Source organism: Micromonospora psammae (assembly GCF_036902725.1).
Taxonomy (GTDB): Bacteria; Actinomycetota; Actinomycetes; order Mycobacteriales; family Micromonosporaceae; genus Micromonospora.
In genome coordinates this window covers 1-55,244 of the sequence record NZ_JBAKHM010000031.1, presented here as the reverse complement: position 1 = coordinate 55,244, position 55,244 = coordinate 1, and the positions used below count along the sequence as shown (strand labels likewise).

Here is a 55,244-nt window from a genome sequence, read left to right as displayed (position 1 = left end):
GCCGGCCGGGGTGCAGGCCCATCACGCAGCGCAGCAGGGTGGACTTGCCGGCGCCGTTGCGGCCGACCAGGGTGACCACCTCGCCGGCGGCGACGTCCAGACTCACCTCCCGCAGCACCTGCGCCTCGCCGTACCAGGCGGAGAGGTTCTCAATGCGCAGCATCAGCGGCTCCCAGGTAGGCGGTGATGACCCGCTCGTCGGCGCGGACCTGCTCGTAGGGCCCCTCGACCAGCACCTTGCCGGCCTGGAGCACGGTGACGGTGTCGGCGAGCCGGCCGACGACGCTCATGTTGTGCTCGACCATCACCACGGTCCGGCCGGCGCGGACCCGGGCGACCAGTTCGACGGTGCGGTCGACGTCCTCCAGCCCCATCCCGGCGGTCGGCTCGTCGAGCAGCAGCACCTTCGGGTCCAGGGCGAGGGCGATGGCCAGTTCCAGGGCGCGCTTGCGCCCGTAGGCGAGGGCCTCGGCGGGGGCCTCGGCGAGCGCGGCGAGCCCGACCATGTCGAGCAGCTCGTCGGCCCGGTCCCGGTAGCGGCCCATCAGCTTCGCCGAGCGCCAGAACCGCCAGCCGAGCCCGCTCGGGCTCTGCAACGCCAGCTCCACGTGCTCCCGCGCGGACAGTTGCGGGAAGAGGCTGGTGATCTGGAACGAGCGGGCCACGCCGAGCCGGGCCACCCGCTCCGGGGGCAGCCCGGTGATGTCCCGACCGGCCAGCTCGATCCGCCCGGCGGTCGGCGGCAGGAAGCCGGTGAGCAGGTTGAACAGGGTGGTCTTGCCAGCGCCGTTCGGGCCGACCAGGGCGTGCACGCTCTCCGGCGCGATGTCCAGGTCGACCTGGTCGACGGCCCGGAAGCCCCGGAAGTCGCGGCTCAGCCCGCGGGCCGACAGGAGCGCTTGCCCGGCCATCGCCTCATCCTCCGCACGTCAGCGGCGACGACCAGGGTCGGTGACCGGGGTCACAGGGCCGTCGCGTGGAGGAAACCTACGGGGCACGGCCGGAGTCGAGCCATGTCGGTCTCCCACACTTTCCCTCCGGTCCACGCGGGGGCGAGGGACATGTCCCCTCCCACCCGGACGGCGGTGCGGTATCGACGATGGTGAACGGGGTGGGGTCCGCGACCGCTCCCATGTGGTCCGCCCACCTGCCGAGGCCGGCGGCGGCGCGGGCGTCAGTCGGGGAAGGTGACCACCCACCGGGCGCCCTCGCCCCGGGCCAGCCGGTCGAAGGCCGCCGGGGCCTCGTCGAGCGGGACCAGGCCGCTGATCAGCGGGGCCAGGTCCAGCGTCCCGTCGCCCACCTGCCGCGCCAGCGCGGGCACCTCCCGGTCCGGATCGGACGAGCCGTACACCGAGGAGCGCAGCGTCCGGGCGGAGTGGAAGATGTCCGCGGCGGCGAGACTGAGCGGGTCGTCCCGGCCGCCCATGCCGACCACGGTGACCGCTCCCCCGCGCCGGGTCAGCCGCCACGCCGTGTGGATGGTGGCCGCCCGGCCCACGCACTCGAAGGCGTGGTCGACGCCGCGGCCCTCGGTGAGCGCCCGGGCCCGCTTCGACAGCCGGTCGTCGGGGAGCAGGAAATCGCTGGCGCCGGCGGCGAGGGCGAGGTTCCGCTTCGCCTCGGCCACGTCGATCGCGACGATCGGCGTCGCGCCGGCGGCCCGGGCGGCGGTGAGCACCGACAGGCCGACCCCGCCGAGCCCGATCACCGCGACCGACTGGCCGGCGGCGACCCGGGCGGTGTTGCGGACCGCGCCGGTGCCGGTGAGCACCGCGCAGCCGAGCAGGGCGGCCCGCTCCGGGGGCAGGTCGACGGGCACCGGGACGACGGCCGCCTCGGAGACCACCACCTCCTCGGCGAACGCGCCGAGCCCGAGGGTGACGTGCAGCGGCGTGCCGTCGGCGGTCTCGCCCCGAGGCTGGGCGGGGGCGGTGTTGGCGGCGCAGAGCCACGGCTCGTCGTGCCGGCAGAACCAGCACGCCCGGCAGGCCGGCGCCCAGTTCAGCACCACCTGGGTGCCCACCGGCACCCGGGCGCCGGCCCCGGCCTCGACCACCACGCCGGCCGCCTCGTGGCCGAGCACCAGCGGGTACGCCGGGGCGAGGGTGCCGTTCACCATGGACAGGTCGGAGTGGCAGACCCCGGCGGCCCGGACGCGGACCCGCAGCTCGCCCGGGCCGGGCGGGGGCAGGCGCACCTGCTCGACGCGCAGCGGCAGGCCGGGGCCCCGGGCCACCAGCGCCCTCATCGCTGGATCGCCTTGAGCTCGGTGAACTCGTCGATGCCGTACCCGCCCAGCTCCCGGCCGAGGCCGGACTGCCGGTAGCCGCCGAACGGGGCGAGCGGGTTGAACGCGCCGCCGTTGACGTCCACCTGGCCGGTGCGCAGCCGCCGGGCGACGGCGACCGCCCGCTCGGTGTCGGCGGACCAGACCGCGCCGGCGAGGCCGTAGCGGGAGTTGTTGGCGATGGCGACCGCCTCGTCGGTGTCGGCGAAGGGGATTACCGCGAGCACCGGACCGAAGACCTCCTCCTGGGCCAGCTCACTGTCCGGGTGCACGTCGGCGAGGACGGTGGGGGCGACGAAGTGCCCGCGCGCCGGCAGCGGGGCGTCGGGGCCGCCGGCGACCAGGCGGGCCCCGTCGGCCAGCGCCCGGTCCACGAAGCCGCGGACGCGGTCGGCCTGCGCGGCGGAGACCAGCGGGCCGAGCCGGGTCGCCGGGTCGAACGGGTCGCCGGGCCGGTAGGCGGCGACGGCGCGGGCGGCGAGGTCCAGCGCCTCGTCGTACCGGTCGCGGTGGACCAGCATCCGGGTCCAGGCGGTGCAGGTCTGCCCGGAGTTGAGCAGGGCGTTGCCCACCCCGGCCTTGACCGCGGTGGCGAGGTCGGCGTCGGCCAGGATCAGGTTGGCCGACTTGCCGCCCAGTTCGAGGGCGACCCGGGCGACCCGGTCGGCGGCGAGGTGGGCGATCCGGCGGCCGGTGGCGGTGGAGCCGGTGAACGAGACCAGGTCCACGTCGGGATGGGCGGCGAGCGCCTCGCCGACCACCGGCCCGGTGCCGGGGACGAGGTTGACCACGCCGGCCGGCAGCCCGGCCTCGGTGACCGCGTCGAAGAGCAGGTACGCGGCCAGCGGGGTGAGCTCGCTGGGCTTGAGCACCACCGTGCAGCCGGCGGCCAGGGCGGGGGCGAGCTTCGCGACGACCTGGTGCAGCGGGTAGTTCCACGGGGTGATCGCGCCGACCACGCCGACCGGTTCGCGGACCACGAGGGAGTTGCCGATCGTCTCCTCGGCCGGCGGCCGGGCGGCCAGCTCGACGCAGCTGCGCAGCACGGTCAGCGGCAGGCCGGTCTGCACCCGGGCGGCCAGCTTGAGCGGGGTGCCGAGTTCGAGCGCGATGGTCCGGGCCATCTCGTCGGCGCGGGCGGTCAGCGCGGCGTGCAGCCGGTCGAGGTGGGCGGAGCGGTCGACCGGGTCGGTCGCCGCCCAGCCGGGGAAGGCGGCCCGGGCGGCGGCGACGGCCCGGTCGACGTCGGCCGGGGTGCCGGCCGGCACCTGCCCGACGATCTCCCCGGTGGCCGGGTTCTCCACGGCGATGCTCTCGCCGCCGGACGGGTCGACCCAGGCGCCGCCGATGTGCAGGTGACGGCGGACCAGGAGCGCGGGTGGCGCGGCGGCGAGATCCATGTCGTCCTCCGGGGGTGAGGAAACTAGCGCTGGGAGTTTTCGACGCTACCGCGCCGGCCCGGCCGGCTCCAGACCCACGGTCCGGGCGTGCTCGACGGCCAACCCGTGCAGCAGCGCGTCCAGGCCGAGCGCGAAGGCGCCGGAGTCCACGCTGTGCTGGTGCTCGGCGAGGCGGTGGGCCTGGCGCAGGTGCGGGTAGTGGGCGGCGTACAGCTCGGGATCCTCGACGAAGCCGCGGGCGAACGAGCCCAGCGCCGACCCGGCGACGAAGTAGCGCATCGCCGCGCCGACGTGGGTGGCCCGGGCCGGCGGCCAGCCGGCCTTGACCAGGGCGCCGTAGACGGCGTCCGCCATGGCCAGCGCGGCCGGTCGCCGCCCCGGGCCCTGGGCCAGGTGGGGTACGACGTTCGGGTGCGCGGTGAGCGCCGCCCGGTACGACCAGGCCCACCGGCGCAGCGCCTCCCGCCACTCGTGGCGGGCGAAGAAGCTGGTGTCCACGGCGGCGGTGACGCTGTCGGCGACCGCGTCGAGGATCGCGTCGCGGTTGGCGAAGTGGTGGTACAGCGAGGGGCCCTGGACGCCGAGCGCGGCGGCGAGCCGGCGGGTGGAGAACGCGGCCAGCCCCTCGGCGTCGATCAGCGCCAGGGCCGCGGTGACGATCCGTTCCCGGGTGAGCACCGGTTGCCGGGGTCGGGGCACGTCGGCTCCTCGCGGGTCTGGACGGCGGAAAACTAACACCGCTAGTTTAACCGGGACGGCACCACGACGGCGGAAGGGACCAGCATGGACTTCTCACTGACCGACGAGGAGCGGGCGGTCCGGGACACCGCCCGGTCGTTCATCACCCGCGAGGTGCTGCCGCTGGAGCAGGAGGTGCTGCGCCGCGAGCGGGCCCACCAGCCCGGACTGGACCGCAGCGAGCTGCGCGAGCTGCAACAGAAGGCGCGGAAGTTCGGCTTCTGGGGGCTGGCCACCCCCGAGGAGTACGGCGGGATGGACCTGCCCGCCGTCATGCAGTCGCTGATCTGGACGGAGCTGGGCCGCACCTTCGTGCCGTTCCGCTTCGGCGGGGAGGCCGACAACATCCTCTTCCACGCCACCGAGGAGCAGAAGCGGGAGTTCCTCCTCCCCACCATCGAGGGCGAGCGGATCTCCTGCTTCGCGATCACCGAGCCGGGGGCCGGCTCGGACGCGGCCAACATCCGGCTCAGCGCGCGCCGGGACGGCGACGACTGGATCCTCGACGGCGAGAAGACCTTCATCACCGGCGGCAACGACGCCGACTTCGCCATCGTGGTGGCGGTGACCGACCGGGAGAAGGGCGCCCGCAACGGCGGCGCCACGGCGTTCCTGGTGGACCGGTCGATGGGCTGGCGCTCGGAGTTCATCCAGACCATGGGCGAGGGTGGGCCGGCCGCGCTGGTCTTCGACGGCGTACGGGTGCCGCACCGCAACATCCTCGGCGAGATCGGCCAGGGCTTCGCCCTCGGCATGGAGTGGATCGGCAAGGGCCGCTACACGATCCCCTCGCACGCGATCGGCATCGCCGAGCGGGTACTGCAGATGGCGATCGACCAGGCCAACACCCGGGAGACCTTCGGCGCGAAGATCGGCACCAACCAGGCCATCCAGTGGATGATCGCCGACTCGGAGACCGAACTGGAGGCGGCCCGCTGGCTGGTGCTGCGCTCCGCCTGGACGGTCAACCAGGGCATGGACCCCCGGCACGCCTCCTCGATGGGCAAGCTCTACGGCGCCGGCATGGTCAACCGGGTGGTGGACCGGGCGCTGCAGATCCACGGCGGGATGGGCTACACCCGGGAACTGCCGATCGAACGCTGGTACCGGCAGGTCCGGCTGTACCGGATCTTCGAAGGAACCGACGAGATGCAGCGGCTGATCATCTCGCGGGACCTGCTGCGCGGCTACACGAAGATCGGCGGCCACCTGGCCTGAGCGGGCAGTTCTCGGTCGCGAACGCGCCGACCCCCTCCGGGCCGAGGTCGGCGATGCCCACCGGCTCGGGCAGCATGCCCTCCGTACTTCCTCCGGTCACTTCGGTGCGAGCCCCTCCCCGGTCGTGTCGGTGGTGGTGGAACGGCTCCGGAACAGGCCGAGCCGGAGCGCCCGGAGCAGGGTGCCGGGCTGGCTCAGCGTCGCCGGGTGGTCGAGCATGGTGGTGACCCGGCCCAGCCGGGCGTTGAGCACCGGATCGGTCAGCGAGGTCCGGAAGAGCAGGTCACCGAACCACTTCGTGACCCGGTACCCGGGCGGGTACGGCCCGTCGACGTGTGGAAGCTCGATGTCGGCGGAGGTGGAGACCTGCCAGGCGGCATCGACGACCACACGGGCCCGGTCGAAGTACGCCCGCGCCGGCTCCTCGTGCGGCTTCGGGCCCGACCGCAGGTACGCCGACAGGCAGGAGGCGTGCAGCGTCGCGGAGGTCATGCCCTGGCCGTACACCGGATTGAAGGAGGCGATGGCGTCTCCGACGGCGACCAGTCCCGCGGGCATCCGGTCGAGCTTGTGGAAGTCCCGGCGTCGGCTGTCGGCCTGGTGGTACGTGACCACGCCGCCGAGCATCTCGCCGTGTTCGGCGATGTCACCGAACTCCTGCGGATAGTGCTTCCGGCAGCGGGCGGTGAAGTCGGCGACATCGCGGCTGGGCCGGTCCGCGTCGTAACCGGCCACCAGCAGAATCCAGCGGTCTCCCTCGACCGAGTTGATCCCACCGATCCGGGCGGTACGACCCTTGCCGGCCATGGTGTGGTAGACCACCACCCAGGCGTCGCTGACCTTCTCGTCCTGCTTGAAGAGCGCGGTCGCGTAGTTCAGTTTGATCGGCATCCGCTGTATCGGCGGGCGGGGCCAACCATTGTCGGCCAGCCAGTCGCTCAGCCGACTGGACCGTCCCATGGCGTCGACCACCAGATCCGCCGGTTCGACCACCGGCTCACCACCGCCCTCGGGCACGTACCGGGCGCCGGTGACGCGCCGGTCGGCGAAGACCAGGCCGTCCGCCCGGCCGTACGCCATCCGGATGTTGCCGACGGCGAGGGTCCGCCGCCGGACCAACGCCTCCAGGAACGGTCGCGTGGTGATCAGCGCCGGACCGGCGTCGGACGGTGCCGGCGGCAGCCCCAGTACGCCGTTCACGAAGATCTTCGCCGTGCCCTCGTCGCTCGGCGGCGGCGGGGCGCCGAGCGCGAACGCCTCGTCGACGATGCCGGGAAACCACCGCTCCAACTGGACCTGACCGGCGGGCAGCAGCGCGTGCACCTGGCTGCCCTGGGGTACGCCGGGCCGGGGCCCGTCATCTACCCGGGACGGATCCCGCTCGATGATCAGCACCTCCTCGGCGTGGTCGGTCAACACCCGGGCCGCCATCAGTCCCGCGATGCTGCCGCCGAGCACCACCGCACGCCGCATGACCACTGGGGGGTTCGCCGGCCGCTCGGCCGTCGCTATCTCGGCGAAGAGCCTGGACGGGGAGGGGGGCATGCGATCACTCCTCGACGTGGTCCGGAACATCGACATCCAAGACCGTAACCACCAGAGCCCCCGCCGTCAGTAGCCGCAGTAGGCCCCGTTCCGGGACACGAAGCGAGATCAACCCGACGCCGCCCCCACCCGAACGCCGTGGGTCCGGCACGACCTCGGCTACTACTGCCGCCTGAGCGGCCGTGGCGGGCCGGGGCCCGCCACGACCTCAGCTCGTCAACGCCTCCAGGGCCAGGTCCACGTCGTCCACAGTGGTGTAGAGGTGGAAGGAGGCCCGGACGCGGCCGGCGCGAACCGCCGCCCGGACGCCGGCCCGCTCCAGCTTCTCCCGCGCCCCGGGCACCTCGACGGTGACGATCGCGCTCTCCCCCGGCGGCCGACCCAGCCCGGCCAGGAACCGGTTCGCCAGCGCGACGTCGTGGTCCCGGATCGCCGGCACGCCGATCTCGGCGAGCAGCTCCAGGGCGGGCGCGGTGCCAACCCAACTGAACCAGGCCGGCGAGATGTCGAACCGCCGGGCGTCGTCGGCGAGCCGCAGCGGAAGCCCGTAGTAGGAGAAGTGCGGGTCCTTGCCCGCGTACCAGCCGGCGGCGTCGGGGCGCAGCCGCTCCCGCAGCGACGGCGCAAGGTAGGCCAGAGCGGACCCGCGCGGCGCCATCAACCACTTGTACGCCCCGACCGCGACCACGTCGGCCAGCCCCGCGTCGAACGGCAGCCAGCCGCACGCCTGGGTGGCGTCGACCACGACCAGCGCACCGTGCGCGCGGGCCGCGGCCACGATCTCCGCGTACGGGGCGATCGCGCCGTCGGCGGACTGCACCAGGCTGAACGCCACCAGGTCGGTGCCGGCCTCGATGGCGTCGGCCAGCCCGGCCAGCGGCACGGTGCGCACCCGCACGCCCCGCTCCTGCTGCACCAGCCAGGGGAAGAGGTTCGAGGTGAACTCGACCTCGGGCACCACCACGGTCGCGCCGGCGGGCAGGGCCGCGGCGACCGGGGCGAGCAGCTGGGACACCGTGCTGCCGACGGCGACGTCCGCCACCGGCACCCCGACCAGCCCGGCGAAGGCCGCGCGGGACCGCTCGGTCGCCTCCCCCCAGCCCTCCCACGAGGTACGCCCCACCCGCCAGTCGGCGAGCGCGTCCTGCACCGCCGTCCAGACCGGCTCGGGCGGCAGCCCGTAGCTGGCGGTGTTCAGCCAGCCCGGTTCCGGTTGCCACAGCTTCTGCGCCTGTTCCAGCTCCATGCCGCCGAGGCTAGTGGCGGGTGCCGGCGACGGTGAGCGCCAATCGGACAGCGGTGGCCCGCAGAGCCCGGGCTCCACGTCGGGTGGGCCAGGGGCTTCATCGTCTCTGCAGGGCTGTCCAGTGGTGGAGGGGGTTGCTGCGCTCGGACGTGGACCCACGGCTGCGACCCGAGCCCCACCCGCCAGTCCGCGGCCTCGACCCGCTGGGGCCCGGCCGCCGGTCGGATCGCCTGGGGTCAGACGACGGAAGGCCGGCGGGGGTCCACCGGGTTGATGCCGGCGTCCTCGAGGCGCTGCTCCAGCGCTTCGAGGTCGTGCTCGTGCCGGTAGGTCTTCTCCGCCGCGGTGATCGGCAGCAGCCAGAGCAGCCGGAGGTGCCCGTCGGTCACCGGGCACACCTCCAGGCTCTCGCCCCACGGATACGGGAGGCTGACGAGCAGGTGGTCGCAGGCCGACCCGGGCAGCCAGGGCCGTCCGATCGGCACGGTGTGTCCGTGGTCCAGGGCGTACGACCCGCCGCTGCCGTGGTAGTACGCGACCATGGTCAGCGTCTCCACGTGGAGGTCGGCGTGCTCCGGGGCGAGGAGCACGAACTCCAGGGCGTGACCGTGCCGCCGGGTCGCCTCCCAGAGCCCGGCGGTCACGTACAGCCAGCCGCCCTCACCGGGCCCGGGGGCGAGCCGCAGGACGTGGAAGTCGGGTACCTGCCGGTGGATCGGACCGGCGACCGGCGGCAGCACGTCCAGCGGCCGGGTGGGGAACCGGCGCGCCAAGTGCTCGCGCAGGACCTCGGCGGACGGTGACAGCTGATGATCCACGCGGCGATGCTGCCACAGCGTGCTCAGGCCGGGCTGGGCGTACCCCGGGGTGCGGCGCGGAGGCTGTCGATGAGGACGGCGCGCAACTCCGTCAGGAGCCGGTCGGCGGGCGTCGCGCCGACCGGTTCGGCGATCAACCCCCGGTCGGCGATGATGGTGACCGCCTCCAGGGCCAGGCCGGCGACCTCGACGGTTGCCGGCGCGGGCAGCGCCGCGGCGGCCAGCGCCGGGTCGTCGCCGGCCAGCTCCGCCCCGCCGGGCAGGCTCCGGCCGACCAGCACCGCGGCGGCCAGGACCTGCGCGGGCGGCAGCTCCCCCAGCAGTACGGCGGGGGTGTCGAAGACCCGGCCGAGCACTCCGCCGACCAGGGGCAGGCGGCGCTGCGGCGGCCGGGCGCCGACCTCGGCGAGGAAGCGGGCCCGGGCGTCAGCTGACATTGGCCGGCCCGAGCACGCTCTTCAGGTCACCCATCAGCGCGGTGGTCGCCGCCACCCGGAACGGTCCCAGCCGCAGCGTGGTGGTCTTGCCGCCGTTGAGCAGCTTGACGTGCACCTCGGTGTCGCCCGGGTGCAGCACCAGGGTCTCCTTGAGCCGCTCCACCAGCGGCGGCGTGCACCGGTGCACCGGGATGGTGAGGGTGACCGGCTTGTTGGCCGGGTTGCTGCTGACATCCGGCATGGACATGTCCATCGCCATGATCCTGGGGGTGTCGTCGCGGCGGTCGACCCGCCCCTTGACCACCACGATGGCGTCCTCGGCGATGTACTGCCCGATCACCTCGTAGGTGTTCGGGAAGAACAGCGTCTCCACCCCGCCCGCGAGGTCCTCCAGGGTGGCCGACGCCCAGGCCCGGCCCTGCTTGGTGACCCGGCGCTGCACGCCAGAGAGGATGCCGGCGAGGGTGACCACCGCGCCGTCGGGCACGCCGCCCTCCTCGGCGAGCGCGGCGATGGTGGTGTCCGCCGCCGCGCCGAGGACGTGTTCCAGCCCGAAGAGCGGGTGGTCGGAGACGTAGAGGCCGAGCATCTCGCGTTCGAAGGCCAGCTTGTCCCGCTTGTCCCACTCGCCGTCGCCGATGGTGGGCATGACCGTCGTGCTGCCGCCGGCGTCGGTGTCGCCGAAGCCGGCGCCGAAGAGGTCGTACTGGCCGACGGCCTCCTTGCGCTTGACGTCGGCGAAGGCGTCGATCGCGTCGGCGTGCACCGCGAGCAGGCCCTTGCGGGTGTGCCCGAGCGAGTCGAAGGCGCCCGCCTTGATCAGCGATTCGATGGTCTTCTTGTTGCAGACCACCGCGTCGACCTTGGACAGGAAGTCGTAGAAGTCGGTGTAGTCGCCCTTCTCCTCACGGCAGCGCATGATCGCGGCGACCACGTTCGCGCCGACGTTGCGCACCGCGGCGAGGCCGAACCGGATGTCCCGGCCGACCGGGGTGAACGGCCCGGCCGAGGTGTTCACGTCCGGCGGCAGCACCTGGATCCGCATCCGGCGACACTCGGACAGATAGAGCGCCATCTTGTCCTTGTCGTCACCGACGGAGGTGAGCAGCCCGGCCATGTACTCGGCCGGGTAGTGCGCCTTGAGGTACGCGGTCCAGTAGGACACCAGCCCGTAGGCGGCGGAGTGCGCCTTGTTGAAGGCGTAGCCGGCGAACGGGACCAGGACGTCCCACACCGCCTGGATCGCCTCGTCGGAGTAGCCGCGCTCGCGGCACCCGTCGCGGAACGGGATGAACTCCTTGTCGAGGATCTCCTTCTTCTTCTTGCCCATCGCCCGGCGCAGCAGGTCGGCCTGGCCGAGGGTGTAGCCGGCGAGGATCTGCGCGGCGCGCTGCACCTGCTCCTGGTAGACGATCAGGCCGTGGGTCGGGGCCAGGATCTCCCGCAGCGGCTCCTCCAGCTCCGGGTGGATCGGGGTGATCTCCTGGAGGCCGTTCTTGCGCAGCGCGTAGTTGGTGTGCGAGTCGACGCCCATCGGGCCGGGCCGGTACAGCGCCAGGACGGCGGAGATGTCCTCGAAGTTGTCCGGCTTCATCAGCCGCAGCAGCGAGCGCATCGGCCCGCCGTCGAGCTGGAACACGCCCAGCGTGTCGCCCCGGGCGAGCAGCTCGTACGCGGCCTTGTCGTCCAGCGGCAGGGACAGCAGGTCGAGCTGGAGGCCGTGGTTGAGCTTGATGTTCTTGACCGCGTCGTCGATGATCGTCAGGTTGCGCAGGCCGAGGAAGTCCATCTTCAACAGCCCGAGCGACTCGCACGTCGGGTAGTCGAACTGGGTGATGATCGCCCCGTCGGCGTCCCGCCGCATCAGCGGGATGTGCTCGATGATCGGCTCGGCGGACATGATGACGCCGGCGGCGTGCACACCGGTCTGCCGGATCAGCCCCTCGATGCCCTTGGCGGTGTCGATCACCTTGCGGACGTCCGGGTCGGACTCGTAGAGGCCGCGGATCTCGCCGGCCTCGGCGTAGCGCGGGTGCTTCGGGTCGAAGATGCCGGTGAGCGGGATGTCCTTGCCCATCACCGCCGGCGGCATCGCCTTGGTGATCCGGTCCCCCACCGCGTACGGGAAGCCGAGCACCCGGGCCGAGTCCTTGATCGCGGCCTTCGCCTTGATCGTGCCGAAGGTCGCGATCTGGGCGACCTTGTCCTCGCCCCACTTGTCGGTGACGTACTTGATCACCTCGCCGCGCCGGCGCTCGTCGAAGTCGATGTCGACATCCGGCATCGAGACGCGCTCGGGGTTGAGGAACCGCTCGAAGATCAGACCGTGCGGGATCGGGTCCAGGTCGGTGATGCCCAGGGCGTACGCGACCAGCGAGCCGGCGGCCGAGCCACGGCCCGGACCGACGGCGATGCCCTGGTTCTTCGCCCACTGGATGAAGTCGGCGACCACGAGGAAGTACGAGGGGAAGCCCATCTGGTTGATGACGCCCAGCTCGTACTCGGCCTGCACGACGTGCCCCTCGGGGATGCCGTTCGGGTAGCGGCGGGCCAGTCCGGCGAAGGTCTCCTTGCGGAACCACGACTCCTCGGTCTCCCCCTCGGGCACCGGGAACCGCGGCATCAGGTTGCGGAACTCGAACATCCCGGTCGGGTCGACCTTCTCGGCGACCAGCAGGGTGTTGCGGCAGCCCTGCTGCCACAGTTCGGAGTTGTCGACCGCGCGCATCTGCTCGGCGGACTTGATGAAGTAGCCGCCGCCCTCGAACCGGAACCGGTTCGGGTCGTCGATGTTGCTGCCGGTCTGCACGCAGAGCAGCACGTCGTGCGCGGTGGCCTGGGCCTCGTGGGTGTAGTGCGAGTCGTTGGTGACCACCGGCGGGATGTCGAGCTTGCGGGCGATCTCGGTCAGCCCGTCGCGGACCCGGCGCTCGATGGAGAGGCCGTGGTCCATGATCTCCAGGAAGTAGTTCTCCTTGCCGAAGATGTCCTGGTAGCTCGCGGCGACCTTGAGCGCCTCGTCGAACTGGCCCAGCCGCAGCCGGGTCTGCACCGCGCCGGAGGGGCAGCCGGTGGTCGCCATGATCCCCTCGGCGTGCTCGGCGATCAGCTCCATGTCCATCCGCGGCCACTTGACGTAGTGGCCCTCCATGGAGGCGCGCGAGTTGAGGGTGAAGAGGTTCTTCAGGCCGGTGGCGTTCCGCGCCCACATGGTCTTGTGGGTGATCGCGCCGTTACCGGAGACGTCGTCGCTCTTCTGCTCCGGCCGGCCCCACTTCACCCGGGCCTTGTGGAAGCGCGACTCCGGCGCCACGTACGCCTCGACGCCCAGGATCGGGGTGATCCCGGCGGCCATCGCCTGGTTGTAGAAGTCGTTCGCGCCGTGCATGTTGCCGTGGTCGGTGATCGCCACCGCCGGCATGCCGAGCCGGTTGGCCTCGGCGAAGAGGTCCTTGAGCCGGGCCGCCCCGTCGAGCATCGAGTACTCAGTGTGCACGTGCAGATGCGCGAACGAATCGCCCATGCAGAGCGCCCCCCCCGGGTCGGATCATGGGTTGGTTCAGGTCGGTCGGCCCACCCTACCGAGATTCGATCAGGGGCTGCGACAGCCGCGCGGACGGACCTTCGACCACGTGGCGGAGGTCTCCCCACGACCCGGCGGTGACGCGCCGCCGACCGGCCGCCGCGCCGCCCCGACCCGGGGTGCCGGTCCGCCCGGCGAGCCTCCCCCGGCCGTCGGGTGCCGGACTGGACCGGCCCGCCCCGCCGGCACCGGCCGTACGCTCGAGGATCGGCACCGGCGAGCATTGGACACCCGGCATGCCCCACGACGAGCGCATCGACAGCCTGGCCCGCGCCGCCGCGCAGGGCGACCGGGCGGCGCTGGACGCCCTGCTGGTCGCGGTGCGGCCGGAGGTGCTGCGGCTCTGCGCCCGGTTCCTGCCCAACCGGGAGGACGCCGAGGAGGCCTGCCAGGACACGCTGCTGGCGCTGGCCCGCGGGATCACCCGGTTCGAGGGCCGGTCGGCGTTCCGCACCTGGCTGCACCGGCTGACCGCCAACCGGGCCCGCTCGACCTACCGCGTCCTGCGCCGCCGGTGGCTGCTGGAGGCCGACGGCGTGCCGCTGCCCGACCGCCCCGATCCCCGGCGGACCAGCGTGGTCGCCGGCACCCGCCTCGACCTGCTCGACGCCTTCGACGCGGTCCGCCCGGACCTCGCCGAGGTGGTGGCCCTGCGCGACGTGCTCGGGCTGAGCTATCCCGAGATCGCCACGCTGCTCGACGTGCCGGAGGGCACGGTGAAGTCCCGGTTGCACCTGGCCCGCCGGCAGGTCCGGCAACGACTCGGCGACGATCCGCGCTGACCGCGCCGACCGCGAACCGGACCGGCGGCGGTGGCGACCAACGGTAGACAGCACCGGTCCCGAGAGGGGGAGCCCCCGCCATGCGCCACACCTCGATCCGCCGGCTCGTCACCGGGGTCGCCGCCGCTGTCGCGCTGGCCGGGGCGGTCGGCGCCTGCGGCGACGACGCGGTGTCGCCGCTGCCCGTCCAGCCCGCCGGCCCGTCCCGCTCGACGCCGACCCCCGGCGCCAGCCCCACCACCGCCGCCGCGTCACCGTCCCGGGTGCCGCCGAGCACCGGACGCCCGGTCGCCGCCCCGCCCGCGCCCACCTGGACCCGGGGTACGCCGCCCCGACCGGCCCCCTCGCCGACCCCGCCGACCTCGGCCTGCCAGGGCGCGGTCCGCTACGACCTGCCGCTCGCCGAGACCGAGCTGGAGCTGCTGAAGTCGCTCTGCTTCGCCACCGGCGCGGTGCTGCGGATCCAGGGCATCGGGCCCGGCCTGGTCACCGTGGACCGCCCGGAGCTGGTCTCGCAGCACTACGAGGCCGGGGTGGTGGACATCCGCTTCGTCCGCCCCGGCACCGTTGCCGTCACGATCCCGCAGGAGGACCGGACGCACACCATCACGATCGTGGTCCGCTGACTCCGGGCCCGTGACCCGTCGCCGACGGGCAGCCGCTACCGCACCCGCACCCCGGCGAGCAGCGTGTCGACGAAGTCGGCCCCGCCGTCCGCCGGTGGGACGATCTGGACGTACACCAGCGCGGCGCGACCCGGCGCCAGCCCGGCCGACTCGACGATCAGCGGCCGCCCCCGGTCGCAGCGGTACGCCACCACGGTCCACTCCACGCCCGCCCGCCGGGTGCTACGTGCCGGCGCCGGCACGCAGTCCGCGTGCGTGCGCTCGGCGAGGAAACCGGCCGGGGTGGTGCGCGCCGCCGTGCTGGCGGAAAGGCCGACGAACGCACCGGGCAGGCCGGGGTCCGCGGCCCATCGGCGCGGCTGCGGCGACATCACCAGCGCCGGTTCGGGGCGGCCGTCGGCGCCGTACTGGCCCGCCCACGTCGCGCCGGTCGCCGACCAGCCGGCCGGCAACGCCACCGTTACCGGTCCGCTGGTGTACGTCGCCGGGGCCGGCCGACGCGGGCCCGCGCCTCCGGCCTCGGCGCCGACGACGCCACCGAGCGCGGCGAGGGCCACGAGGGCCGCCCCGGCCACCCGGAAGCGGTGGGCCCGGCGCGACGGCCGGACAGCGGGCGGGTGCCCCGGGCCGGCCACCGCGCGCTCCAACGCCACCCGGAAGGCGGCCGCGTCCGGGTGCCGGTCGGTGGGCCGGTGCGCGGTGGCCCGGCGCAGCACCGCCGCCACCCGGGCCGGCACACCGTCGCGCATCCGGACCGCCGCTGGGGGGCGGTCGGGGTGCGGGCTGTCGGGATGGGCGGCCAGCAGCCGTAGACCGAGCCGGCCCAACCCGAACACGTCGGCGCGGGTGTCCACGACCGCCAGCGGGTCGTCCTGCTCCGGCGCCATGTAACCGGGCGTACCGGCGCGGGCGGTCAGCCCCGAGGCGGCGGCGAGCGCCTTGGCCAGGCCGAGGTCGGCGATCAGCACCTCTCCGGTGGCCGGGTCCCCCGCCGGCGCGGTGGAGCGGAACAGGACGTTGCCGGGAGTCAGGTCGCGGTGCACCACGCCGTGCCGGTGCAGGACCGCGACCCCGGCGGCGACCTCACCCAGCAGGCGCAGCGCGGTCGGCACGGGGATCGGGCCACCGGCCAGGCGGTCGCGCAGGCTCCCCCCGTCGGCCCAGGCCAGCACCGCGTAGGGCCGGCCGTCGGGCAGTTCACCCAGGCCGTGCACCCGGACCAGCCGCTCGTGGTCCAGCCGGCGCAGCAGCCGGGCCTCGTCGAGGAAGCGTTCCCGCACCCGCAGGTCGTGGCTCCAGTTCTCCGCCAGGACCTTGATCGCGACGCGCGAGTCGAGGGCGTCGTCGTAGCCGAGCCAGACCATCGCGAACGAGCCGACGCCGAGCAGCCGCTCGATGCGGTAGGGCCCGATCCGCGCCGGAGCCGTCACCGCCTCACCTCCGGGCCAGCGCCGTCGGTTGCCGTGCCCTCCGACAGTAGACCGTCCGGCGGGCGCGGCGGCAGGTCCGGGCGCGGCGGCAGGTCGGGGCGGCCGGGGCGGCGGCGGTCGGCGGTCGGTCGGAAAGCCGACGAACCATCGGCGTCGCCGGGGAGACCAACAGAGCAGGAGACCCACCACGAAGGAGCAGGCCATGAACCGTCGTTCGATCCTGATCACCACGGGCGCGCTGGCGCTCGTCACGCTCGCCCCGGCAGCCGTCGCCGGCCCGGCCGCGGCCCGGGCGGCCGTCCCGTCCGGTGTCACCGCACCCGCGTCGCGGCACGCCGGACCGGTCACCGGTTTCCCGGTCGGACGGCCCGACGCCGGCCCGGCGCACCACCAGCCCCGGCTGCTCAGTGTCCGGGGCGCCGGCGCGTACCGGATCGGCGCCGACCTGGCGACGCTCACGGCGGCCGGGCGCATCTCCTGGACGGCGCCGGGCTGCTCCGGGGTGGTGCACGCGGGGGCCACCGGGGCGTGGGCGGGGGTCATCCTGCTGGCCTTCCGGGACGGCCGGCTGGTCGAGGTGGGTACGGCGACCGCGCCGCCCCGCTCACCCGCCGGGGCGATGGTCGGCATGTCCTTCGAGGAGTTGGCGGAGATCTACGGCCGGCGGGGCGCGCTGATCCGCAACGACGCGGGGGACGCCTCGGCGTACCTGGTGCGCTTCGGGTCGCGGGTCGAGCTCTTCACCGGGCACCCGATCCGTCCGGGAGTGGGTTACTTCCAGGTCGGCCCGGCGGACTTCGTGGAGCGGAACTTCCGCCAGCGGCCGTCCTGCTGATCCCCGCCGCGGGGCGCGGCGGAGCGGGAGCGAGCGGGGCGTCCGGGTCGTACCGGGCGCCCCGCTCGTCGTCCGGGACCGACTCCGCCCCGTTGCGGCGATGTCACACGATGATGTAGCGCTAGACAATGGTGTGTGGCACACACTATCGTGTCAGCCATGGTTGGTGAGGAGATTCTGCGGACCCATCTCCAGGAGCTGCGCCGAGGCACCGTGGTGGTGGCGAGCCTGGTCGCCCTGCGCCGGCCCGACTACGGCTACGCGCTGCTCCAACGGCTCGCCGGGCACGGCTTCCCGGTGGACGCCAACACCCTCTACCCGCTGCTGCGCCGGCTCGAGGAACAGGGCCTGCTGACCAGCGAGTGGAACACCGAGGAGAGCCGCCCCCGCAAGTTCTACCGCACCAGCGAGGACGGCGAGTCCGTGCTGCGCCGGCTCCTCGACGACCTCGCCGCCGTGCAGGCCTCCGTCGCCGGCCTGATCGAAGGAGTGGACCGATGAGTTCCCTGACCGACCGCTACCTGGCCGCCACCCTGCGGGCGGTGCCGGCGCCCCGCCGCGCGGAGATCGCCACCGAGCTGCGCGCCTCCATCGAGGACATGGTCGAGGACCGTTCCGCCGGCGGGCAGGACACCGCCATCGCCGAGCGGGAGGTGCTCACCGAACTGGGCAACCCGGCGCAGCTCGCGGCCCGCTACGCAGACCGCCGGTTGCAGCTCATCGGCCCGACGTACTACCTGGCCTGGGAACGGCTGCTCAAGCTGCTGCTCAGCTTCGTACCGGCGACCGTCGGGGTCGTGGTCGGCCTGGTCGAGGCGACCACCGGAGACAACGCCGGCGGGGCGATCGGGGCCGGCATCGTCACCGCCCTCCAGGTGACGGTCCAGATCGGGTTCTGGGTCACCCTGGTCTTCGCGGTGCTGGAGCGGACCGGGACCTCGCTCGACCTGCCCGAGTGGAGCGTCGACCAGCTCACCGAGGGCCCGGTCGAGCGGGACGTGCGGCTCACCGACACCTGCGCCTCGATCGCCATGCTCGCCCTGGTCGCGGCCTACCTGCCCTGGCAGCACTTCCAGTCCTTCATCGACGACGACGCCGGCCGCAACATCCCGATCATCGACCCGGCGCTGTGGCGGTCGTGGCTGCCGGCGCTGATCGCGGTGCTGCTGGCCAGCGTGGTGTTCGAGGCCGTCAGGTATCGGACCGGCCGCTGGACGTGGCGGCTGTTCGCGGTGAAGGCGGCGCTGGACCTCGCCTTCGCGGCGCCGGTGATGTGGCTGCTGCACACCGACCGGCTGCTCAACCCGGCGCTCTTGCGGCGCTTCGACTGGCTGCGCGACGGCGACAACCTGGCCACCGTCACCACCGTCGCGGTCGTCGGCGTCGCCCTGATCGTCATCTGGGGACTGGTCGACAGCGCGGTCCGGACCTACCGCTCCACCCGCTGACCCGGGGCCTGGCCCCGCCCGGCGTGGACCGGGCCGGGGCCGGGCGTCCGCCGCCGCCTACCGCTCCCGCCAGTGACGGGCCAGCAGGGCGTAGACCAGTTCGTCGGTCCACTCCCCCTTGACCCACTCGTTCTCCCGCAGGTGCGCCTCGCGCCGCATGCCGAGCCGCTCCAGCACCCGCGCGGAGGCGGTGTTGCGGGCGTCCAGCCGGCCCACGATCCGGTGCAGGCCGAGACCGTCGAAGCCCAGCCCCAGCATCACCCGGGTGGCCTCGGTGGCGTACCCCCGGCCGGCGTGGTCGGGATGCAGGACGTACCCGATCTCGCCCTGCCGGTGGGCAGCGCTGGTCCAGGTCAGCATCACGTCGCCGATCAGCGCCCCGGAGTCCCGCCGCACCAGCGCCAGGTTGAGCACGTCGCCCTCGGCCCGCAGGGCGGTGCGCCGCCGCTTGCGGGCCAGCGCCTCCCGGCTCGCCACCTCGTCGTTCGGCCCGAAGTAGAGGTACCGGGTGACGTCGGGGCGGGACTGGTAGTCGTGCAGGGCGTCGAAGTCGCCGGCGGTGAAGAGCCGCAGGTCGAGGCGGTCGGTACGCAGCGGGAGGTCGGGGACCAGCATGCCGGCAGGGTACGCGGGCGCGTCCGACGCCCAGCTCGATTTCCGGCGCCGGGGAACCGACCAGAGGTCGGCGGTTCAGCCGACCGCCTCCATCACGTCGTCGCCGACGTCGGACGAGGCGGAAGCAACAACCCTCCGGCATCCCGCGCGGAAGGGGCGGGAAGGACAACATGATCTGTGCGAGGATCGCCAACCATGAGCGCGCCGGACCCTACGTACCTGCACGCCCTCGCCGACGAATGCGTGGAGCTGGTGTCCCGGCAGTTCGGCCGCCGGCTGGACTGGTCACCGGAGAGCCTGTCGACCCTCGACGAGGTCTGCGTCGACCTGCTCGCCGACGGGCCGCTCGCCGACGAGCGCCTCGACCTGTGGTGGCGGTTGATCGGCGCCTACACCGGCGAAGTGGTCATCCGCGCCTACGGTGGCGAGTGGGTCGCGCACGAGACGTCACCAGGGGTCCCGGCGGTCTCCGCGCTGGGCCTGACCGGTTTCCCGTTCGGGCTGGCCGCGCGGGTCCTGGACGAGGAACCGTACAAGAGCCTGGCCTCGTTCGTGCGCGCCCTGCCCACCATCTCCGAGCGCACAGAAGGCGGCTGACGCGGGCGAGGGGCTCACGAGGACGAGGGCGCAACAGCTACGGGACGCGCCGCCGAGCCAACACATGATCGGCTCGACGGCGCCGGGCGACCTCAGCCGACCGCCTCCATCACGTCGTCGCTGACGTCGAAGTTGGCGTAGACGTTCTGCACGTCGTCGCAGTCCTCCAGCACGTCGATCAGCTTGAAGATCTTGCGAGCGCCCTCCTCGTCCAGCGGCACGTTGACGCTGGGGATCAGGGAGGACTCGGCCGACTCGTACTCGATCCCGGCGTCCTGGAGGGCGGTGCGGACCCCGATCAGGTCGGTCGGCTCGGAGACCACCTCGTACGCCTCGCCGAGGTCGTTGACCTCCTCGGCGCCGGCGTCGAGGACCGCCATCATCACGTCGTCCTCGGTGGTGTCTGCTTTGGGGACGATCACCACCCCCTTGCGGGAGAACATGTACGACACCGAGCCGGCGTCGGCGAGCGAACCGCCGTTGCGGGTCAGCGCGGTACGGACCTCGGTCGCGGCCCGGTTGCGGTTGTCGGTGAGGCACTCGATGAGCATCGCCACGCCGTTGGGGCCGTAGCCCTCGTACATGATCGTCTGCCAGTCGGCGCCGCCGGCCTCCAGGCCGGAGCCCCGCTTGACCGCGCGGTCGATGTTGTCGTTCGGGACCGAGTTCTTCTTGGCCTTCTGGATGGCGTCGTAGAGCGTCGGGTTGCCGGCCGGGTCACCGCCGCCGGTCCGCGCCGCGACCTCGACGTTCTTGATCAGCTTGGCGAACATCTTGCCGCGCTTGGCGTCGATGACCGCCTTCTTGTGCTTGGTCGTCGCCCACTTTGAGTGGCCGGACATCTGTTACCTCCGTTGCTACCCGCCGTCGCATCGACCGCACCGCACGCGCCCCCGCTCCCGCCGGCGCACGCGGTGGTGCCGGTCAGCCCTGGTGGAAGCCGTGGCGGGCAGATGGCCCTGCCGAATCTCGGCAATCCTACCGGCGGTCGGCGGGTCACTGTCACGCACCGCACGGCACCGGCCGCGCCCCATCCGCCCCAACGGGGACAGACGGGACGCGACGACTCAGCGGGCGGCCCGGACCAGCTCCACGAAGTACGCGTGCACGCGCAGGTCACCGGTCAGCTCGGGGTGGAACGAGGTGGCCAGCAGGTTGCCCTGCCGTACCGCCACGATCCGCCCGGCGGCCGGTCCGTCGGCCACCGTGCCGAGCACCTGCACGCCGTCGCCGACCCGCTCCACCCACGGGGCCCGGATGAACACCGCGTGGAACGGCCCGCCGGCCACCCCGTCGATCTCCACCGGCGCCTCGAACGAGTCGACCTGGCGGCCGAACGCGTTGCGACGCACCGTCATCTCGATGCCGTCGAAGCCCCGCTGGTCCGGCCGGCCGTCCAGCACCTCGGTGGCCAGCATGATCATGCCGGCGCAGGAGCCGTAGACCGGCATGCCGCCGGCGATCCGCTTGTCGATCGGCTCGCGCATCTCGAAGATGTCGGCCAGCTTGCTGATCGTGGTGGACTCGCCGCCGGGGATGACCAGCCCGTCGACCGCGTCCAGTTCGGCCGGGCGGCGGACCGGGCGGGCGTCCGCGCCGGCACCGGCCAGGGCCGCGACGTGCTCCCGGACGTCCCCCTGCAGGGCGAGCACACCGATGACGGGTGCGTCGCTCATGTCACCGCTCCTTCGTTCGTCGTCCGGCGTGGCGGGCCGGCGCACCGGCCCGCGTCTCCACCCCGTCCCCGGCGTGTGCCGGACCGACTCACCAGCCCCGCTCGGCCAGCCGGTGCGGCTGCGGGATCTCGTCGACGTTGATGCCGACCATCGCCTCGCCGAGACCGCGGGAGACCTTGGCCAGCACGTCCGGGTCGTCGTGGAAGGTGGTGGCCTTGACGATCGCCGCGGCGCGCTGCGCCGGGTTGCCGGACTTGAAGATGCCGGAGCCGACGAAGACGCCCTCGGCGCCGAGCTGCATCATCATCGCGGCGTCGGCCGGGGTGGCGATGCCGCCCGCGGTGAAGAGCACCACCGGGAGCTTGCCGGTCTCGGCGACCTCCTTGACCAGCTCGTACGGCGCCTGGAGCTCCTTCGCGGCGACGAAGAGCTCGTCGGCGGGCAGCGAGCTGAGCCGGCGGATCTCCTGACGGATCTTCCGCATGTGGGTGGTGGCGTTGGAGACGTCACCGGTGCCGGCCTCGCCCTTGGAGCGGATCATGGCCGCGCCCTCGGTGATCCGGCGCAGCGCCTCGCCCAGGTTGGTCGCGCCGCAGACGAAGGGGACGGTGTACGCCCACTTGTCGATGTGGTTGGCGTAGTCGGCCGGGGTCAGCACCTCGGACTCGTCGATGTAGTCGACGCCGAGGGACTGGAGGATCTGCGCCTCGACGAAGTGGCCGATGCGGACCTTGGCCATCACCGGGATCGAGACCGCGGCGATGATGCCGTCGATCATGTCCGGGTCGCTCATCCGGGAGACGCCGCCCTGGGCGCGGATGTCGGCGGGCACCCGCTCCAGCGCCATCACGGCGACGGCGCCGGCGTCTTCGGCGATCTTGGCCTGCTCGGGGGTGACCACGTCCATGATCACGCCGCCCTTGAGCATCTCGGCCATGCCGCGCTTGACGCGGGCGGTGCCGACGACGGAATTGGCGCCGGTGTTCGGGGAGGTGGTTTCGGGCACGGGTTATCGCTCCTCGGACCTGCTCGGGGGTGGCTTTGGCTCATGCTACGACCGCGCCGACGCCGCTCCGACAGCCAATCGGACCCACGGTGGCCTGCGATGTGGCTGCCGTCACCCACCCTCGAACCGGACGCCGAGGCAGGTCCGGGACACCACGGACGTCAGCTGGCCGGGACGTCGGCGGGGACGACGAGGGTCGGGTCGTCGATGTCGAAGTAGCGGGGCCAGGGGTGCCGCCGCCCCATCCGCAACAGCCGCACCAGCGGCCGGCCGCGAGCCGTCCGGGCGTCCCGGACCAGATCGGTGTGCACCTGCCGGGCCAGGGCCAGCCGCCGGCTCGCCGCGATCACCGCCTCGCAGGCCGGGTCGGCCGGATCCAGCTCCACCACGCGCAGCTGCCGGGTGAGGTCGTTCTCGGCGGCCTCCCGCTCCGCCGGACCCGCGTCCAGGGCGATTCGCGCCGCGGCGTACAGCTCGACGCCGTACCGCCGCTCGGCGAGCACCGCGGCGGCCGCGGCCCGGCGCAGCAGGTGCGCGTCGAGGGCCCGGGCCGCCGACTCGGCGCGGCTCTGCAGCCGCTCGACCCGGCCGGCGGTCCAGATCAGGTACGCCGCGACCAGGCCGACGACCAGCGCGACCACCACCCACCACATGTGCGGCATCGTAGTGGTCACACCGCCCCGCCCAGCCCCGCCCACTCCTGGTCCATGACCCGGCCGTCGGTGGCCTCGATCGCCGCCGCGTACACCTCCACCACCCGGCGGGCCACCACCGGCCAGTCGTAGTGGGCGACCACCTGGTCGCCGCAGGCCGTCAGCGCGGCCCGCTGGTCGGGGTCGTCGAGCAGCTCGGCCAGGGCGTTGCGCAGCCCCGCCGCGTCGCCGGTCGGGAAGAGCCGGCCGGCCCGTCCACCGTCGAGCACCCGGCGGAACGCGTCCAGGTCACTGGCGACGACCGTGGTGCCGGCCGCCAGGGCCTCGGTGAGGATCATGCCGAACGACTCCCCGCCGGTGTTCGGCGCGACGTAGAGGTCCACGCTGCGCAGCATCCGGGCCTTGTCCGGCTCGGAGACCATGCCGAGGAAGGTCACCCGGTCGTGCAGCTCGGCCGGGAACCGCCCGTACAGGTCGTCGCGGTCCCCCGGCCCGGCCACCAGCAGGCGCAGCCCCGGCCGCTGCGGGGCGAGCGCCACGAAGGCGTCCCGCAGGATCGGGAAACCCTTGCGGGCCTCGGTGAACCGCCCGAGGAAGCCGAGGGCGCCGCCGCGCCCGGGCGGGCACTCCCCCGGCCAGCCGGGCAGCGGCTCCACGCCGGTGAACTTGGCCACCGCCACCCCGTTGGGGATCTCCACCGCGCCGCCGTCCATGTGCTCGACCTGCACCTTGCGGGCCAGCGCGCTGACCGCGATCCGCGCGGTGATCCGCTCCAGCAGGATCTGCAGCACACCCTGCGCGGCGGCGAGCACCCGGGACCGGGTCATCGCGGTGTGGAAGGTGGCGACCACCGGGCCACGGGCGCAGAGCACGGCGAGCATCGACAGGCTCGGGGTCAGCGGCTCGTGCACGTGCAGCACGTCGAAGTCGCCCCGGGTGATCCAGCGCCGGACCCGGGCGGTGGAGACCGGGCCGAACGCGATCCGGGCCACCGAGCCGTTGTACGGCAGCGGCACGGCCCGCCCCGCCGACACCACGTACGGCGGCAGCGGCGAGTCCTCGTCGGCCGGGGCGAGCACACTCACCTCGTGACCGAGCCCGATCAGCGCCTCGGCGAGGTCGACGATGTGGTTCTGCACCCCGCCGGGGACGTCGAAGGAGTACGGGCACACGATGCCGATCCGCACGTAGGCGCCCTTCCCGTCAGGCCTTGCCGGTGGTCGGCGCGGACCGTGTCGCGCCGCTTGCCGTGCCCCGCTGGTCCAGCCACATCCGCTGCAACATGTGCCAGTCTTCCGGATGCCGGGCGATGCCCGCCGCCAGACCGTCGGCAATCCGCTGGGTCAGCACCTTCACCCGGACGTCCAGCGGGGCGCTCGCCGGGTCGGGCAGCGGGATCGGGCCCTCGATCGAGGCGCACGCGGCATCCGGTTCGTACCACATCGAGGCGACGTAGAGCGGGGCGCCGGTGCGGATCGCCAGCAGCGCGGGACCGGCCGGCATCCGGGTCCGGCCGCCGAAGAAATCGACCTCGACGCCCCGGGCGGAGAGGTCCCGGTCGGCCAGCAGCGGCACCACCGTGCCCGCGCGCAGCCGGTCCTCCAGCACGTCGAAGGCGGGTCGGTCGCCGCCGTGGGTGGGCAGGATCTCCATGCCGAGGCCCTGTCGGAAGGCGACGAACCGCTCGTAGACCGCCTCGGGCCTGAGCCGCTCGGCGACGGTGGTGATGGGCCAGCCGGTGGCGGCCACCCAGGCGCCCGCGGCGTCCCAGTTGCCGGCGTGCGGCAGGGCCACCACCGCGCCGCGGCCGGCGGCGACGTCGGCGGCGAGCTTCTCGGCCCCGTCGAGCCGGAAGCCGGCGAGGATCTGCGTCCGGTTCAGCGCCGGCAGCCGGAACGCCTCCATCCAGTACCGCGCGTAGGAGCGCAGGCCCCGCCGCACCAGGTCGTCCAGCTCCGCCTCGGGCAGATCCGGGCCGACCACCCGGCGCAGGTTGGCGCGCAGTCGGGCCGTACCCCCGCCGTTTCGCCGGGCGGCGCGGTCGGCGCCCGCCCGGAAGGCCGCGGCCACCACGGGCCGGGGCAGCGCGCGGGCCAGGCGCCATCCGGCGACGTAGCCGAGCTCGGTGAGGTTCACTCCCGGCCGACCAGCTGGGCCTGCCGGTACACGTGCCGCATCCGCTGGCCGACCGTGAAGATCGACACGGCGGCGAGCAGCCAGAGCGCGATCTCCAGGGCCGGGTCGACGCCGAGGCCGGTGAGCAGGCCGCCCACCCCGACGATCAGCAGCCGCTCGGTGCGCTCGGCGATGCCGACGTCGCCGGACATGCCGAGCCCCTCGGCGCGGGCCTTGACGTAGGAGACCAGCCCGCCGGCGGCCAGGCAGAGCAGCGCGGCGGCCACCCCGGAATGGTTGCCCTCGGTGGCCAGCCAGTAGGCGACCGCGCCGAAGACGGCGCTGTCGGCGACCCGGTCCATGCTCGAGTCGAGGAACGCGCCGAACCGGGTGGAGCCGCCGCTCATCCGGGCCATCGTCCCGTCGAGCAGGTCGGTGAGCGCGAAGACCGTGACGATCACCGCGCCGGCGACCAGGTCGCCGCGGGCGCCGAAGCCGAGGGCGCCGACGAGCACGCCGACGGTGCCGGTCACGGTGACCGCGTTGGGGGACACACCCGCGCGGAGCAGTCCGCGCGCGACCGGCTCGACGACGCGGGTCATCCCCGCGCGGGCCGTCACTTGGAAGATCTTCGCCATGGCGGTCCCACGATAACGGCAGGCAGCGGCCGGCGATACGCCCGGTCGTGTCGACCCGCCCACGGGAGGCTTGTGTCGGGTCCGCCACGGGTGTGAGATCGGGTGTGGGAGGTGAGCCAGCTCACCGACCCGACCGCCTGACTGTCCGTCGTTCGGCAGAGCCCAGGAGGATATCGCCGCGGCACCCGCCCGGGCACCGCTTCCCCGTCGCCCGCGGCGGTCGCCACCAACCACCGCTGAGGGAGGTGCGCCGCGATGGCGCAGAAGAACCAGGAGAAGGGTGTCGCCGGCAACGCGCCGGTGGTGACCGAGCCCGGCAGGGTTCGCAACGTGGTGCTCGTCGGGCACTCCGGCGCGGGCAAGACGACCCTGGTCGAGGCGCTGCTCGCGGCGAGCGGCACGATCGGCCGGGCCGGCTCCGTCGTCGACGGCACCACCGTCTGCGACCACGACCCGGCGGCGGTACGCCAGCAGCGCTCGGTGAGCCTGGCCTGCGCGCCGCTGCTGCACCGCGACGTCAAGGTCAACCTGCTGGACACCCCCGGCTACGGCGACTTCGTCGGCGAGCTGCGCGCCGGCCTGCGGGCCGCCGACGCGGCGCTCTTCGTGGTCTCCGCCGCCGACGGGATGGACGCCGCCACCGCCGCCCTCTGGGAGGAGTGCGCGGCCGTCGACATGCCGCGCGCCGTCGCGGTCTCCCGGCTGGACCACCCCCGCGCCGACTTCGACGAGGCGGTGGCGCTCTGCCAGCGGGTCTTCGGCGACAACGTCCTCCCGCTCTACCTGCCGATGCTCGGCGACGACGGCGTGTCCGTCGCCGGCCTGATGGGGCTGATCACCCGGCGGGTCTTCGACTACTCGGCCGGGCTGCCGGCCGCGGTGCGGGAACCGGACCCGGAGCACCTGCCGGCCATCACCGAGGCCCGCGACGAGCTCATCGAGGGGATCATCGCCGAGAGCGAGGACGAGACCCTGATGGACCGCTACCTCGGCGGCGAGGAGATCGGCACCGACATCCTGATCACCGACCTGGAGACGGCGGTGGCCCGGGGCCACTTCTACCCGGTGGTGCCGGTCTGCGCGGAGACCGGCGTCGGACTGGACGTGCTGCTGGACGGGCTGGTCGCCGCCTTCCCGTCGCCGCTGGAGCACGAGCTGCCCGCGGTCACCGGGGTCGACGGCTCGCCCCGGCCCCCGCTGAGCTGCGACCCGGCCGGCCCGCTGGTCGCCGAGGTGGTCAAGACCACCGTCGACCGGCACGTCGGGCGGGTCTCCCTGGTCCGGGTCTTCTCCGGCACGCTGCGCCCCGACCAGGTGGTGCACGTCTCCGGGCACGGCCTGGCCGAGCGCGGGCACCCCGACCACGACGCCGACGAGCGGGTCGGGCACGTCTACAGCCCGCTGGGCGCGACGCTGCGCGAGGTACCCGCCTGCGTCGCCGGTGACATCTGCGCGATCACCAAGTCGGGCAGCGCGGAGACCGGCGACACCGTCTCCGCCAAGGACGAGCCGCTGCTGATCGCGCCCTGGGAGATGCCGGAGCCGCTGCTGCCGGTCGCGGTGGTGGCGAAGAGCCGGGCCGACGAGGACGCCCTGGCCCGCAACCTGGCCCGGCTGGTCGCCGGCGACCCGACGCTGCGGCTGGAGCGCAACCCGGAGACCCACCAGCTGGTGCTCTGGTGCATGGGCGAGGCGCACGCCGACGTGGTGCTGGACCGGCTGCGCAGCGGCGGGGTGGAGCTGGAGACCGAGCCGGTGCGGGTGCCGCTACGGGAGACGCTCACCGTGCCGGCGAAGGGGCACGGCCGGCACGTCAAGCAGTCCGGCGGCCACGGCCAGTACGCCGTCTGCGACATCGAGGTCGAGCCGCTGCCGGCCGGCGGCGGGTTCGAGTTCGTCGACCGGGTGGTCGGCGGCGCCGTCCCGCACAACTACATCCCGTCGGTGGAGAAGGGCGTCCGGGCGCAGATGGAGCGCGGCCTGGTCGCCGGCCAGCCGGTGGTGGACCTGCGGGTCACCCTGGTCGACGGCAAGGCGCACAGCGTCGACTCCTCCGACGCGGCGTTCCAGACCGCCGGCGCGCTCGCCCTGCGCGACGCCGCCGAGAAGGGACAGCCGGCCCTGCTGGAGCCGGTGGACGAGGTGATCGTCCGGGTCGCCGACTCCTCCGTGGGCGCGGTGCTGGGCGACCTCTCCGGCCGGCGCGGCCGGGTGCTCGGCACCGAGCCGGACCCGGACGCCGAAGGGCGCACCCTGGTCCGCGCCGAGGTCCCCGCCACCGAGCTGCTGCGCTACGCGGTGGAGCTGCGGGCGATGACCGCGGGCACCGGCACCTTCCGCCGCCACTTCGTCCGCTACGACCCCATGCCCGCGCACCTGGCCGACCAGGCCCGCAAGGAACACACCACCCACCCCTGACTCCGCACCCGCCCCGTCAGGGGCGGGCCGCGGGGACGGGGGGCATCGGCCAGTGGGGACGGTCGGCGTCGCGGAGGGCGGCGGTGCGTACGGCCGCGAGCTGGCGTTCCACCTCGGCGAAGTGGTCGGGGGTCAGCGGGCCCCGGTGCAGGGCGGCGGCGTTCTCCTCGACCTGGGCGACGGTGCGGCACCCCGGGATCGGCACCGTCCGCCCGCTGCGGGCCCAGATCCAGCCCAGCGCCCCCTGGCTGAGGGTACGGCCGTCGGCGGTGAGCACGCCCCGGACCGCGGCGACCCGACGCAGCCACTCCGGCGCCGGCCGGCCGCCGCGGAACCACTCCAACCAGGTCGGGGCGAGGCCGCGTACGTCGTCGCGCGGCAGCGTCGAGGCGGTGGTGTACTTGCCGGTCAGCAGCCCCATTCCGAGCGGGCTCCGGTTGACGCTGGCCAGGTCGTGCTTGTCGCACGCGGCGAGCATCGCCGGCGCGTCCCGCAGCGCCGACAGGGTGTGCTGCACGGCGGTGGCGTGCGGCGCGACCTGCGCGAAGACCGCCGCCCGGTCGACCCGGTCGGTGCTCCACCCGTACGCCCGGACCAGCCCCTCGGCGACCAGCTCCTCCAGCGTGCCCACCAGCGCCTCCACCCGGGGCAGCGACAGGTCACCCAGGTGCAGCTGGTACAGGTCGATCCGGTCGGTGTCCAACCGGCGCAGCGAGTCGGTCACCGCCCGGCGCAGGTACGCCGGGGACGGATCCTCCCCGGTGGCCTGCCGGGACCGTTCGTCGAAGGTGTACCCCCACTTGGTGGCGATCACCGCCTCGTCCCGCCGGCCGGCGAGCGCCCGGCCGAGGACCCGTTCACCGTGCCCGGCCCCGTAGGTGTCGGCGGTGTCGAACAGGGTCACCCCGAGGTCGAGCGCTCGGCGGACGGCCCGGATCGACTCCTCGTCGTCCACGGCGCCCCAGCCCAGCGGGCGGCTGCCCTCGGCCCACGGGCCGCCGATCGCCCAGCACCCCATGCCGAGGGCGCTGACCTCGATCCCGCTGCGGCCCAACGTCCTTGTCGTCACTGCCATCGACGCATCGTGCCACCTCGGACGCGCCGGCGGGCGGGGAGTTCGCCGATCGTGCATGATCGAGCACATGCGGCGGTTGGGCGTGGACGTCGGCGGCGTGATCATCGAATTGAGTGACGGCAACGAGGACACCTCGTTCTTCGGCGGCAACTTCCTGCGCACACCCCCGATGGACGGCGTGTTCGACGTGCTGGCCGAGGTGGTGCCGCTCTTCGACGAGGCGTACGTGGTGTCGAAGTGCGGCGCGGAGACCGAACAGCGCACCCGGCGGTGGCTGGCCCACCACGACTTCCACGGCCGCACCGGGATCGGGCCGGAGCGGCTGCGCTTCTGTCGTACCCGACCGGAGAAGGCGCCGATCGCCGCCGGGCTGGGGCTGACCCATTTCGTCGACGACCGGCTTGAGGTACTCGGCTACCTGGACACGGTGCCGCACCGCTACCTGCTCCGGCCCCGCCCGGACGAGGTCGACGCGTACCGGCGGCACCTGCCCGGGGTGCGCCGGGTGGAGAGCTGGCCCGAGCTGGCCGCCGCGCTGCGCGGCTGAGGCCGGGCGGGCACGGCTGAACCCGGGCGGGCGCGGCGGTGGCACGCCGGCCCGGCGGGCAGGTCAGCGCGGCACGGCGTACGCCAGCGGCACCGGGTTCGACTGCCCCGGCCAGGTGCCGGTCAGCCGGGCGCCCCGCGGCGCGTCGGCGCCGCCGGGGCGGCGGACGACGGTCAGCTCGACGGAGTCGGTGACGGTGACCGTCAGGTCGCCGTCGCGCACGGCGCGCACGGCGCCGACGGGGGGAGGCCCGCTGTGGCTCGCCCCGCTACTGGTGATCGTCATGCTGGGTGCCCGGAGTTCGCGCACGCCGTCGACCTCGAAGTACTCCTGCGCCTGGCCGGCGCCGGTGAGGATGGCCGACGCCAGGGCGGCGGCGTGGACCGGGTCGCCGCAGGCGTCGTAGACCCAGCGCGGGCCGAGCACCGAGTGCCGGGTGGTGCCGACCAGCCAGTCGTCCGCGCCGGCCAGCGGGGCGTCGCGGTAGGTGAGCGGGACCTGGTGGACGGGCCCGTCACCGGCACGGACCAGGAGCGTCTCGATGCCGACGGCGCCGGCCGGGTCGTCGAACCGGTAGCCGGCGACGCGGGTCAGCCCGGCGGTGACCGGGCCCCGCCACCAGGAGCGGCCCGGCAGCCAGTCGGTCAACAGCTCCAGCTTGGTGGGGCGGATCTCCGCGCGGTGCAGCAGGGCCATGCGCCGAATGGTAGAGGCCGCGCCGGCTCCGGGCCGCCCCCGTGGATCACGGTGGGCCGCCGGGATCAGCTCGGCCAGGCCTGGGCGAAGAGGTCCCGGGTGTCGGTGAGCAGCTGCGGCAGGACCTTCGTCCGGCCGATCACCGGCATGAAGTTGGCGTCGCCACCCCAGCGCGGCACCACGTGCTGGTGCAGGTGCGCGGCGATGCCGGCGCCCGCCACCCCGCCCTGGTTCATGCCCAGGTTGAAGCCGTGCGCGTTGCTGACCTTGCGGACCACCCGCATCGCGGTCTGGGTGAAAACGCCCAGCTCGATCGTCTCGTCGGGGTCGAGCTCGGTGTAGTCGGCGACGTGCCGGTACGGGCAGACCAGCAGGTGACCGGGGTTGTACGGGTAGAGGTTCAGCACCGCGTAGACCCGCTCGCCCCGGGCCACCACCAGGCTCTGCTCCGGCGGCAGGCCGGGGGCCAGGCAGAACGGGCAGCCGGTGGGCTTCTCGTAGCCGCCCTCGGGGCGGTCCTCCCCGGAGATGTAGGTCATCCGGTGCGGCGTCCAGAGCCGCTCCAGCCCGTCCGCCGAGCCGGTTTCCGTTCCGCCGTCGAAGTGCTGTTCCGCCCCAGTCACATCGCCGATCCTACGGTCACCGCGGTGAGCCCCGGCCGGCCCCACCGGCCGGCCGGGTCACCCCGGGCCCGGCCGGCGGGAGCACCGCCGCGGAGTGCTCAGCTCGCGGCGGACGGCCCCGAGTTGGCGCGGGAGCCGACCACGTCCAGCACGTGGGTGACCGCCTCGGTCATCGGCACCCCGTTGCGCTGCGAGCCGTCGCGGTACCGGAACGACACCGTGCCGGCGGCCACGTCGTCGTCGCCGGCGATCACCATGAACGGGATCTTCTGCTGCTGCGCGGTGCGGATCTTCTTCTGCATCCGGTCGTCACCGGCGTCGACCTGGGCGCGGATCCCCTGGGCGCGCAGCGCCGCGACGAAGCCGTGCAGGTAGTCGGTGTGGTCCTCGCGGATCGGGATGCCGATCACCTGCACCGGCGCCAGCCAGGCCGGGAACGCGCCCGCGTAGTGCTCGGTGAGCACCCCGAAGAACCGCTCGATCGAACCGAAGAGCGCCCGGTGGATCATCACCGGCCGCTGCCGGGTGCCGTCGGCGGCCTGGTACTCCAGCCCGAACCGCTCCGGCAGGTTGAAGTCCACCTGGATCGTGGACATCTGCCAGGTCCGGCCGATCGCGTCCTTGGCCTGCACGGAGATCTTCGGCCCGTAGAAGGCCGCGCCACCCGGGTCGGGCACCAGGTCCAGGCCGGAGTCCTCGGCGGCCGAGCGCAGCGCCTCGGTGGCCCGCTCCCAGTTCTCGTCGGTGCCGACCGACTTCTCCGGGTTGCGGGTGGACAGCTCCAGGTAGAAGTCGTCCAGGCCGTAGTCGCGCAGCAGGTCGAGGACGAAGGCCAGCAGCGACTTCAGCTCGCCGGCCATCTGCTCCGGCGTGCAGTAGATGTGCGAGTCGTCCTGGGTCATGCCGCGCACCCGGGTCAGGCCGTGCACCACGCCGGACTTCTCGAACCGGTAGACCGACCCGAACTCGAACAGCCGCAGCGGCAGCTCGCGGTAGGACCGCCCGCGCGACCGGAAGATCAGGTTGTGGAACGGGCAGTTCATCGGCTTGAGGTAGTAGTTCGCGCCCTCCATCTCCATCGGCGGGTACATGCCGTCGGCGTACCACTGGAGGTGCCCGGAGGTCTCGAAGAGCTGCGCCTTGGTGATGTGCGGGGTGTTGACGAACTCGTACCCGGCGGCCTCGTGCCGGCGACGGGAGTAGTCCTCCATCTCCCGGCGGATGATGCCGCCCTTGGGATGGAAGACCGCCAGGCCGGAGCCGATCTCGTCGGGGAAGCTGAACAGGTCGAGGTCCGCGCCGAGCTTGCGGTGGTCGCGCCGGGCGGCCTCCTCCAGCAGCTTCAGGTAAGCCTTCAGCTCGTCGCGGGTCGGCCACGCGGTGCCGTACACCCGCTGGAGCTGCGGGTTCTTCTCCGACCCGCGCCAGTAGGCGGCGGCGGAGCGCATCAGCTTGAACGCGCCGATCAGCCGGGTGTTCGGCAGGTGCGGGCCACGGCAGAGGTCCGACCAGCAGACCTTGTCCTCCTTGGCGTCGAGGTTGTCGTAGATGGTGAGTTCACCACCACCGACCTCCATCACCTCGGCGGTGTCCAGCCCCTCGCCCTTGACGTCGATGAGCTCCAGCTTGAACGGCTCGGCGGCCAGTTCGGCCTTCGCCTCGTCCAGGCTGCCGAAGCGGCGGCGGCGGAACCGCTGCCCGGACTTGACGATCTCCTGCATCCGCTTCTCGAGCTTGGCCAGGTCGTCCGGCTGGAACGGCTTGTCGACGGCGAAGTCGTAGTAGAAGCCGTTCTCGATCGGCGGGCCGATGCCGAGCTTCGCCTCCGGGAAGACGCCCTGCACGGCCTGGGCGAGCACGTGGGCGGTGGAGTGGCGCAGCACGTCCAGGCCGTCCGGCGAGTCCAGGCTGACCGGCTCGACGGTGGTCTCCTCGGCCGGCGCCCAGTCCAGGTCGCGCAGCCGGCCCTGCGGGTCGCGGACCACCACGACCGCCTTGGGGCCGTTCGCGGGCAGCCCGGCCGCGGCCACCGCGTCGGCCGCCGTCGTCCCGGCGGCGACGACGACGGGGTCGGCCACGACGGGGGTACGGGGTGCGGACACGGTGACTCCTCAGCTGCAGACGGTACGGATCGTGCCGGGGACCGGCTCCCTGCGATGCTATCGGCAGAGGCCGGGCCCTCTCCTAACGCCTCCGGTAGCGCACGGGCGCCCTTTTCCACCGCCGCCGATTGAACCTTTCCGGCCTCCCGTCCGAACTACCCGGTGTGGCCGGAGCCGGTCACGCGGACACGGATGGGGGCAGCGATGGCGACGACCCGTGGCGGCAGCCGTCGGACCCGGGCCGGGGCGGTGCTGGCCGCCACGGTCGCCGGGGTGCTGGGCTGGCCGGGGGCGGCCCAGGCGGCGGAGGTGACGACCACCCCGACCCGGGCCGTGCAGGGCGGGGCGGTGGAGGTGACGTTCGTGGTGCCCGAGGAGCGGCCCGGGACGCGGACGCGCAAGATCGAGGTCAGGCTCCCCGCCGACGCCCCGGTCGGCGAGGTCTACCCGCTGTCGGTGGACGGTTGGGCGCCGCTGATGACCTCGCGGACCCTGGACGAACCGGTGGCCGGCATCCACTCCGACGGGGTCACCTCGGTGACCGCCGCGGTGACCTGGACCCGGGCCGCGGGCGCGCCATCGGCCGGGCCGGCCCGGTTGCCGCTGGCCATGGGCCCGCTGCCGCAGGCCGACACGATGCGCTTCGAGGTGGTCCAGACGTACGCGGACGGGACGGTGGTGCGCTGGGCCGACCCGGCCGGCGGGGCACACCCCGCCCCCACGCTGACCCTGCTGCCGGCGGCCCCCGGCGCGGTCACCGGTCACGCCCACGGCGGCGACGCCGGTGCTGCGGCGGATCCCGCCGCCGCGCCGGGACCGGCCGAGGCCGGGCCGAGCGCCAACGTGCTGCTCGGCGGCGGGCTGCTGATCGGTGTCGGCGGCGGCGCGGTGATCGGCTGGGCGGTGAGCCGGGGCCGGCACCGGGCCGACCCGACCGACGACCCCGACGACGCGGGGGACGCGGGCGGGCCGGCGGCCGACGAGCCGGCCGAGGGGGCGCGGCCACCGGGCGAGCGGGCCGAGCCGGTGGGCTCACGCTGAGCTCAGCGCGCCCACTCCGGCAACGGCTCCCGCGCGGCGAGCCACCCGTCGGGCACCCCGCCGGGCGTACCCACCCCGGTGTACGCGGCGACCACCGCGCCCACGATCGCGGCGGTGGTGTCCACGTCCCCGCCCGCCTCGACGCAGGCGCGGATGGCCGCCGGGTAGTCCTCGAGGTGGGTGGCGGCGACCCAGAGGGTGAAGGCGACGGTGTCCTGCGCGGTGACCCGGGAGCCGTTGCCGAGCACGTCGACGGCCTCGGCCAGCGGCCGGCCGAGCAGTCCGGCGGCCCGGCGGGTCCGGCGGTGCACCTCGGCGGCCGGGTCCAGCGCGGCGGCGACCGCGGCCAGCAGCCGGTCCGGGTCGGGGCGGATGCCGTCCAGCCGGGCCCGGGCGGCCAGCGCGGCGGCGACGGCCACCGCGACCGCCCCGGCGATGCCCTCCGGGTGGGCGTGGGTGACCTCGGCGGAGGCCCGGGCCCGGTCCGCCGCCCGGCGGGTCGAGTCGGCGAACCAGGCGCCGAGCGGGCCGACCCGCATCGCCGCGCCGTTGCCGCAGGAGCCCTGCCCGTCGAAGGCCGAGGCGGCGGCCACCGGCCACGGCGTGCCGGTGCGGATCAGCCGCAGGATGGTCACCGCGCCGGGTCCGTAACCCCGGTACGGCTCGCAGCGCTCGGCGAACGCCAACGCCAGCCGGTCCCGGTCGAGGTCCCCGTGCTCGGCGAGTTCGGCGACCACCGAACAGGCCATCTCGGTGTCGTCGGTCCACTGCCACGGTGGCGGCGGGAGCCGGCCGGCGGCCATGTCCCCGGGGTGGTGGCCGGGGACGAAGAACTGCGACCCGAGGGCGTCGCCGACGGAGAGACCGGTGAGGCTGTCCCGGGCCAGGGAGAGCCGGGTGTCGGGAAAGAGGGTGAAGGGCATCGTCGTGCCAGCTTGCCCGTTCCGCGGGCACGCCGCAACGCGATCAACTTGCCACGGGCAGTACGGTGCTGACGTGGCCACCGTGCTCCTGGTCGAAGACGATCACGTCGTACGCGGCGCGATGCTGCGTTCCCTCACCGACCGGGGGCACGCCGTGCACGCGGTCGGTACGGCGCTGGACGCGCTGCGTCGGGTCGCCGCCGAGACCCCCGACCTGGTCGTGCTGGACCTCGGCCTGCCCGACCTGGACGGCTCGGACGCGCTGCGCATGCTGCGCGGCATCACCGACGTGCCGATCATCATCGCCACCGCCCGCGACGACGAGCAGTCGGTGGTCCGGCTGCTGCGCGCCGGTGCGGACGACTACATGGTCAAGCCGTTCACCGGCGCCCACCTCGACGCCCGGATCACCACCGTGCTGCGCCGGGTCGGCCGGGCCAGCCGTACGGTGCAGCCGGCGGTGCACACCGTCGGCGGCCTGCGGGTGGACGTGGGCGAGCGCAGCGCGGTGCTCGACGGGGAGCCGCTGGCGCTGACCCGCAAGGAATTCGACCTGCTGGCGTATCTCGCCGCACGACCCGGCCGGGTAGTGTCCCGGCGGGAGCTCTTGGAGGAGGTATGGCGGCAGCCGTCGGTCGGCGAGGACCAGACCATCGACGTTCACCTGTACTGGCTACGCCGAAAGATGGGCGAGTCCGCGGCGAAGCCCCGCTACCTGCGCACCGTGCGGGGGGTGGGGTTCCGGCTGGTGGCCCCGGACTGAGGCTGGCGCTGGCCTACCTCACGGCCGGCATGTGCGCGCTGGTCGCGCTCGCCTTCCTGATCCCGCTCGGGTTGAGCCTGCGCGGCGAGGTGCGGGAGGAGGCGCTGGCCGACGCGGCGCGGCGGGGCGCGCTGGTCACCGGGGCGCTCGCGGTCAGCACCGACCCGGCGGCCGTGCGACGGGCCGTGGAGGCCAGCGGCGACGACCCGGCGACCCGGCCGGTGGTGCACGGCCTGGACGGGGACGCCTCGGCCGGCCGGGCCTCGGCCGGTGACCTCGACCGGGCCCGGGTCGAGCAGAAGTCGGTGCTCACCGAGGTCCCCGGCGGAATGCTGCGGCTCGACCCGGTGGTGCTCGACGACGAGGTCGCCGTGGTGGAGGTCTTCGTACCGGAGTCCGAGCTGTCCGAGGGCGCGGGCGGCACCTGGCTGCTGCTCGCCGGGGTGGCCCTGGCGCTGGTCGGCGCGGCGGTGATCGTGGTGGACCGGGTGGCGGCCCGGGCCGTGGACTCCACCCGGGGCCTGGTCCGGGCGGCCCTCGCGGTGGGCGACGGCGACCTCGGCGTACGGGTCGAGCCGAGCGGACCGCGCGAGCTGGCCGAGGCCGGCTACGCCTTCAACCGGATGGCGGACCGCCTGGTCGCCTCCCGCACCGACGAGCGGGAACTGGTCGCGGACCTGTCGCACCGGCTGCGCACCCCGCTGACCGTGCTGCGGCTCGACGCCGAGGGGCTCGACTCCGACGACACCAGCGTCGGCTCGTTCACCCCGGCGGAGCTGGACCGGCGGCGCACGATCCGGCGGATCCGGCAGGCGATCGTCACCCTGGAGGGTGAGATCGACGTGCTGATCAAGACCACCCGTAAGGCGGTCGCCCACGAGGCCGGGCCGGCGGAGTGCGACGTCAGCGAGGTGGTCCGGGACCGGATGGTGTTCTGGGCGGCCCTGGCCGGCGACCAGAACCGGCCGCACCGGGTCAGCGGCGCGCAGCTGCGCATCCCCGCCCCGGTCCCGCGGGCCGAGCTGGCGGCCGCCCTGGACGCGGTGATCGGCAACGTCTTCCGCTACACCCCGCAGGGGACCGCGTTCGAGGTGGCGGTCTCCCGCCGGGACGGGTACGTGGCGATCCGGATCGACGACGCCGGCCCGGGGATCGCCAACCCGGACCGGGCGCTGCGCCGGGGCGCCAGCGACCAGGGCTCGACCGGGCTGGGGCTGGACATCGCCAAGCGGGTCGCGTTGCAGGCCAACGGCTCGGTGAGCATCGACCGGGCCCGGCTGGGCGGGGCGAGCGTGGTGATGCTGCTGGCGGATCCGGAGGCGACGCCCCGGCAGGTCAGCCGGTTCGGGCTGGTCGGCCGGATGGCCCGGGAGGCCCGGGACCAGAAGAGCGGCGGGCGTCGCTGGCCGCGGCAGCGTCCCTCGGGCAGCTGAGCGGGGCCGGGTTGTGGCCCGGCGCAAGTCTTCCTTAGATCCGGGTTAACCACGGCGGTGCCCGGGGCCCGGGCTGGCATGATCAGTTCCGAACCCACCAGTCCACCGGCCTGTCGCCCCTGACACCCACCGGTCGGTGGACCCGGGCGCGCGGCGGGAGTGCGGTCCCCCCACACCCGCTCCCGCCGCGCGCACCCCCTCACCGGCCGACAGTCGTGAGGTGAGGCGATGAGTTGGGGCCCTGACCCGGCTACCCCGCCGTAATCGGCCAGCGCGCTCCGGCGCGGGAGGCCGCCGGCCGGGCCGGCCGGCGATCCACGATCCACGGTTTGCGGCGTGTCGGGGTGTCAGCGGCGCTGGACATCCCGACACGCCGCAATACCGTGTCGATCATTGACCGGGAAGCGGGGCCCGGTGAGCCGCGGCCCCGACCCAGCGCTACGCGGTCGCCGCGTAGGCGTCGATCTCGGCGGTGATCCGGGCCTTCTCCGCCGGCTCCAGGAACGAGGCGGTCACCGCGTCGCGGGCCAGCGCGGCCAGCCGGTCGGGGCCGGCGTCGAGCAGCCGGGCGGCGACGGCGTACTCGTCGTTGAGGGTGGTGCCGAACATCGGCGGGTCATCGGAGTTGATGGTGACCAGCACGCCGGCGTCGACGAGCCGCTTCAGCGGGTGCTCGGCGAGGTGGGGCACCGCGCGGGTCCGCACGTTGGAGGTCGGGCAGACCTCCAGGGCGATCCGCCGCTCGGCCAGGTACGCCAGCAGCTCCGGGTCGCCGGCGGCGGAGATGCCGTGGCCGATCCGCTCGGCGCCGAGGTCGCGCAGCGCGTCCCAGACGGTCTGCGGGCCGGTGGTCTCCCCGGCGTGCGGCACCGAGCGCAGCCCGGCCGCCCGGGCCTGGTCGAAGTACGGCTTGAACTGCGGCCGGGGCACCCCGATCTCGGGTCCGCCCAGGCCGAAGCTGATCAGCCCGTCGGGGCGCTCCTCCAGGGCGATCCGCAGGGTCTCCTCGGCGGCCGGCAGGCCGGCCTCGCCGGGAATGTCGAAGCACCAGCGCAGGGCGACCCCGAAGTCGGCCTCGGCGCGCTTGCGGGCGTCCTCGATCGCCTCGCAGAACGCCGGAGCGGGGATGCCCCGGTGCACGTGCGAGTACGGGGTGACGGTCAGCTCGGCGTAGCGGACCTGCTGGCGGGCCAGCTCGCGGGCCACCTCGTGGGTGAGGATCCAGACGTCCTCGGGGTCGCGGATCAGGTCGACCACGCTGAGGTAGACCTCGATGAAGTGGGCGAAGTCGCGGAACGCGAAGTAGTCGGCGAGCGCCTCCGGGTCCGCCGGCACCGGGCTGCGTCCCTCGTGGCGGGCGGCCAGCTCGGCGACGATCCGCGGCGAGGCGGAGCCGACGTGGTGGACGTGCAGCTCCACCTTGGGCAGTCCGGCGATGAAGGTGGGCAGGTCGGTCACAGCTTCTCCTCTGCACGGGCGCCGGTGCGGGCGACCACGAAGATCCGGCGGAACGGGAAGTACACCTGACCCTGCCGCGCCGGGTACGCCTCGGCGAGGCGTACGGCCAACTCGGCGCGGAAGTCCGCCCAGGCCGCGGCGTCCAGCGCGGCCCGGACCGGGCGCAGCGCCGTCCCCTCCATCCAGGCCAGCACCGGATGGTCGGCGGCGGCGGGCAGCAGGTGCACGTAGGTAGTCTCCCAGGCGTCGACCGCGCACCCGGCGGCGGCCAGCGACGCGGCGTAGTCGCTCGGGTCGTCGACCGGCGCCTCGCGCAGCAGCGGGCCGAGCGTGGCCGACCAGCGTTCCCGCCGGGCGACCTCGCGCAGCGCCCGGTGCGAGGGGGCGGCGAAGTTGCCCGGGACCTGGAACGCCAGCCAGGCGCCGGCGGGCAGTTCGCCGGCCCAGCGGGTGAGCAGTTCCCGGTGGCCGGGGACCCATTGGAGCACCGCGTTGGCGACGACCACGTCGACGTCGGGCGCGGGACGCCACCGCCGCACGTCACCGACGGTGAAGTCGACGGGGGCGTCCAGCGCGGCGGCCCGGTCGATCATCTCCGGGGAGGAGTCGATGCCGGCGATCCGGGCGTCGGGCCAGCGGGTGGCGAGGGTGGCGGTGAGGGCGCCGGGCCCGCAACCGAGGTCGACCACGGCCCGTGGCCGGTCGACGGCGACGCGGGCGACGAGGTCGTGGAAGGGCCGCGACCGCTCGTCGGCGTAGCGGAGGTAGGTCGTCGGGTCCCACATCGCAGCCTCCATACCGTACGTACGTCTTGTTGAAACCCTACGGTCCCCGCTGCGCCCCGGCAAGCCGGTCACTAGGCTCGGACGAATGGAACAGCGCAGCTTCGACCGGCTCGGCCGGCAGGTGGGCGTCGTCGGACTCGGCGCCTGGCAGCTCGGCGCCGACTGGGGTGAGGTCAGCGAGGCCGCCGCCTTCGACGTGCTGGCCGCCGCCGTGGACGCCGGGGTCACCTTCCTCGACACCGCCGACGTGTACGGCGACGGGCGCAGCGAGCGGCTGATCGGCCGGTTCCTGGCCGACCGGCCCGGGCACGGGCTGACCGTCGCCACCAAGATGGGCCGCCGGGTCGAGCAGACCCCCGAGGCGTACACGGTGGAGAACTTCCGGGCCTGGACCGACCGGTCCCGGGCCAACCTGGGTGTGGACACTCTGGACCTGGTGCAGCTGCACTGCCCGCCGACGGCGGTCTTCGCCGACGACCGGGTCTTCGACGCCCTCGACACCCTGGTCGCCGAGAAGCGCGTCGCCGGGTACGGCGTCAGCGTGGAGACCTCCGACCAGGCGCTCACCGCGATCGCCCGGCCCGGGGTGGCCAGCGTCCAGATCATCCTCAACGCGGTCCGGCTCAAGCCCCTGGACCAGGTGCTGCGGGCCGCCGCCGAGGCCGGGGTGGGCATCATCGCCCGGGTACCGCTCGCCAGCGGCCTGCTCTCCGGCCGGTACGACGAGCACACCACCTTCCCCGCCGACGACCACCGCAACTACAACCGGCACGGGGAGAGCTTCGACGTCGGCGAGACCTTCTCCGGCATCGACTACGACCTCGGCCTGGAGGTGGTCCGGCGGCTCGCCCCGCTGGTGGGCCCGGACCGGACGATGGCACAGTTCGCGCTGCGTTGGGTCATCGACCAGCCCGGCGTCACCGTGGTCATCCCGGGGGCCCGCGATGCCGGGCAGGCCCGGGGCAACGCCGGCGCGGCCGCGCTGGCGCCGCTGACCACAACGGAGCGCGAGACCGTGCGGGCGGTCTACGACGAGCTGGTCCGACCCCGGGTGCACGACCGGTGGTGAGCCACGCCGACGGTGTGCTCGCGGACGGTCCGGCCGCCCCACGGGCCGACGGCAGGGCCGCTGCGCGCAGGGGGGACCGATGAGGGGCTGGCTCACGCTCACCCTCGGCCTGCTGGCCGTCGTGGTCGGTGCCGTCTGGACCGTCCAGGGGCTCGGCTACGTCAGCGGCAGCGTGATGACCGACCAGCGGATCTGGGTGGTCGTCGGGCCGGTGCTGGTCCTCATCGGACTGGTGCTGCTCTGGCGCGGCATGCGGGCCCGCCGGCGCACCTGAAGCGCCCCGGTCGCGGCGCCCCGGGACGGGGATCGGCCGGACCGGGACAGGCCGGGACCGGGAACGCGGAAAGCCCCGCGTCCAGGAAGGACACGGGGCTTCTCGTTGATCCGGGGGGCCGGATCCACCCGGGCCGGCGGCTGCCGACCGGCACTCGCTCAGATGGGGCGGACCTGCTCGGCCTGCGGACCCTTCTGACCCTGGGCGATCTCGAACTCCACCCGCTGGTTCTCCTCCAGCGTGCGGTAGCCGCTGGTCTGGATGGCCGAGAAGTGGACGAACACGTCAGCACCCCCGCCGTCGACGGTGATGAAGCCGAAGCCCTTGTCAGCGTTGAACCACTTCACGGTTCCCTGCGCCATGTGTATCTCCTTCTAAAACTGGCGGCCGAGCACGCCGTGCGGCCGATTGGCCGTTTTCGAGCAGCGGCGCCTGAGGCGGCCTCCACGTAGGAGACTTCTCTCAACCCACGCCATCTCTCAACAGCGGGGATCAGCAAACCACGTACGCAAAAACTCTGCACAGCCTAACCGACGAAATTTTCCGACATGTGACCTGACGGATGCCTCAGGTCCCCTGGGCGGGCTGTCGGGACCATGCGAAAGGCCCCCCGTCCGTCGATGCGGAAGGGGGGCCGTGACGCCTGGAGACCGGTCGCCGGAACGGCGTGGATCAATCCGGCCAGCGGCCGGTCAGCCGCTTCACGCTGACCGCTCCACCTCGGTCCACGGCGGCCCGGACGGCCCCGAAGATCGCGCCCTGGAGCGCCGCGGCGGCCAGGATCTCGACCCAGCCGCGGTCCTCGTCGGTCGGGCTGGGCGCCTCACCGTCGCCGGCGGTCACCTTCCAGATCTGCCGGAAGATCACCCCGGCGACCGTGCCGGCGGCCAGACCGAGCGCCACGCCGACCGGCTTGTACGCCGCCCTGCCGATGTTCCTGCTCACCTGCGCCTCCCCCGGACGATCAGCAGCACGACCACGGTGGCCAGCGCACCGGCCGCGACGACGGCGAAGGGCGTCGGGTTGCGTCGTACCAGCTCGCCCTTCTCCTGCGCCTGCTCCCGGGCGAGCTCGGCCTTCTGGGTCGCCTGACCCCGCATGTGTTCGGCCTTCTGATAAGCCTGCCCACGCGCCTGTTCGGCCTGGCCCCGCAGGTGTCCGGCCTTCTGCACCGCCTGCCCGCGCAGCCGGGCCACGGTCACCCCGGCCCGCTCGCGCAGTCGCTCCTTCGCCTGCCCGGCGGACTCCCGCAGCCGGGCCTTGACGTCCGCCTTGGCGGCCAGGGCCTCCACCGTCTCGCCCAACTCCACCCGGGTACGCCGGATCTCCTCGCGGAGCGCCTCCGTGTCGCCGGTCCCGTTGCCCGTCATGCCCGTCCCCTGTCCTTCACCGCGGCGGCGACGGTGTCCACGTCCGCCCGGACGCTGCGTACCGTCGCCTGCGGAACCGGCGGGACCGCCTGACTGACCTGCTTCTTGCCCACCAGGGCGAGCACCCCGGCGACCAGGAAGAGCGCCACCGCCACGATCAGGGCGGCCGCCCACGCGGGCAGTACCAGGTCCAGCAGCAGGATCGCGGTGGCGACCAGGGCGCCCAACCCGTACAGGGCCAGGGCTCCGCCGCCGCCGAAGAGACCGATCCCGATGCCGGCGTGCTTGCCCTTCTGGGTCAGCTCCGCCCGGGCCAGCGCCAGTTCGTCCCGCACCAGGCGAGAGACCTGTTCCGTGGCCCGCTGCACCAGTTCGGCGGTGGACGGCTCGCTCCCGGTCCGGGACGTGCGGTGGTTCGCGACGTCAGCCATGCTGTCCTCCTTTCATCATCACCGCGCTGTATGCCCGGAGTCGCCGCCCGTCAATCCTGCGTGCAGTACCCCAGTCACATCTGACCGCAGGACGGGCCGCAACGTCCGGCGAAACGCGGAAGCGGACACGACCGAGCCCCCGCGGACCGCCGGGGACGGCGGGCGCGGGGGCTCGGTCGGGACGGTCAGCGGCGGGAGTCGACGGTCTCCTCGGGGCCGACGAAGACCTCGCTGCGCGCCTCGCCGTCGTCGCTGCCGCCGAAGACCCGGGCGTCGTCGGGCAGCTCGGCGTCCTGGCGTCGGCGGACCGGCCGGCGGGGTGTGATCCACTGCCAGGGCAGGGCGCCGCCCGCGTCGCCGACCTCGGTCCGGCTCCTCGGCATCGCCGTCGGCCGGTGGTCCCGGATCCAGGCCACCAGGTGCTCCCGGACCAGGCAGCGCAGATCCCAGAGGCTGCCCGCGTCAGCGGCGCTGACCAGCGCCCGGACCTTGATCGTGCCGCCGGTCGCGTCGGTCACCTGGAGCACGCAGACCCGGCCGTCCCACAGCTCGGTGCTCTCCACCAGCCGCCGCAGCTCCTCCCGCATCGCCTGCACCGGGACCGCCCAGTCCAGATCGAACTCCGCGGTGCCCAGCACGGCGGCCTCGGTGCGGGTCCAGTTCTGGAACGGGGTGCTGGTGAAGTAGGAGGTCGGCAGGATCAGCCGGCGGTCGTCCCAGATCTGCACCACCACGTAGCTGAGGGTCAGCTCCTCGATCCGGCCCCACTCCCCCTCGACGACGACCACGTCGTCGAGGCGTACGGCGTCGCTGAAGGCGAGCTGGAGGCCGGCGAAGACGTTGCCCAGCAGGCTCTGCGCGGCCAGCGCGGCGACCACGCCGACCACACCGGCGCTGGTCAGCACGCCGGCGCCGATCCCCCGGACGGCCGGGAAGGTCATCAGCATCACGCCGACCGCCAGCACCACGATCACCGCGATGGTGAGCCGGCGCAGCAGCACCACCTGGGTCCGCACCCGGCGGGCGTGCCGGTTGTCCGGCACGTCCGTGCGGAACCGGGCCAGCGCGGTGTCCTCGACCACCACCAGCAGCGAGGCGACCAGCCAGGCGGTGGCCGCCACCACCGCGAGCACGAGACCGTGCAGCACCACCTGGCGCCAGGGCGTGCCGACCGCGTACCCGGTGCTCAGCCGGACGGCGAACTGGACGGCGAGGACGGTCGCGGCGGCCTGGAACGAGCGGTGGGCGTGCTGGGTGAGCTCGGTCATCAGCAGGGAACGCCGGCCGAGCCGACGGACCAGGCGGTGCACCACCTCGACGAGCAGGAGCGCGATCGCCGCCGCGGCGGCCGCGGCGGCGATCGTTTCGAGGTAGTTCTGCACAGGTTCTCCCTCCGGCCGGACGATCAGGTTCGGGCAAAGGCCCTATGGTGCCCGGCGTTTCCGGAATCGACCACCTCAGACCTTTCGGTACCGGGACTGGAGGAAGCAGAACGTACCGAAGGCCGCGATGCCGAGGGCCACCAGCACCAGCAGCGCCTGACCGTAGGACTGGTCCCGCAGCGCGCGCAGCGCGGCGTCCAGGCCCCGGGCCTTCTCCGGGTCGTACTTCACGGCGGCGATGATGATCAGCAGGCCGGCGACGGTGTACGCGGCGCCCTTGGCGACGTAGCCGGCGACGCCGAGCCGCCGGGCCAGCGTCCGGGTCCTCGGGCTCATCTGGCCGGTCTTGAGGTGCTTCTCGAAGCGCTTGACCAGGCCGTAGATCACCAGGCCGACACCGATGCAGGCCAGCACCACCCCGGCCAGCCCGACCAGGAGCCGGCCGCCGCCGGAGGCCATCAGCTTGCCGGTCAGCGCCTCCTGCTGGTCGGCGCTGTTGGACCCGGCGTCCTTGAAGACCTTGAACGCGGTCCAGGCGAAGTAGAGGTAGACGATGGTCCGGCCGGCGGAGGCGAGCCGCTCCACCACCCGCTCACGGCCCTGCTCGGCCCGGTGGCCGACGGCGGCCTCCAGCCCCTGCCAGATCGCCATCGCCAGCAGGCCGACGGCGATCGTGATCACGAGGAACTTGCCCAGCGGCTGCTGGGCGATGGTCCGCAGCGCACCCGACTGGTCGCCGTCCTCGCCCGGCTTGCCGAAGGCGATCTGCAGGGCGAGCCACGCGAAGAGCAGGTGCACGATCCCGTAGCCGATGAAGCCGGCCCGGGCGAGGAGTTCCAGCCAGCGGCTGTCCGCGGTGCGGGCGGCGGTGGCTTCGGCGTTCCGGGTGAGTGACATGGCGCCACAGTCTCCGATCGCGAAGATCCCCAAACCTGGGGTTTACCGCCGCCCGGACGGCGTCAGCTGGCAGAACCGCGCGCCACGCGGATCTTGACCTGCTGATCGGTCACGCTGTCCAGGGTGACCGCGAAACCACCCACCTCGGTGGCCTGCTGCCCGGTGGTGAGGGAGAGCTGCTCGCCGGCGACCTCGACGGTCACCTGGTCGCCCTCGGCGCCGATCAGCTTGGCGTCGACGCCGAGGATGGTGGCCTTGGCGTCCACGCCGCGGTCGAAGGTGACCGTGCAGGCGTCCAGGGCGCAGTCGGTGTCGGCGTTGTCCGAGCTGCATCCGGCGAGCACGGCCGCGCCGAGCGCCAGGCCGGCCAGCAGGCCGGCGGTCCGACGGAGAGGGGTGCGGGGAGGGATAACGGAGGGGGTCGTCACCCGATCAAGGGTACGAGACGCCGCCCACCGCGGCACCGATGAGGTGATCATGGGGAGTCCGGCGCGGGACGCCGCCCGGCCGCGGCGGGCTAGGGTCCGGTCATGCCGTTCGACATCGCCCGGACCCGGGCCGCCTACCCCGCCCTGACCGAGGGATTCGCCCACTTCGACGGTGCCGGCGGCACCCAGACGCCGCAGTCGGTGATCGACGCGGTCGCCGAGGCCATGCGCACCGCGCTGGGCAACCGCACCACCGCGTTCCTGCCCGGCCGGCGCTCGCTGGAACTGGTGGCCGCCGCCCGGTCGGCGGTGGCCGACCTGCTCGGCGCCGAGGCGGACGGGGTGGTGCTCGGCCCGAGCGCCACCGCGCTGACGTACACCCTGGCCCGGACCCTCGGCGACACCTGGCGGCCCGGCGACGAGGTGGTGGTGTCCCGGCTGGATCACGACGCCAACGTGCGGCCCTGGGTGCAGGCGGCCGAGGCGGCCGGTGCGACCGTGCGCTGGGCGGAGTTCGACGCGGTGACCGGCGAGCTGCCGGCCGGCCAGTACGCCGACCTGGTCGGCGAGCGGACCCGGCTGGTGGCGGTGACGGCGGGCAGCAACGCGATCGGCACCGCGCCGGACGTCGCCGCGATCACCAAGACCGCCCACGCGGCCGGGGCGCTGGTCTGCGTCGACGGGGTGCACTCGGTGCCGCACGGCCCGACCGACCTGGCCTCGCTGGGCGCCGACTTCCTGGTCACCAGCGCCTACAAGTGGTCCGGCCCGCACCTGGCCGCGATGGTGGCGGACCCGGCCCGCTGGGCCGAGCTGCGCCCGGCCAAGCTGCTCCCCTCCTCCGACGCCGTGCCGGACCGCTTCGAGGCCGGCACGCCGAGCTTCCCGCTGCTGGCCGGGGTGGCCGCCGCGGTGGACCACCTGGCCGGGCTGGACCCGACCGCGACCGGAAACCGCCGGGAGCGGGTCCGCGCCGGCCTGGCCGCGGCCCAGGCGTACGAGGAGTCGCTCTTCGACCGGCTGCTGACCGGGCTGGCCGCGCGCCCGGCGGTTACCGGGTACGGCGCCGCCGCGCGGCGCTGCCCGACGGTGTCGTTCCGGCTGGCCGGCTGGTCGCCGGCCGGGCTGGCGGCCGCGCTGGGCGGCGCCGGGCTCTGCCTCTCCTCCGGCGACTACTACGCCTACGAGTACTTCCAGGCGATGGGGCTGCGGGAGCGCGGCGGCGCGGTGCGGGCCAGCGTGTACCACTACAACACCGCCGAGGAGGTGGACCGGTTGCTGGCCGAACTGGACCGGCTGGCCGCGCGGGGGGAGACAATGGCCCGGTGAGCTTCCTGGTCGAGGAGAACCCCGCGAAGCACCGCTTCGAGATCCTGGTCGACGACGCGCTGGCCGGCTTCGCCGCGTACGAGCCCCGGGGCGAGGTGCGGATCTTCACCCGCACCGAGGTGCGCCCCGAGTACCGGAACATGGGGGTCGGCGCGGCGCTGGTCCAGGGCGCCCTGGAGCAGGTGCGGCAGCAGGGCGGCCGGCTGGTGCCGGAGTGCTCGTTCGTGCGGGCCTACCTCGAGCGGCACCCCGAGTACGCCGACCTGGTGATCACGGCGGCGTAGCGCGGCGGAGGCGCTCAGGCGGCCCCGGCGAGCAGCTCGGCGGCGGCCCGCGCGCCGGCCCGGGTGGCGCCGTGGGTGGCCACGTGCACCCGGCCGGTGACCAGCTCGGGCACGCCCAGCTCGACCACGACCGCGTCGGGGCGCTCGGCGAGGGCGCGGGCGACGGCGGCCCGCATCCAGTCGTGCCGGTGCAGATCCCGGACGACCAGCACCACGGGCCGGCCGGCGGCGGCGGTGGGGCCGGCCGGCAGGTCCGCCTCCGCGAGCCGCACGGTGGTGGTGCCGGGCAGCAGCTCGGTCAGCGGGGCGGCGATCCCCCAGGGGGTCTCCGCGCCGATGGCGATGTTGCGCGGCGGGGCGAACTCCACCACGTGCGGGGCGCCGGTCAGCGGCAGGACGCCGGCGGCGTCCCCGCTGACCCGCAGCGCCCGGCGGGCGGCGGCCAGCCCGACCGGGGAGCCGTCGGGGGACACCGCCGCGCCGGCCGGACGGGCGGCCCGGGCGGCCACGGTCCAGGCAGCGAGCTGGCCGACCCGCTTGGCCGCCTCGGCGAGCCGCTCCTCGGGCAGCTCCCCGGCGACCACCGCGGCCACGATGGCGTCGCGCAGCTGGCGGGCGGCCTCCTCGTCGGCCCGCTCCCCGCCCACGCAGATCGCGTCCGCCCCGGCGGCCAGGGCCCGGACGGCGGCGCCGGCGAAGCCGTACCGGTCGGCGACGGCGCGCATCTCCACCGCGTCGGTGACCACCACGCCGGAGAAGCCGAGCTCGTCGCGGAGCAGGTCGCCGAGGATCCGCCGGCTGAGGGTGGCCGGCAGGTCGGGGTCCAGGGCCGGGACCAGCAGGTGGCCGGTCATCACAGCCTGCACGCCGGCGGCCACCGCCGCGCGGAACGGGACCAGCTCCCCGGCGTCGAGCCGGCTCCGGTCGGCGGTGATCCGGGGCAGGTCGTGGTGGGAGTCGACCCGGGTGTCGCCGTGACCGGGGAAGTGCTTGGCGCAGGCGGCGACGCCGGCGGACTGGAGGCCGCGGACCCAGGCGGCGGTGTGCCGGGCGACCAGGCCCGGGTCGGCGCCGAAGGCGCGTACCCCGATGACCGGGTTGGCCGGATTGTTGTTGACGTCGGCGTCGGGGGCGTAGTTGAGGGTGACGCCGAGCGAGGCGAGTTCCACGCCGAGGTCGCGGGCCACCTCCTCGGTCAGCGCCGGGTCGTCCACCGCGCCGAGGGCGAAGTTGCCGGGCCGGGAGCTGCCCCGGGCCGACTCGATGCGGGTGACGTCGCCGGCCTCCTCGTCGATGGCGACGAGGACGTCGGGGCGCTCGGCGCGCAGCGTCGCGGTGAGGGCGGCCAGCTGGTCCGGGTCGACCACGTTGCGGGCGAAGAGGACGACCGCGCCGAGGCCCTCACCGAGCCACCGGCACACCCATTCGGGTGGGGTGGCGCCGACGAAGCCGGGTTGCAGGACGGCGGCCGCCAGGCCCGCCAGGTTGCGCTCGGTCATGCCGCCCCCGTACCCCCGTGTCGTGACCGACGGTCCCACGCCGTCGCGGTGCTGCCATGGTCACACCGCGCGACGAAATAGTCAAGAAACCTTACTGTTAGGCCCTGGCGGGGCCCGGGACGTCGTGCGACAGTGCGGAGATGGATCCCGTGCTGCTCGCCGACGCCACCTCGCCGGCCGACATCCCCGGCGTACGCCTGCTCGGCGTGGTGGTCGGCGGCCTGCTGCTGTTCGCCGCCATCCGGGCCATGTTCGGCCGGCGCTGAGACTCATCCCCCGTCCCGCGGGTACCGCCCTCCAGTGGTCCCGCGCGTGCGGCGCGGGCGAGGAGCGAGGGAGACGTCATGCGGATCGGTTACTTCCTGTCCAGTGAGGAGTACCCCCCGGCGGAGCTGCTGGATCAGGCGCGCGGCGCCGAACGGGCCGGCTTCGAGGCGCTGTGGATCTCCGACCACTACCACCCGTGGGTGGACGCGCAGGGGCAGAGCCCCTTCGTCTGGTCCACCATCGGCGCGCTCAGCCAGGTCTGCTCGCTGCCCGTCACCACCGCGGTGACCTGCCCGACCGTCCGCATCCACCCGGCGGTGCTCGCCCAGGCCGCGGCCACCAGCGCCGTGCTGCACTCCGGGCGGTTCGTGCTCGGCGTCGGCTCCGGCGAGGCGCTCAACGAGCACATCCTCGGCGACGCCTGGCCGCAGGCCGACGTCCGGCTGGAGATGCTGGAGGAGGCGGTCCAGGTGATGCGCGAGCTGTGGCGGGGCGGGTTCGTCAACCACCACGGCAAGCACTACACGGTCGAACACGCCCGGATCTACACCCGGCCCGACACTCCCCCACCGATCTACGTCTCCGGCTTCGGCCCCAAGGCGATCGACCTGGCCGCCCGGATCGGCGACGGCTACGTCAGCGTCATGCCGGACGCCGACATGGTCCGCCGGTTCCGGGAGAGCGGCGGCGGCGACAAGCCGTGCCAGGCCGGCTTCAAGGCGGCGTACGCCGACAGCGAGGACGAGGGGATGCGGATCGCGTACGAGAAGTGGCCGAACGCCGGCGTGCCGGGTGAGCTGACCCAGGTGCTCCCCTCGCCGCGCCACTTCGAGCAGGCCGCCCAACTGGTCCGGCCGGAGATGATGAAGGAGTCGTTCGTCTGCGGCAACAGCGCCGACGCCCACCTGGAAATGATCAACCGGTACGCCGAGGCCGGCTTCGACGAGGTGTACGTGGCCAACACCGGTCCGCACTTCCAGGGCCTGTTCGACCTCTACCAGCGCGAGGTGCTGCCCCGCCTGCGCTGATCGCCGGATCGGGAGTCGCCGGCGGTTTCGGCGCTGATCTCCTCGGGTACCTCCGGCCCTCGATGAAGCTGTCCACACACTCGACGACGTTGCGCCGCGCGGCGCGCAGCCTGTTCGGCTGGACCACGCTGCGGCCCAACCAGCTCGCCGCCATGCGCGCGGTGATGAAACGACGCGACGCCCTCGTGGTCCTGCCCACCGGAGCCGGCAAGTCGGCGATCTACCAGATCCCGGCCAGCCTGATCCCCGGACCGACGGTGGTGATCTCCCCGCTGCTCGCGTTGCAGCAGGACCAGATCGCCGCGCTCAACGAACGGCAGCGCCCCGAGCTGCGGGCGGTACGGATCAGCTCCGACGAGAGCCCGACCCAGCAGGCCGAGGCGATCACGGAGGTCCGCGAGGGCCGTGCCGAGTTCCTCTTCATCACCCCGGAGCAGCTCAGCAACCCCGACCGGATGGCCGAGGTGGCGGCGCTGAAGCCGGCCCTCGTCGCGATCGACGAGGCGCACTGCATCTCCGCCTGGGGGCACGACTTCCGCCCCGACTACCTGGCGCTGGGCCACCTCATCGACGGCATCGGCCGGCCGCCGGTGGTGGCCCTGACCGCCACCGCCTCGCCCCCGGTCCGCGACGACATCGTCGCCCGGCTGCGGCTGCGCGACCCCGAGGTGGTGGTCTCCGGGCTGGACCGGCCCAACCTCTTCCTCGAGGTGGCCCACTGCCCCACCGACGACTACCGCTGGCGGCGGCTGGTCGCGCTGCTCCGCGACGACCAGCGGCCCGGGATCATCTACGTGCCGACCCGACGGGCCGCCGAGGAGCTCGCCCAGCGGCTCACCGAGGCCGGGTTCCCGGCGGAGTACTACCACGGCGGCATGCCCACCGGCGCCCGCAACGAGCTGCACGAGGCCTTCCTCGCCGACCAGGTGCCGATCATGGTGGCGACCTCGGCGTTCGGCATGGGCATCGACAAGCCCAACATCGCCTGGGTGGTGCACATGGCGCTGCCCGACTCCCCGGACAGCTACTTCCAGGAGATCGGCCGCGCCGGCCGCGACGGGGAACCGGCCCGGGTGCTGCTGCTCTGGCGGGCCGAGGACGTCGGGCTGCAACGCTACTTCAGCGGCGGCCTGCCGGACCCGACCGAGCTGCGGGACCTGGCGGCGCTGCTGCGCGGCAAGGCCCGGACGAAGAAGGAACTGCGCGAGCTGACCGGGCTCGGTCCCCGCAAGCTGGGCCAGTACGTCTCCCTGCTGGAGCAGGTCGGGGCCGCCGAGCCCCGGAAGAAGCAGAAGATCGGGGCACCGCGCTACTCCCCGCAGCCGGTCGCCGCCGCCGATGCGGCGCTGGCCGAGGCGGAACGCCAGCAGACGGTGACCCGGTCCCGCACCGACATGATGCGGGCCTTCGCCGAGACCACCGGCTGCCGCAGCCAGGCCCTGCTGGCCTACTTCGGCGAGCAGATGTCGGAGGTCTGCGGGCACTGCGACAACTGCTACGCCGGCACCAGCACCGCCGACAGCGGGGCGGTCGGCCCGTTCCCGGTGCACAGCCAGGTACGGCACCCCGAGTGGGGACCCGGCCTGGTGCTGAACTACGAGGAGGACCGGATGACGGTGCTCTTCGACGAGGTGGGCTACAAGACGCTCTCCGTACGTGTGGTGTCCGAACAGGGCCTGCTCACGCTGGACTAGCCTGACCGGGCGCACCACCGACAACGATGACCAGGGCGAGAGGGGATCGAGCGTGATCGAACAGCCGGCGTACACCGGGTTCGGGTTCTCGGACGAGGAGTGGGGACTGCTGGTCGGGCTGCCGCAGTCGGTGCTGACCGCAGCGAGCGCGGCCGAGTCCGACGGCTCCCGGCGCACCCGCGCCGAGAACGCCGCGGGCCTGGAGACCATCTCCACCGGCCGGGAGTCCGCCAGCCCGCTGGTCGCGGCCGTCGCCGGGGAGATCGTGTCCCGGGTCGGCGACCCGGAGGCCGGCGAGGAGATGCCGGTCATCGCGCCGGCCGACCCGCAGGCGCTGATCGACGACGTGCTGGCCCGGGCCGGCGCGGCAGCCGCCCTGCTGGCCACCAAGGTGGACGAGGGCGAGGCCGGGGCGTACAAGCACTGGCTGGTCGAGATCGCCGAGCAGGTGGTCGGCGCCGCCTCCAGCGGCGGCCTGCTGGGCCTCGGTGGCGACCCGGTCACCGACTCGGAGCGGCGGTTCCGGGACCGGCTCTCGCACGTGCTCAACGACTGACGCGCGCCTGCCGCCGGGTTCGCGTCGATCCCCCACCAGGGCCGGCGCGGACCGGGCCGGCGCCGGCCGAGTGGTCCGACCGGTCGTCGACAATGGGCCGACAGCGCCGGTCGACGGGAGGCGGGACGATGCTGCACCGGGACGTCATCGACACCGAACTGCTGCCGCCGGGCGAACGGTTCGGCATGTGGCTGGACCTGGTGGCCCGCACCGCCGCGCCGCTGCGGATGCGCAGCGCGCACGCCGACGACTTCGCCGCCCGGGCCGAGATCATCGGGCTCGGCCCGATCCAGCTGGTCCGCTACCGCTACCCGTCGCTGGACGCCGTCCGGACCGCCAAGCTGGCCCGCCAGACCGAGGTGGACTACTTCCTCCTCGCCCTCACCACCACCGGCACCGGCGCGTCCGGGCAGGCCGGACGGCACAGCGTGGTCGGGCCGGGCGAGTTCACCTTCTACGACGGGTCGCGCCCGCACGAGGTCAGCCACCTGGGCGAGGACGACGGACGGGCGTCCGCCAGCTCGATCGTGGCGCTGATCCCGTACGGCGCGCTGCCGCTGCCACCGGAGCGGCTCGCCCCCCTGCTCGCCGGCCGGATGTCGGGCACCGAAGGGGTGGGCGCTCTGCTGGCCCAGTACCTCGTGCAGCTCACCGGCGCTTCCGAGCAGTACCACGCGGCGGACGCCGACCGGCTCGGCGCGGTCGGCCTCGACCTGATCTCCACCCTGCTCGGCCGGCACCTGGTGGCCGAGGACGAGGTGCCCCGGGAGGTCCGCCGCCGGGCCCTGCTCAGCCAGGTGCGCGGATACATCCAGCGCCACCTCGGCGACGCCGCGCTCAGCCCGCAACGGGTCGCCGACGCCCACCACGTCTCGGTCCGCACCCTGCACCGGCTCTTCGAGTCGGAGGCGACGACCGTGGCGGCGTACGTGCGGGACCTGCGGCTGGACCGGTGCCGGCGCGACCTCGCCGACCCGGCGTCGGCCCACCGGCCGATCCAGGCCATCGCGGCGCGCTGGGGGTTCCCGGACAAGGCGCACTTCAGCCGGGCGTTCCGGGCGGCGTACGGGACGACCCCGCAGGCGTACCGGGCGGAGCACGGGGAACAGGCACGGATCGTCAACCGCACGGCGTCCACGATCAACTCCGGGCCGACATACTGACTGCGGGCCGGCGGTCGGGTGACCGTCCTCCGGCCCACGGCAACGGGGGGCCGCAGGGTGGCGCCCGTGACCACTGGTCACGGGTTGCCGCCCCGCAGCTGATCCGGCCGCTCAGAACTCCGGCCCCGTCGCTCTTCCCCCAGGATCGACGACGGGGCCGGTCAAACCGCCTTCAGCAGCTCCAGCACCCGGCGCTCGGCCTCCTCGCGGGGCGAGTCGGCCCGCACCGGGGCCACCACCCCGTCGTGGTAGAGGTCCACCACCCGGGGATCGACGTAGGACGTGCGCGCCACCGTCGGAGTGTTGCCCAGCAGCTCGGCGACGTCCCGCATCACCGCCACCACCGCCTTGCGGCGGGCCGTGACGGAGCGCCGCACCCCCACCGTGGCCAGCTCGGTGGCGGCCAGCACCGTCGCGTGCCAGGTACGGAAGTCCTTCGCCGTCATCTCCCCGCCGCTGCCGTCGCGCAGGTACTCGTTGACCTCGTCGCTGCGCACGTCGCGCCAGACCCGCCCGTCCCAGTAGCCGAAGAGGCGTTCCTCGGCGCGACGACGCCGGCGCAGGTTGGTCAGCACCCGGCACAGCTCGGGGTCCTCGATCCGGCGTACCTGGTCGATGCCGCCCTTGGCGGGAAACTCGAAGACCACGCAGCCACCCCGGGACCGGGCGTGTTCGGGGCGCAGGGTGGAGACCCCGAACGTGGCGTCCTCCCCGACGGCGTACTGGTCGTTGCCCACCCGGAACATCCCCATGTCGAGCAGCCTTGCCACCGTCGCCAGGACCCGGTCCCGGTTGAGCCCGCGGCCGTGGAGGTCGAGCGCGACGCGCTCGCGCAGCTTCGGCAACCGGTGGGCGACCTCCAGCACGTGGTCGAACTTGGCCTCGTCCCGCTTGCGCCGCCACTCCGGGTGGTAGAGGTACTGCTTGCGGCCGGCCGCGTCGATCCCCGTCGCCTGGATGTGCCCGTTGGGATACGGCGAGATCCAGACGCTCTGCCAGGCCGGCGGGATGACCAGCTCGTCGAGCCGGGCCAGCTCGTCGGGGTCACGGACCTGTTCGCCCCTCGGGTCGAGGAAGACCCAGCCCTTGCCGGCCCGGCGGCGCCCGTAGCCCGCTCGACCCGGATCACTACGCCGCAATCGCACCGGAGACCCGCACCGCCTCTTCGGCTTCGTCCACGGCGGCCAGCACCTCGTCCACGGGCAGGGCCGCCAACGTCGGATGCGTTCCTACCCCCGGCGCATCGGTCCAATCCCGCCCACCGACCCAGAGCGCCCGGTGCCACGGCCGGTCCGGGGGTGGGCCCCACCGGGCGGGTGGGACGGGGCCGAAGAGCAGTACGGAGGGGGTGGCGTAGCCGGTGGCGAGGTGTCCGATGCCGGTGTCGCCGCTGATGACCAGGCGGGCGTGGGCGACCAGTGCGGCCAGCTCACCGAGGTCGGTCTCCCCGGCCAGCACCGCCGCCTCGGGCAGCCCCGCCGCCGCGGCCACCCGCACCGCCAGCTCCCGCTCGTCCGCCGAGCCGGTTACCACCACCCGGTGCCCCCGGCCGGCCAGCTCCCGGGCGGTCGCGGCGAACCGGTGCGCCGGCCAGCGCTTCTCGGCGATCTTGCTGCCAGGGTGGACGATGCTGACTCCGGTCGGCATCCGCTGCGGTTCCGGTCGGTGCAGGGTGAGGTCGGTGCGGTCGGCGGGGATGCCGTACCAGGCGAGGAGTCGGCACCAGCGGTCGACCTCGTGTTCCTCGGGGTGCCAGTCGGGGCCGTCTTGGTGCCCGGCTGCCGGGCAGCGGAAGGCCAGCAGCCGGCGCGGACGGGCGGCGGCGAGCATGCGGTGTGACTGTGGGCCGCGTCCGTGCAGGTTGACCGCCAGGGCCGGCGCCGGCCCGGACCAGGCGAGGTGCTCCAGCCCGTCGGTGGGCAGCAGTCGGTCGATGCCGCCGATGAGGTTGATCAGGGGTGTCAGCCAGGTGGGTGCGGCGAGGGTGAGTTGCTGGTCGGGGTGGGCGGTGCG

56 protein-coding genes and 1 pseudogene (1 of these 57 running past the window's edge) are annotated in these 55,244 nt (G+C 73.9%); 21 read left to right on the top strand and 36 right to left on the bottom strand.

Annotation, left to right across the window (positions count from 1 at the left end):
* From V6U79_RS26880 to V6U79_RS26860, 5 genes are all read right to left on the bottom strand, one after another.
* A protein-coding gene (locus tag V6U79_RS26880) for an ABC transporter ATP-binding protein (protein ID WP_334527188.1) crosses the window boundary here: on the bottom strand, positions 1-163 show its start. The gene continues 530 nt to the left of window position 1, outside the view; 163 of the gene's 693 nt are visible here — the first part of the coding sequence; the start codon lies at positions 161-163; the stop codon falls past the left edge of the window.
* On the bottom strand, positions 150-911 hold the full coding sequence (locus tag V6U79_RS26875) for an ABC transporter ATP-binding protein (protein WP_334527186.1): 762 nt from the start codon (positions 909-911) through the stop codon (positions 150-152). Before V6U79_RS26875 ends, V6U79_RS26880 begins: the two co-directional genes overlap by 14 nt.
* Before the next feature lie 263 nt (positions 912-1,174).
* On the bottom strand, positions 1,175-2,251 hold the full coding sequence (locus V6U79_RS26870) for an alcohol dehydrogenase catalytic domain-containing protein (protein ID WP_334616304.1): 1,077 nt from the start codon (positions 2,249-2,251) through the stop codon (positions 1,175-1,177).
* A complete protein-coding gene (locus V6U79_RS26865; RefSeq protein WP_334616302.1) occupies positions 2,248-3,690 on the bottom strand; it encodes an aldehyde dehydrogenase family protein in 1,443 nt (480 codons plus the stop codon). Before V6U79_RS26865 ends, V6U79_RS26870 begins: the two co-directional genes overlap by 4 nt.
* A 45-nt stretch (positions 3,691-3,735) precedes the next feature.
* On the bottom strand, positions 3,736-4,389 hold the full coding sequence (locus V6U79_RS26860; RefSeq protein WP_334616301.1) for a TetR/AcrR family transcriptional regulator C-terminal domain-containing protein: 654 nt from the start codon (positions 4,387-4,389) through the stop codon (positions 3,736-3,738).
* A gap of 84 nt (positions 4,390-4,473) precedes the next feature.
* On the opposite strand from V6U79_RS26860, the gene V6U79_RS26855 reads away from it, so the two are divergent.
* Positions 4,474-5,646, top strand: coding sequence for an acyl-CoA dehydrogenase family protein (locus V6U79_RS26855; RefSeq protein ID WP_334616300.1), 1,173 nt, complete (start codon positions 4,474-4,476; stop codon positions 5,644-5,646).
* Between the two features lie 96 nt (positions 5,647-5,742).
* Here V6U79_RS26855 and V6U79_RS26850 read toward each other — a convergent pair whose 3' ends face one another.
* The 5 genes from V6U79_RS26850 to dnaE all read right to left on the bottom strand — a co-directional run bounded on the left by V6U79_RS26850 (position 5,743) and on the right by dnaE (position 13,215).
* Positions 5,743-7,191, bottom strand: coding sequence for an FAD-dependent oxidoreductase (locus tag V6U79_RS26850; RefSeq protein ID WP_334616299.1), 1,449 nt, complete (start codon positions 7,189-7,191; stop codon positions 5,743-5,745).
* A gap of 208 nt (positions 7,192-7,399) precedes the next feature.
* Entirely contained in the window at positions 7,400-8,437 is a 1,038-nt protein-coding gene (locus tag V6U79_RS26845) for an aminotransferase class V-fold PLP-dependent enzyme (RefSeq protein WP_334616298.1), read from the bottom strand.
* A gap of 236 nt (positions 8,438-8,673) precedes the next feature.
* A complete protein-coding gene (locus V6U79_RS26840) occupies positions 8,674-9,255 on the bottom strand; it encodes a suppressor of fused domain protein (protein WP_334527178.1) in 582 nt (193 codons plus the stop codon).
* A 23-nt stretch (positions 9,256-9,278) separates the two neighbouring features.
* Positions 9,279-9,692, bottom strand: coding sequence for a hypothetical protein (locus V6U79_RS26835; protein ID WP_334527177.1), 414 nt, complete (start codon positions 9,690-9,692; stop codon positions 9,279-9,281).
* Positions 9,682-13,215 carry a DNA polymerase III subunit alpha gene (dnaE, locus tag V6U79_RS26830; RefSeq protein ID WP_334527176.1) on the bottom strand — a complete coding sequence of 1,178 codons (3,534 nt, stop codon included), beginning with the start codon at positions 13,213-13,215 and terminating at the stop codon, positions 9,682-9,684. The genes V6U79_RS26835 and dnaE overlap by 11 nt, the downstream gene beginning before the upstream one ends.
* 296 nt (positions 13,216-13,511) lie before the next feature.
* Here dnaE and V6U79_RS26825 point away from each other — a divergent pair, with 296 nt between their 5' ends.
* Both V6U79_RS26825 and V6U79_RS26820 read left to right on the top strand, forming a co-directional pair.
* Complete coding sequence (locus V6U79_RS26825; RefSeq protein WP_334616297.1) at positions 13,512-14,057, top strand: RNA polymerase sigma factor; 546 nt, start codon at positions 13,512-13,514, stop codon at positions 14,055-14,057.
* 80 nt (positions 14,058-14,137) lie between these two features.
* Positions 14,138-14,683, top strand: coding sequence for a hypothetical protein (locus V6U79_RS26820; RefSeq protein WP_334616296.1), 546 nt, complete (start codon positions 14,138-14,140; stop codon positions 14,681-14,683).
* A 35-nt stretch (positions 14,684-14,718) separates the two neighbouring features.
* Here the strand turns inward: V6U79_RS26820 and V6U79_RS26815 are convergent, their stop codons facing one another.
* The gene (locus V6U79_RS26815; protein WP_334616295.1) at positions 14,719-16,113 is read right to left on the bottom strand and encodes a serine/threonine-protein kinase; all 1,395 of its coding nucleotides are present in this window, start codon (positions 16,111-16,113) and stop codon (positions 14,719-14,721) included.
* A gap of 202 nt (positions 16,114-16,315) precedes the next feature.
* On the opposite strand from V6U79_RS26815, the gene V6U79_RS26810 reads away from it, so the two are divergent.
* The 3 genes from V6U79_RS26810 to V6U79_RS26800 all read left to right on the top strand — a co-directional run bounded on the left by V6U79_RS26810 (position 16,316) and on the right by V6U79_RS26800 (position 18,396).
* A complete protein-coding gene (locus V6U79_RS26810) occupies positions 16,316-16,948 on the top strand; it encodes a hypothetical protein (RefSeq protein ID WP_334616294.1) in 633 nt (210 codons plus the stop codon).
* A gap of 159 nt (positions 16,949-17,107) precedes the next feature.
* Positions 17,108-17,449, top strand: coding sequence for a PadR family transcriptional regulator (locus V6U79_RS26805; protein ID WP_334527165.1), 342 nt, complete (start codon positions 17,108-17,110; stop codon positions 17,447-17,449).
* The gene (locus tag V6U79_RS26800; RefSeq protein ID WP_334616293.1) at positions 17,446-18,396 is read left to right on the top strand and encodes a permease prefix domain 1-containing protein; all 951 of its coding nucleotides are present in this window, start codon (positions 17,446-17,448) and stop codon (positions 18,394-18,396) included. Before V6U79_RS26805 ends, V6U79_RS26800 begins: the two co-directional genes overlap by 4 nt.
* A gap of 57 nt (positions 18,397-18,453) precedes the next feature.
* Here the strand turns inward: V6U79_RS26800 and V6U79_RS26795 are convergent, their stop codons facing one another.
* Positions 18,454-19,011 carry a GNAT family N-acetyltransferase gene (locus V6U79_RS26795; RefSeq protein WP_334616292.1) on the bottom strand — a complete coding sequence of 186 codons (558 nt, stop codon included), beginning with the start codon at positions 19,009-19,011 and terminating at the stop codon, positions 18,454-18,456.
* A 195-nt stretch (positions 19,012-19,206) separates the two neighbouring features.
* On the opposite strand from V6U79_RS26795, the gene V6U79_RS26790 reads away from it, so the two are divergent.
* A complete protein-coding gene (locus V6U79_RS26790; RefSeq protein ID WP_334616291.1) occupies positions 19,207-19,608 on the top strand; it encodes a hypothetical protein in 402 nt (133 codons plus the stop codon).
* A 92-nt stretch (positions 19,609-19,700) separates the two neighbouring features.
* Here V6U79_RS26790 and V6U79_RS26785 read toward each other — a convergent pair whose 3' ends face one another.
* From V6U79_RS26785 to pgsA, 7 genes are all read right to left on the bottom strand, one after another.
* Positions 19,701-20,450, bottom strand: a complete 750-nt coding sequence (locus tag V6U79_RS26785; RefSeq protein WP_334527153.1) for a YebC/PmpR family DNA-binding transcriptional regulator — start codon at positions 20,448-20,450, stop codon at positions 19,701-19,703.
* A 225-nt stretch (positions 20,451-20,675) separates the two neighbouring features.
* A complete protein-coding gene (gene pdxT / locus V6U79_RS26780; RefSeq protein ID WP_334527150.1) occupies positions 20,676-21,284 on the bottom strand; it encodes a pyridoxal 5'-phosphate synthase glutaminase subunit PdxT in 609 nt (202 codons plus the stop codon).
* A gap of 88 nt (positions 21,285-21,372) precedes the next feature.
* A complete protein-coding gene (gene pdxS / locus V6U79_RS26775; protein WP_334527147.1) occupies positions 21,373-22,290 on the bottom strand; it encodes a pyridoxal 5'-phosphate synthase lyase subunit PdxS in 918 nt (305 codons plus the stop codon).
* Positions 22,291-22,451: 161 nt separating this feature from the next.
* Positions 22,452-22,952: a hypothetical protein gene (locus V6U79_RS26770; protein WP_334527202.1), complete on the bottom strand. Its 501-nt coding sequence runs from the start codon at positions 22,950-22,952 to the stop codon at positions 22,452-22,454.
* Between the two features lie 8 nt (positions 22,953-22,960).
* Complete coding sequence (locus tag V6U79_RS26765) at positions 22,961-24,130, bottom strand: glycosyltransferase family 4 protein (RefSeq protein ID WP_334527144.1); 1,170 nt, start codon at positions 24,128-24,130, stop codon at positions 22,961-22,963.
* A 16-nt stretch (positions 24,131-24,146) separates the two neighbouring features.
* On the bottom strand, positions 24,147-25,079 hold the full coding sequence (locus V6U79_RS26760; protein WP_334527141.1) for a phosphatidylinositol mannoside acyltransferase: 933 nt from the start codon (positions 25,077-25,079) through the stop codon (positions 24,147-24,149).
* Complete coding sequence (pgsA, locus tag V6U79_RS26755) at positions 25,076-25,696, bottom strand: phosphatidylinositol phosphate synthase (protein ID WP_334527138.1); 621 nt, start codon at positions 25,694-25,696, stop codon at positions 25,076-25,078. Before pgsA ends, V6U79_RS26760 begins: the two co-directional genes overlap by 4 nt.
* A 255-nt stretch (positions 25,697-25,951) precedes the next feature.
* Between pgsA and V6U79_RS26750 the strand changes: the two genes are divergently transcribed.
* Positions 25,952-28,114: an elongation factor G-like protein EF-G2 gene (locus tag V6U79_RS26750; protein WP_334527135.1), complete on the top strand. Its 2,163-nt coding sequence runs from the start codon at positions 25,952-25,954 to the stop codon at positions 28,112-28,114.
* Between the two features lie 16 nt (positions 28,115-28,130).
* Here the strand turns inward: V6U79_RS26750 and V6U79_RS26745 are convergent, their stop codons facing one another.
* A complete protein-coding gene (locus tag V6U79_RS26745; protein WP_334616290.1) occupies positions 28,131-29,189 on the bottom strand; it encodes an aldo/keto reductase in 1,059 nt (352 codons plus the stop codon).
* 55 nt (positions 29,190-29,244) lie between these two features.
* Here V6U79_RS26745 and V6U79_RS26740 point away from each other — a divergent pair, with 55 nt between their 5' ends.
* The gene (locus tag V6U79_RS26740; protein WP_334616289.1) at positions 29,245-29,736 is read left to right on the top strand and encodes a hypothetical protein; all 492 of its coding nucleotides are present in this window, start codon (positions 29,245-29,247) and stop codon (positions 29,734-29,736) included.
* A 63-nt stretch (positions 29,737-29,799) separates the two neighbouring features.
* Here V6U79_RS26740 and V6U79_RS26735 read toward each other — a convergent pair whose 3' ends face one another.
* From V6U79_RS26735 to thrS, 3 genes are all read right to left on the bottom strand, one after another.
* Positions 29,800-30,432 carry a CG0192-related protein gene (locus V6U79_RS26735; protein ID WP_334616288.1) on the bottom strand — a complete coding sequence of 211 codons (633 nt, stop codon included), beginning with the start codon at positions 30,430-30,432 and terminating at the stop codon, positions 29,800-29,802.
* Between the two features lie 65 nt (positions 30,433-30,497).
* Positions 30,498-31,055, bottom strand: a complete 558-nt coding sequence (locus tag V6U79_RS26730) for an HIT family protein (protein WP_334616287.1) — start codon at positions 31,053-31,055, stop codon at positions 30,498-30,500.
* A 98-nt stretch (positions 31,056-31,153) separates the two neighbouring features.
* Positions 31,154-33,157 (bottom strand): threonine--tRNA ligase, encoded by a 2,004-nt coding sequence (thrS, locus tag V6U79_RS26725; protein ID WP_334616286.1) that lies wholly within the window; start codon positions 33,155-33,157, stop codon positions 31,154-31,156.
* 204 nt (positions 33,158-33,361) lie between these two features.
* Here thrS and V6U79_RS26720 point away from each other — a divergent pair, with 204 nt between their 5' ends.
* Positions 33,362-34,198: a DUF1775 domain-containing protein gene (locus tag V6U79_RS26720; protein ID WP_334616285.1), complete on the top strand. Its 837-nt coding sequence runs from the start codon at positions 33,362-33,364 to the stop codon at positions 34,196-34,198.
* A 2-nt stretch (positions 34,199-34,200) separates the two neighbouring features.
* Here the strand turns inward: V6U79_RS26720 and V6U79_RS26715 are convergent, their stop codons facing one another.
* Positions 34,201-35,121 (bottom strand): ADP-ribosylglycohydrolase family protein, encoded by a 921-nt coding sequence (locus V6U79_RS26715; protein WP_334527114.1) that lies wholly within the window; start codon positions 35,119-35,121, stop codon positions 34,201-34,203.
* Between the two features lie 73 nt (positions 35,122-35,194).
* Here V6U79_RS26715 and V6U79_RS26710 point away from each other — a divergent pair, with 73 nt between their 5' ends.
* Together V6U79_RS26710 and V6U79_RS26705 are read left to right on the top strand one after the other, a co-directional pair.
* Positions 35,195-35,884, top strand: coding sequence for a response regulator transcription factor (locus V6U79_RS26710; RefSeq protein WP_222957637.1), 690 nt, complete (start codon positions 35,195-35,197; stop codon positions 35,882-35,884).
* Between the two features lie 29 nt (positions 35,885-35,913).
* Positions 35,914-37,317, top strand: coding sequence for a HAMP domain-containing sensor histidine kinase (locus tag V6U79_RS26705; protein WP_334616284.1), 1,404 nt, complete (start codon positions 35,914-35,916; stop codon positions 37,315-37,317).
* A 438-nt stretch (positions 37,318-37,755) separates the two neighbouring features.
* Here V6U79_RS26705 and V6U79_RS26700 read toward each other — a convergent pair whose 3' ends face one another.
* Both V6U79_RS26700 and V6U79_RS26695 read right to left on the bottom strand, forming a co-directional pair.
* On the bottom strand, positions 37,756-38,775 hold the full coding sequence (locus V6U79_RS26700; RefSeq protein WP_334527104.1) for an adenosine deaminase: 1,020 nt from the start codon (positions 38,773-38,775) through the stop codon (positions 37,756-37,758).
* Entirely contained in the window at positions 38,772-39,560 is a 789-nt protein-coding gene (locus V6U79_RS26695; protein ID WP_334616283.1) for a trans-aconitate 2-methyltransferase, read from the bottom strand. Before V6U79_RS26695 ends, V6U79_RS26700 begins: the two co-directional genes overlap by 4 nt.
* An 85-nt stretch (positions 39,561-39,645) precedes the next feature.
* On the opposite strand from V6U79_RS26695, the gene V6U79_RS26690 reads away from it, so the two are divergent.
* Positions 39,646-40,629, top strand: coding sequence for an aldo/keto reductase (locus tag V6U79_RS26690; protein ID WP_334616282.1), 984 nt, complete (start codon positions 39,646-39,648; stop codon positions 40,627-40,629).
* A 79-nt stretch (positions 40,630-40,708) separates the two neighbouring features.
* Positions 40,709-40,903, top strand: coding sequence for a hypothetical protein (locus V6U79_RS26685; protein ID WP_334527095.1), 195 nt, complete (start codon positions 40,709-40,711; stop codon positions 40,901-40,903).
* Positions 40,904-41,061: 158 nt separating this feature from the next.
* On the opposite strand, the gene V6U79_RS26680 is transcribed toward V6U79_RS26685, so the two are convergent.
* From V6U79_RS26680 to V6U79_RS26650, 7 genes and pseudogenes are all read right to left on the bottom strand, one after another.
* A complete protein-coding gene (locus tag V6U79_RS26680; RefSeq protein WP_007075740.1) occupies positions 41,062-41,265 on the bottom strand; it encodes a cold-shock protein in 204 nt (67 codons plus the stop codon).
* 310 nt (positions 41,266-41,575) lie between these two features.
* Positions 41,576-41,836 (bottom strand): DUF4235 domain-containing protein, encoded by a 261-nt coding sequence (locus tag V6U79_RS26675; protein WP_442933331.1) that lies wholly within the window; start codon positions 41,834-41,836, stop codon positions 41,576-41,578.
* 245 nt (positions 41,837-42,081) lie between these two features.
* Positions 42,082-42,273: pseudogene (locus tag V6U79_RS29900) on the bottom strand (DUF3618 domain-containing protein); the annotation flags it as partial.
* Positions 42,270-42,704 (bottom strand): phage holin family protein, encoded by a 435-nt coding sequence (locus tag V6U79_RS26665; protein ID WP_334527086.1) that lies wholly within the window; start codon positions 42,702-42,704, stop codon positions 42,270-42,272. The gene V6U79_RS26665 and the pseudogene V6U79_RS29900, both read right to left, overlap by 4 nt.
* 185 nt (positions 42,705-42,889) lie before the next feature.
* The gene (locus V6U79_RS26660; protein ID WP_334616281.1) at positions 42,890-44,086 is read right to left on the bottom strand and encodes a mechanosensitive ion channel family protein; all 1,197 of its coding nucleotides are present in this window, start codon (positions 44,084-44,086) and stop codon (positions 42,890-42,892) included.
* Between the two features lie 75 nt (positions 44,087-44,161).
* Complete coding sequence (locus tag V6U79_RS26655; protein WP_334616279.1) at positions 44,162-44,983, bottom strand: DUF1206 domain-containing protein; 822 nt, start codon at positions 44,981-44,983, stop codon at positions 44,162-44,164.
* A 62-nt stretch (positions 44,984-45,045) separates the two neighbouring features.
* On the bottom strand, positions 45,046-45,411 hold the full coding sequence (locus V6U79_RS26650; protein WP_334527078.1) for a hypothetical protein: 366 nt from the start codon (positions 45,409-45,411) through the stop codon (positions 45,046-45,048).
* Positions 45,412-45,513: 102 nt separating this feature from the next.
* Between V6U79_RS26650 and V6U79_RS26645 the strand changes: the two genes are divergently transcribed.
* Positions 45,514-46,740 (top strand): cysteine desulfurase-like protein, encoded by a 1,227-nt coding sequence (locus tag V6U79_RS26645; protein WP_334616278.1) that lies wholly within the window; start codon positions 45,514-45,516, stop codon positions 46,738-46,740.
* Entirely contained in the window at positions 46,737-47,024 is a 288-nt protein-coding gene (locus tag V6U79_RS26640) for a GNAT family N-acetyltransferase (RefSeq protein ID WP_334616277.1), read from the top strand. The genes V6U79_RS26645 and V6U79_RS26640 overlap by 4 nt, the downstream gene beginning before the upstream one ends.
* Before the next feature lie 14 nt (positions 47,025-47,038).
* On the opposite strand, the gene V6U79_RS26635 is transcribed toward V6U79_RS26640, so the two are convergent.
* Complete coding sequence (locus tag V6U79_RS26635; protein ID WP_334616276.1) at positions 47,039-48,523, bottom strand: glycoside hydrolase family 3 protein; 1,485 nt, start codon at positions 48,521-48,523, stop codon at positions 47,039-47,041.
* A 140-nt stretch (positions 48,524-48,663) separates the two neighbouring features.
* Between V6U79_RS26635 and V6U79_RS26630 the strand changes: the two genes are divergently transcribed.
* The 5 genes from V6U79_RS26630 to V6U79_RS26610 all read left to right on the top strand — a co-directional run bounded on the left by V6U79_RS26630 (position 48,664) and on the right by V6U79_RS26610 (position 53,231).
* Positions 48,664-48,789: a hypothetical protein gene (locus V6U79_RS26630; protein ID WP_334527072.1), complete on the top strand. Its 126-nt coding sequence runs from the start codon at positions 48,664-48,666 to the stop codon at positions 48,787-48,789.
* A 78-nt stretch (positions 48,790-48,867) separates the two neighbouring features.
* Positions 48,868-49,818: a TIGR03557 family F420-dependent LLM class oxidoreductase gene (locus tag V6U79_RS26625; RefSeq protein WP_334616275.1), complete on the top strand. Its 951-nt coding sequence runs from the start codon at positions 48,868-48,870 to the stop codon at positions 49,816-49,818.
* A gap of 62 nt (positions 49,819-49,880) precedes the next feature.
* Positions 49,881-51,512: a RecQ family ATP-dependent DNA helicase gene (locus V6U79_RS26620; RefSeq protein ID WP_334527068.1), complete on the top strand. Its 1,632-nt coding sequence runs from the start codon at positions 49,881-49,883 to the stop codon at positions 51,510-51,512.
* 52 nt (positions 51,513-51,564) lie between these two features.
* Positions 51,565-52,068 (top strand): hypothetical protein, encoded by a 504-nt coding sequence (locus tag V6U79_RS26615; RefSeq protein ID WP_334616274.1) that lies wholly within the window; start codon positions 51,565-51,567, stop codon positions 52,066-52,068.
* A gap of 128 nt (positions 52,069-52,196) precedes the next feature.
* Positions 52,197-53,231 (top strand): helix-turn-helix domain-containing protein, encoded by a 1,035-nt coding sequence (locus tag V6U79_RS26610; protein WP_334616273.1) that lies wholly within the window; start codon positions 52,197-52,199, stop codon positions 53,229-53,231.
* A gap of 161 nt (positions 53,232-53,392) precedes the next feature.
* Here the strand turns inward: V6U79_RS26610 and V6U79_RS26605 are convergent, their stop codons facing one another.
* Both V6U79_RS26605 and V6U79_RS26600 read right to left on the bottom strand, forming a co-directional pair.
* On the bottom strand, positions 53,393-54,376 hold the full coding sequence (locus V6U79_RS26605; RefSeq protein ID WP_334616272.1) for a DNA topoisomerase IB: 984 nt from the start codon (positions 54,374-54,376) through the stop codon (positions 53,393-53,395).
* Positions 54,360-55,244: glycosyltransferase family 9 protein (locus V6U79_RS26600; protein ID WP_334616271.1), on the bottom strand; the 885-nt coding region annotated here is incomplete at its 5' end. The genes V6U79_RS26600 and V6U79_RS26605, both read right to left, overlap by 17 nt.

Bases quoted from the DNA above. Each gene is read 5' to 3' on its own strand.
- V6U79_RS26655 (WP_334616279.1), bottom strand. From the start codon at position 44,983: ATGTCACTCACCCGGAACGCCGAAGCCACCGCCGCCCGCACCGCGGAC.
- V6U79_RS26850 (WP_334616299.1), bottom strand. From the start codon at position 7,191: ATGCCCCCCTCCCCGTCCAGGCTCTTCGCCGAGATAGCGACGGCCGAG.
- V6U79_RS26610 (WP_334616273.1), top strand. From the start codon at position 52,197: ATGCTGCACCGGGACGTCATCGACACCGAACTGCTGCCGCCGGGCGAA.
- V6U79_RS26805 (WP_334527165.1), top strand. From the start codon at position 17,108: ATGGTTGGTGAGGAGATTCTGCGGACCCATCTCCAGGAGCTGCGCCGA.
- V6U79_RS26635 (WP_334616276.1), bottom strand. From the start codon at position 48,523: ATGACCGAGCGCAACCTGGCGGGCCTGGCGGCCGCCGTCCTGCAACCC.
- V6U79_RS26855 (WP_334616300.1), top strand. From the start codon at position 4,474: ATGGACTTCTCACTGACCGACGAGGAGCGGGCGGTCCGGGACACCGCC.
- V6U79_RS26875 (WP_334527186.1), bottom strand. From the start codon at position 911: ATGGCCGGGCAAGCGCTCCTGTCGGCCCGCGGGCTGAGCCGCGACTTC.
- V6U79_RS26790 (WP_334616291.1), top strand. From the start codon at position 19,207: ATGAGCGCGCCGGACCCTACGTACCTGCACGCCCTCGCCGACGAATGC.
- V6U79_RS26785 (WP_334527153.1), bottom strand. From the start codon at position 20,450: ATGTCCGGCCACTCAAAGTGGGCGACGACCAAGCACAAGAAGGCGGTC.
- V6U79_RS26690 (WP_334616282.1), top strand. From the start codon at position 39,646: ATGGAACAGCGCAGCTTCGACCGGCTCGGCCGGCAGGTGGGCGTCGTC.
- V6U79_RS26740 (WP_334616289.1), top strand. From the start codon at position 29,245: ATGATCGAGCACATGCGGCGGTTGGGCGTGGACGTCGGCGGCGTGATC.
- V6U79_RS26750 (WP_334527135.1), top strand. From the start codon at position 25,952: ATGGCGCAGAAGAACCAGGAGAAGGGTGTCGCCGGCAACGCGCCGGTG.
- V6U79_RS26620 (WP_334527068.1), top strand. From the start codon at position 49,881: ATGAAGCTGTCCACACACTCGACGACGTTGCGCCGCGCGGCGCGCAGC.
- V6U79_RS26795 (WP_334616292.1), bottom strand. From the start codon at position 19,011: ATGCTGGTCCCCGACCTCCCGCTGCGTACCGACCGCCTCGACCTGCGG.
- V6U79_RS26695 (WP_334616283.1), bottom strand. From the start codon at position 39,560: ATGTGGGACCCGACGACCTACCTCCGCTACGCCGACGAGCGGTCGCGG.
- V6U79_RS26770 (WP_334527202.1), bottom strand. From the start codon at position 22,952: ATGCCGCACATGTGGTGGGTGGTGGTCGCGCTGGTCGTCGGCCTGGTC.
- V6U79_RS26645 (WP_334616278.1), top strand. From the start codon at position 45,514: ATGCCGTTCGACATCGCCCGGACCCGGGCCGCCTACCCCGCCCTGACC.
- V6U79_RS26630 (WP_334527072.1), top strand. From the start codon at position 48,664: ATGGATCCCGTGCTGCTCGCCGACGCCACCTCGCCGGCCGACATCCCC.
- V6U79_RS26810 (WP_334616294.1), top strand. From the start codon at position 16,316: ATGAACCGTCGTTCGATCCTGATCACCACGGGCGCGCTGGCGCTCGTC.
- pdxT (WP_334527150.1), bottom strand. From the start codon at position 21,284: ATGAGCGACGCACCCGTCATCGGTGTGCTCGCCCTGCAGGGGGACGTC.
- V6U79_RS26705 (WP_334616284.1), top strand. From the start codon at position 35,914: ATGTGCGCGCTGGTCGCGCTCGCCTTCCTGATCCCGCTCGGGTTGAGC.
- V6U79_RS26835 (WP_334527177.1), bottom strand. From the start codon at position 9,692: ATGTCAGCTGACGCCCGGGCCCGCTTCCTCGCCGAGGTCGGCGCCCGG.
- V6U79_RS26720 (WP_334616285.1), top strand. From the start codon at position 33,362: ATGGCGACGACCCGTGGCGGCAGCCGTCGGACCCGGGCCGGGGCGGTG.
- V6U79_RS26820 (WP_334616296.1), top strand. From the start codon at position 14,138: ATGCGCCACACCTCGATCCGCCGGCTCGTCACCGGGGTCGCCGCCGCT.
- V6U79_RS26825 (WP_334616297.1), top strand. From the start codon at position 13,512: ATGCCCCACGACGAGCGCATCGACAGCCTGGCCCGCGCCGCCGCGCAG.
- V6U79_RS26665 (WP_334527086.1), bottom strand. From the start codon at position 42,704: ATGGCTGACGTCGCGAACCACCGCACGTCCCGGACCGGGAGCGAGCCG.
- V6U79_RS26715 (WP_334527114.1), bottom strand. From the start codon at position 35,121: ATGCCCTTCACCCTCTTTCCCGACACCCGGCTCTCCCTGGCCCGGGAC.
- V6U79_RS26800 (WP_334616293.1), top strand. From the start codon at position 17,446: ATGAGTTCCCTGACCGACCGCTACCTGGCCGCCACCCTGCGGGCGGTG.
- dnaE (WP_334527176.1), bottom strand. From the start codon at position 13,215: ATGGGCGATTCGTTCGCGCATCTGCACGTGCACACTGAGTACTCGATG.
- V6U79_RS26680 (WP_007075740.1), bottom strand. From the start codon at position 41,265: ATGGCGCAGGGAACCGTGAAGTGGTTCAACGCTGACAAGGGCTTCGGC.
- V6U79_RS26865 (WP_334616302.1), bottom strand. From the start codon at position 3,690: ATGGATCTCGCCGCCGCGCCACCCGCGCTCCTGGTCCGCCGTCACCTG.
- V6U79_RS26745 (WP_334616290.1), bottom strand. From the start codon at position 29,189: ATGGCAGTGACGACAAGGACGTTGGGCCGCAGCGGGATCGAGGTCAGC.
- V6U79_RS26845 (WP_334616298.1), bottom strand. From the start codon at position 8,437: ATGGAGCTGGAACAGGCGCAGAAGCTGTGGCAACCGGAACCGGGCTGG.
- V6U79_RS26735 (WP_334616288.1), bottom strand. From the start codon at position 30,432: ATGGCCCTGCTGCACCGCGCGGAGATCCGCCCCACCAAGCTGGAGCTG.
- V6U79_RS26685 (WP_334527095.1), top strand. From the start codon at position 40,709: ATGAGGGGCTGGCTCACGCTCACCCTCGGCCTGCTGGCCGTCGTGGTC.
- V6U79_RS26625 (WP_334616275.1), top strand. From the start codon at position 48,868: ATGCGGATCGGTTACTTCCTGTCCAGTGAGGAGTACCCCCCGGCGGAG.
- V6U79_RS26870 (WP_334616304.1), bottom strand. From the start codon at position 2,251: ATGAGGGCGCTGGTGGCCCGGGGCCCCGGCCTGCCGCTGCGCGTCGAG.
- pgsA (WP_334527138.1), bottom strand. From the start codon at position 25,696: ATGGCGAAGATCTTCCAAGTGACGGCCCGCGCGGGGATGACCCGCGTC.